Here is a 57,046-nt window from a genome sequence, read left to right as displayed (position 1 = left end):
TCTACGCGCTGTACGGCGTCTTCGACGGCCCGCAGCAACTTGAACTGTGGCTGCTGCAGAACCAGACCGCCCTCGCCGCCCTGCACACGCCATTGCAGGAAGGCCCGTGGCGCACGTTGCTGCTGGTGTTCTTCGCGTCGGCGATCGTGATGCCGCACATGTATCACATGACCTTCACCGAAAACCTCAACCCGCGCTCGCTGGTCAGCGCGAGCTGGGGCCTGCCGCTGTTCCTGCTGTTAATGAGCCTGGCCGTGCCGCTGATTCTCTGGGCCGGCCTGAAACTCGGCGCAACCACCAATCCGGAATACTTCACCCTCGGCATCGGCATCGCCGCCAACAGCAAGTCGCTGGCGCTGCTGGCGTATGTCGGCGGACTGTCGGCAGCCAGCGGCCTGATCATCGTCACCACACTGGCGCTGTCGGGCATGGCCCTGAACCATCTGGTGCTGCCGCTCTATCAGCCACCGGCCGAAGGCAATATCTATCGCTGGCTGAAATGGACCCGTCGGGCACTGATCGTCGCGATCATCATGGCCGGCTTCTGCTTCTACCTGATGCTCGGCGCCGAGCAGGATCTGGCCAACCTCGGCATCGTTGCCTTCGTTGCGACCCTGCAATTCCTGCCGGGTGTGCTCTCGGTACTGTACTGGCCGACCGCCAATCGCCGCGGCTTTATCGCCGGTCTGCTGGCGGGGATTGTGGTGTGGGTCGTGACCATGCTGTTGCCGCTGGTCGGCAATCTGCAGGGTTTCTATATTCCGCTGTTGAACATGATCTACGTGCTGGACGACACCAGTTGGCACATGGCGGCCATCGCCTCGCTGGCGGCCAACGTCCTGATGTTCACGCTGATTTCGCTGTTCACCAATGCCAGCCCGGAAGAGGCCAGCGCCGCCGAAGCCTGCGCTGTGGATAACGTACGTCGCCCGCAGCGCCGCGAATTGCACGCCGCCTCCCCGCAGGAATTCGCCACACAACTGGCCAAGCCGCTGGGCGCCAAGGCTGCGCAGAAAGAGGTCGAACAAGCCCTGCGCGACCTTTATCTGCCATTCGACGAGCGCCGACCTTATGCCTTGCGCCGCCTGCGCGACCGGATCGAAGCCAACTTGTCCGGCCTGATGGGCCCGAGCGTCGCCCAGGACATGGTGGAAACCTTCCTGCCGTACAAGGCCGGCGGTGAAAACTACGTCACCGAAGACATCCATTTCATCGAAAGCCGCCTCGAGGATTACCACTCGCGTCTTACCGGGCTGGCCGCCGAACTCGACGCCTTGCGCCGCTACCACCGCCAGACCTTGCAGGAACTGCCGATGGGCGTCTGCTCGCTGGCCAAGGATCAGGAGATCCTGATGTGGAACAAGGCCATGGAAGAACTGACCGGGATTGCCGCGCAACGGGTGGTCGGCTCACGCCTGAGCACCATCGCCAATCCGTGGAAAGATCTGCTGCAAGGCTTCATCCACCTGCCCGACGAACACTTGCACAAACAGCATCTGGCCCTCGACGGCCAGACCCGCTGGCTGAACCTGCACAAAGCGGCCATCGACGAGCCGCTGGCACCGGGCAACAGCGGCCTGGTGCTGCTGGTGGAAGACCTGACCGAAACCCAAATGCTCGAAGACAAGTTGGTGCACTCCGAGCGTCTGGCCAGCATCGGTCGACTCGCGGCGGGTGTTGCTCACGAAATCGGCAACCCGATCACCGGCATCGCCTGCCTTGCGCAGAACCTGCGGGAAGAGCGCGAAGAAGATGGTGAGCTGACAGAAATCAGCGGCCAGATCCTCGAGCAGACCAAACGCGTGTCACGCATCGTCCAGTCGTTGATGAGCTTCGCCCACGCCGGCAGCCATCAGCACAGCGACGAGCCCGTCTGTCTGGCGGAAGTGGCCCAGGACGCCATCGGCCTGCTGGCTCTGAACCGACGCAATTTCGAAGTCCAGTTTTACAACCTGTGCGATCCCGATCACTGGGTCGAAGGCGACCCGCAGCGGCTCGCCCAGGTTTTGATCAATCTGCTCTCCAACGCCCGTGACGCCTCGCCTGCCGGCAGTGCGGTGCGGGTCAAGAGCGAAGCCGGCGAACACACGGTCGATCTGATCGTCGAAGACGAAGGCAGCGGTATTCCGTCGAGCATCATGGACCGATTGTTCGAACCCTTCTTCACCACCAAGGATCCTGGCGAAGGCACCGGTCTGGGCCTTGCACTGGTCTATTCCATCGTTGAAGAGCATTATGGACAAATCACCATCGACAGCCCGGCTGATGTTCAGAGCCAGCGCGGCACCCGTATCCGGGTGACATTGCCGCGCCATGTCGAAGCGACGTCCGCTGTGAACTGAGACCGTCGAGAGTATCGAATCAATGCCGCACATTTTGATCGTCGAAGACGAAACCATTATCCGCTCCGCCTTGCGCCGCCTGCTGGAACGCAACCAGTACCAGGTCAGCGAAGCCGGTTCAGTGCAGGAAGCACAAGAACGCTTCAGTATTCCCACATTCGATCTGATCGTCAGCGACCTGCGACTGCCGGGCGCTCCGGGTACCGAGCTGATCAAGCTCGGCCAGGGCACGCCGGTGCTGATCATGACCAGCTACGCCAGCCTCCGCTCGGCGGTCGACTCAATGAAGATGGGCGCGGTGGATTACATCGCCAAGCCTTTCGACCACGATGAGATGCTTCAGGCTGTCGCGCGGATCCTGCGTGATCGCCAGTCGGCGCCTGCCGCCGGCGAAGCGACTCCCGCCAAATCGGCCAATGGCAGCGGCAAATCCGCCATCGACAACAGCAATGGCGAAATCGGCATCATCGGCTCGTGTCCGCCGATGCAGGACCTTTACGGCAAGATCCGTAAAGTCGCGCCGACCGACTCCAATGTGCTGATCCAGGGCGAATCCGGTACCGGTAAGGAGCTGGTGGCCCGCGCCCTGCACAACCTGTCGAAACGCGCCAAGGCGCCGATGATCTCGGTGAACTGCGCAGCCATTCCGGAAAGCCTGATCGAGTCCGAACTGTTCGGTCACGAGAAAGGTGCGTTCACCGGTGCCAGCGCCGGTCGCGCCGGTCTGGTGGAAGCGGCGGACGGCGGCACGCTGTTCCTCGACGAGATCGGTGAATTGCCACTGGAAGCCCAGGCTCGTTTGCTGCGCGTATTGCAGGAAGGCGAAATTCGCCGGGTGGGCTCGGTCCAGTCGCAGAAGGTCGATGTCCGGTTGATCGCCGCGACCCACCGGGACCTCAAGAGCCTGGCGAAAATCGGCCAGTTCCGTGAAGACTTGTACTACCGCCTCCATGTGATCGCGTTGAAACTGCCGGCCCTGCGCGAGCGTGGCGCCGACGTCAACGAAATCGCCAATGCGTTCCTTGCTCGTCAGAGCGCCCGCATCAACCGCACCGACCTGAAATTTGCCGCCGATGCCGAACAGGCGATCCGGCACTATTCCTGGCCGGGTAACGTGCGGGAGCTGGAAAACGCCGTCGAGCGCGCCGTGATTCTGAGCGAAAGCCCGGAAATTTCTGCCGACCTGCTGGGCATCGACATCGAGCTGGGCGACCTGGAGGACGACGAATTCATCGGCCTGCCGGCGCAAACGGCCGGTAACGCCAGCAACAGCAGCCACGAGCCGACCGAAGACCTGTCACTGGAAGACTACTTCCAGCATTTCGTACTCGAGCATCAGGACCACATGACCGAGACCGAACTGGCGCGCAAACTGGGCGTCAGCCGCAAATGCCTGTGGGAGCGTCGTCAGCGTCTGGGCATTCCACGGCGCAAGACCGGGGTCGCCAGCGAGAGCTGAACGTTACCTGTCGAGTGGGCGGGTAACGGTTGAGGATGTGAAAAAACTGTTACCTCAGTCTTTTCACGTAACAGAAGCCGGGGTTATCGGTAACGAAACCCCGGCTTTTTTTCGCCTTGCGAAAACGGTTATATCGACCTAACCCCTTGTTTTATTGGGGTTCGCAAAAGTTGGCACGGCACCTGCTATATGTTTGGTACAAGAACAATAACAAGCAATGCACAAGACAATAAAAATAAGACGAATCGACTCACGCACAATAAAAACAAGACGGCGAGAGGCGCAGCTAACTGATTCTTTTGGAGAGGCGTTGTATTTGGGGCTAGCCCCACGACCAGGCCGAGAACAACAAAAACTGTCTTAAGACAGAGCCTGTACTGGTTGGATCGCAAGATCACTGCAACACAGCGACCAAAGCAATCCGTTTGCTCTTGGCTCCCGATTGGGAGGGCCATGAAGGAAAAGCTTCATGGCGAGGGCACTCAACAAAAACAAGAAGCCCGAATCAATAATAAAAAGAGCACGCAACTACTTCTTGGGGAGCTTCGGCTCCCCTTGTAGTTTCTCCTTTACGGCAAATCCCCCCCTTCTGACGCATCTTCACCCCCTCTAGCCTGCGGCTTGCAGCGCAAAACGGCAGCGTCCTACACCATCCCTCGACTAAATGCTAGAATCCCGGCCCATCATGCGGTCATTCTCTGGTATGGCCGAACATTCCTTCAAACAGTGCATCCCATGCTGAAGAAGCTGTTCCAGTCATTCCGAACTCCCCTGCGTCGTACGCAACACATCCGTAGCACGCCTGAAGTCCTCAACAGCGGCCAACATTCGCTGCAGAAGGCGCAATTCAGCCGTTACGCGGTCAACATCGTCGAACGTCTGCAGGGCGCCGGCTACCAGGCCTACCTGGTTGGCGGTTGCGTGCGAGACATGCTGCTGGGCATCACGCCCAAAGACTTCGACGTCGCCACCAGCGCCACCCCCGAGCAGGTTCGCGCCGAATTCCGCAATGCGCGGATCATCGGCCGCCGCTTCAAGCTGGTACATATCCATTTCGGTCGCGAAATCATTGAAGTCGCGACCTTCCGCGCCAATCACCCGCAAAACGAAGACGACGAAGACAGCAACCAGTCTTCGCGCAACGAGAGCGGGCGCATTCTGCGCGACAACGTCTACGGCACCCTGGAAGAAGACGCGCAACGCCGCGACTTCACCATCAACGCCCTGTATTACGATCCGGTCAGCGAGCGCATCCTCGACTACGCCAACGGCGTGCACGACATCCGCAATCACCTGATCCGCCTGATCGGCGACCCGAAGCAACGTTACCAGGAAGACCCGGTGCGGATGCTGCGGGCCGTGCGTTTCGCCGCCAAGCTCAATTTCGGTATCGAGAAGCACACCGTCCAGCCGATTCGTGAACTGGCGCCGATGCTGCGCGAGATTCCGTCGGCCCGTCTGTTCGAGGAAGTGCTCAAGCTGTTCCTCTCCGGCCACGGTGCCATCACCTTCGAAATGCTGGTCGACCTGCAACTGTTCGCGCCGCTGTTCCCGGCCAGTGCCGATGCGCTGGAACACAACCCGGAATACACCCACACGCTGATCAGCGAAGCACTTACCAACACCGACCTGCGGATCAAGCAGAACAAACCGGTAACCCCGGCGTTCCTGTTCGCCGCGCTGCTGTGGCCTGCCCTGCCGGCCCGCGTGTTGCGTCTGCAAGAGCGCGGCATGCCGCCGATTCCGGCCATGCAGGAAGGCGCTCACGAACTGATCGCCGAACAGTGCCAGCGCATCGCGATTCCAAAACGTTTCACCATGCCGATCCGCGAGATCTGGGACATGCAGGAACGCCTGCCACGCCGCAGCGGCAAACGCGCCGATCTGCTGCTGGACAATCCGCGCTTCCGCGCCGGCTACGATTTCCTGCTGCTGCGTGAGAGCGCCGGTGAGCAGACCGATGGCCTCGGCGAATGGTGGACCGATTATCAGGACGCCAACGACAGCGAACGTCGCGACATGATCCGTGACCTCAGCGGTAAGGGTGATGACGCCAGTGGCGCACCGCGCAAGCGTCGCCGCAGCAGCGGTTCCAAACGCAAACGCGCTGGCGCACCGAGCGCCACGGGCGAATAAGGCATGGAACGCATCTACATCGGCATGGGCAGCAACCTGGCTGACCCGGCCGAACAACTGCGCAGCGCGGTCGACGCGCTGGGGCAATTGCCCGACACCGAACTGGTCGGTGTGTCTGCCTTCTACCAAAGCGACTCGCTACTGCCGGGCCAACCGCGTTACACCAACGCGGTCGCCGCACTCGATAGCGCGCTTGCCCCGCTGGATCTGCTCGATGCCTTGCAGGCGATCGAAAACGGTCAGGGCCGCGAACGCCTGGAGCGCTGGGGCCCACGCACGCTGGATCTGGACATTCTGCTGTTCGGTGATCGCCTGATCGACGAGCAGCGCCTGAAAGTCCCGCATTACCACATGCAGGAACGCGCGTTCGTTCTCTATCCCCTGGCCGAACTGGCGCCCGAAGATCTGCGTCTGGCCGATGGCCGCACCCTTGCCGATCTTCTCGCAGCCTGCCCGTTCGTCGGCCTCGAACGCCTCTCTAACGCCTGACACACACCGCTGATGCGGGAGCCAACCGGCTCCCGCATTTTGCTTTCTTGTAGGACAAAAAACCCGCCGATCAGGCCCGCCGGCCCGCTGAATCGCATCAGTAACGCCGGTAACACTCCCCTCGTAACAATGCGGTAACACATGCAATTGACTTCCTGAGGCCTCATCACGACTATAGGCGTCCCGCTGCCGCCAACCCGGCATACAAGGGCGCAATCCAGGCCTTATAAGCACGACAAAAGAGCGTGCGCCTGAGTAGATGACGAATCACGCGCGTTACTCGCAGTAGTTTCCAAAGCGCCTGAACGAGGATTTCTTACATGCCAGCCATCACCCTGACCACGCTCCAGAGCCTCAAGCAGAAAGGTGAAAAGATCACCATGCTGACCTGCTATGACGCGACCTTCGCCCACGCCTGCAACGAGGCCGGTGTCGAAGTGCTGCTGGTGGGCGACTCCCTCGGCATGGTCCTGCAGGGTCACGACAGCACCCTGCCGGTGACCACCGCAGAAATGGCCTACCACGTTGCCAGCGTCAAACGCGGCAACTCTGATGCCCTGATCCTGGCCGACCTGCCGTTCATGGCCAACGCCACCCTCGAGCAAACCATGACCAACAGCGCCCAGCTGATGCAGGCCGGCGCACACATGGTCAAGGTCGAAGGCGCCTTGTGGCTGGCGGACTCGATCCGCCTGCTGGCCGAACGCGGTGTGCCGGTCTGCGCCCACATGGGCCTGACCCCGCAAGCCGTGAACATTCTCGGTGGCTATAAAGTGCAAGGCCGCAACGAGAACCAGGCACGCCAGATGCGCGCCGACGCGATCTCGCTGGAGCAGGCCGGTGCAGCCATGCTGCTGCTCGAATGCGTGCCGAGCGAACTGGCGGCTGAAATCAGCCAGGCCGTGAAAATCCCGGTGATCGGCATTGGCGCCGGCAGCGACACCGACGGTCAGGTGCTGGTACTGCACGACATGCTCGGCCTGTCGATCAGCGGACGTGTGCCGAAATTCGTGAAGAACTTCATGCAGGGTCAGGACAGCATCCAGTCCGCGCTGAAGGCTTACGTCAGTGAAGTCAAAGCCACCACTTTCCCCGGGATCGAACACGGATTCTCTGCATGAACACCGTCAAAACCGTACGTGAACTGCGCGCCGCCGTGGCGCGCGCCCGCAGTGAAGGCAAGCGCATCGGCTTCGTGCCGACCATGGGCAACCTGCACAGCGGCCACATTGCCCTGATCACCAAGGCCACCCAGCGTGTGGACTTCGTGGTCGCGAGCATTTTCGTCAACCCGCTGCAGTTCGGCGCCGGCGAAGACCTCGACAAGTACCCGCGCACCCTGGCGGCGGATCAGGAAAAACTGCTGGAAGCCGGATGCGATCTGCTGTTCGCCCCGACCGTCGAGGAAATGTACCCCGACGGCATGGCCGGACAGACCCGGGTCAGCGTGCCGCAACTCTCCGAAGGCCTGTGCGGCGCCAGCCGTCCGGGGCACTTCGAAGGCGTGGCGACGGTGGTCAGCAAGCTGTTCAACATGGTCCAGCCGGACCTGGCGATCTTCGGCCAGAAAGACTTCCAGCAACTGGCGGTGATCCGCGCGCTGGTGCACGACCTGAACATGCCGATCCAGATCATTGGCGAGCCGACCGTACGCGCCGCCGACGGTCTGGCGCTGTCGTCGCGCAACGGATTCCTCAGTGAAGAACAGCGCGCCGTGGCGCCGGTGGTCTATCGCACCCTGAGCAGCATTGCCGAGTCGATCAAGCAAGGCGAGCGCGACTTCCCTGCCCTGATCCAGGCGCAACGCCAGCAACTGGAAGCCGCCGGCCTGCGTCCGGACTACCTGGAAATCCGCCACGCCCTGACCCTGCGTCCGGCAACGGCGGAGGATCGCGATCTGGTGATTCTGGTCGCGGCCTTCCTCGGCACCACCCGGTTGATCGACAACCTGCATCTGAATCTCGATACCCCCGCCTGAACACCGGCAAACGCTGTGGGAGCAACCCCGCTCCCACAGCGTCTGCACGCACTTCCAGACCGTATTGCTGAGCACCTGCCCATCGGGCAAACTTCCTGCCGTTCGACGCCACGCGATAAGCAGGGACTTGCTCGCATTACTCGCCGTCTGTCGGCCCCGTCTGTTATCAATGTTAAAAAAGTACCGAAAACAGGTCAGACAAAGCCAAGACAGATCGCGGCGCTGGGTTTACTGTATTCGCCCTGCGCCAAAGTAATCGTGTCGACGCAGTTGCCCCCTCGCCCAAACATGGCGGGGAGGTCTTTTCAGAGTTCAAAAGGCCGTTCAAGTAAAAAGGAAAACCGCAGCGATGGCGTACTACCGCACTCCTCATGACGTTACCGCTCTGCCTGCCTGGCAAGCGTTGAAAGATCACCGCCAAGCCATGCAGGATTTCAGCATGCGCGAAGCCTTCAACGCCGATCCGCAGCGCTTCAATCAGTTCACTCTCAGCAGCTGCGGACTGTTTCTCGACTATTCGAAGAATCTGATCAACGCCGAGACCCGCAACCTGCTGGTGGGTCTGGCCAACGAAGTCGATCTCAAGGGCGCGATCAAGGCGCTGTTCGACGGTGAAATCGTCAACTCCTCCGAAGGCCGCCCGGCGCTGCACACCGCCCTGCGTCGCCCGGTCGGCGACAAGCTGTCGGTCAACGGCGTCAACGTGATGCCTGAAGTACACAAGGTGCTGAACCAGATCACCGATCTCGTGGGCCGCATCCACGACGGTCTGTGGCGTGGTTACACCGAGAAGCCGATCACCGACGTTGTGAACATCGGCATCGGTGGCTCGTTCCTCGGCCCCGAGCTGGTTTCCGAAGCCCTGCTGTCCTACGCCCAGAAAGGCGTGCGTTGCCATTACCTGGCGAACATCGACGGCAGCGAATTCCACGAGCTGACGCAAAAACTGCGCGCCGAGACCACGCTGTTCATCGTTTCCTCGAAGTCGTTCAACACCCTCGAAACCCTGAAAAACGCTCAGGCCGCACGCGCCTGGTACCTGGCTCAGGGTGGTTCGGAAGCCGAGCTGTATCGCCACTTCATCGCCGTATCGAGCAACAACGCGGCAGCCGTGGCCTTCGGTATCCGCGAAGAGAACATCTTCCCGATGTGGGACTGGGTCGGCGGTCGTTACTCGCTGTGGTCGGCCATCGGCCTGCCAATCGCGCTGGCCATCGGCATGTCCAACTTCAAGGAACTGCTGTCCGGTGCCTACACCATGGACCAGCATTTCCAGAGCGCGCCGTTCGAACAGAACATGCCGGTGCTGCTGGCCCTGCTCGGCGTGTGGTACGGCAACTTCTGGGGCGCGCAAAGCCACGCGATCCTGCCGTACGACCACTACCTGCGTAACATCACCAAGCACTTGCAACAGCTGGACATGGAATCCAACGGCAAGAGCGTACGTCAGGACGGCACCCCGGTGTCGACCGACACTGGCCCGGTGATCTGGGGCGGCGTCGGCTGCAACGGTCAGCACGCTTATCACCAGTTGCTGCACCAAGGCACCCAACTGATCCCGGCCGACTTCATCGTGCCGATCGTCAGCTTCAACCCGGTCTCCGACCACCACCAGTGGCTGTACGCCAACTGCCTGTCGCAGAGCCAGGCGCTGATGCTCGGCAAGACCCTGCCGGAAGCCGAAGCGGAACTGCGCGACAAAGGCATGAGCGAAGACCAGGTGCAGAAACTCGCACCGCACAAGGTGATCCCGGGCAACCGTCCGAGCAACACCCTGGTGGTCGAGCGCATCAGCCCGCGTCGTCTCGGCGCACTGGTGGCGATGTACGAACACAAAGTCTTCGTGCAAAGCGTGGTCTGGGGCATCAACGCCTTCGACCAGTGGGGCGTGGAACTGGGCAAGGAACTGGGCAAAGGCGTGTACAACCGTCTGGTCGGCAGCGAAGAAACCGCCGCTGAAGACCCGTCCACCCAAGGCCTGATCAACTACTTCCGCGGCCGTCACCGCGGCTGATCCTGCCCTGAACACACCCCCTCGCCATGAGGGGGTGTTTGTTTACAGGTATTGAACCCTCTCGGCTCTCGGCGCATCTTTATCCTTGTCGCACAACAAGAATAAGGAACCGTCATGTTCGATATCAGCACGTTCCCCAAAGCCGATGCCGTCCGCCGGGCTGCACAGTTGAGTCAGGACGACTACCAGCGCCTGTACCGCGAATCCATTGAACACCCCAGCACCTTCTGGGCCGAACAGGCCACCCGCTTCCTCGACTGGAGCACGCCGTGGCAGACCGTCCAGCGCTATGACCTGAAGACCGGCGACGCCGCCTGGTTTGCCGGTGGCAAGCTGAACGTCAGCTACAACTGCATCGACCGCCATCTGGAAACGCACGGCGATCAGACCGCCATCCTCTGGGAAGGCGACGACCCGGCCGAGTCGACGCAAATCACCTACAGCAAACTCCATCACCACGTCTGCCGCCTGGCCAACGTGCTGAAAAGCCGTGGCGTGAAAAAAGGCGACCGGGTGTGCATTTACATGCCGATGATCCCCGAAGCCGCCTACGCCATGCTCGCCTGCGCACGGATCGGCGCGATTCACTCGGTAGTGTTTGGCGGTTTCTCCCCGGACTCATTGCGCGACCGCATTCTCGACGCCGACTGCCGCACCGTGATCACCGCCGACGAGGGCGTGCGCGGTGGCAAATTCGTGCCGCTGAAACAGAACGTCGACAAGGCTTTGCAGAGTTGCCCGAATGTCAGCACCGTCGTGGTGGTCGAGCGTACCCAGAACAAAGTCGACTGGGTCGAAGGCCGCGACCTCTGGTATCACCAGGCCGTGCGCGACGTCAGCGACGATTGCCCGCCGGAACCGATGGACGCCGAAGACCCGCTGTTCATCCTCTACACCTCCGGCAGCACCGGCAAACCCAAGGGCGTGTTGCACACCACCGGCGGTTACCTGCTGCAGGCGGCGATGACCTTCAAGTACGTCCTCGACTACCGCGACGGCGAAGTGTTCTGGTGCACCGCCGACGTCGGCTGGGTTACCGGCCACAGCTATATCGTCTACGGCCCGCTGGCCAACGGCGCCACCACCCTGATTTTCGAAGGCGTGCCGAGCTACCCGAGCACTTCGCGTTTCTGGCAGGTGATCGACAAACACAAGGTCAACATTTTCTACACCGCCCCCACTGCCCTGCGCGCGTTGATGCGTGAAGGCGCCGGGCCCTTGCAGGAAACTTCGCGACAAAGCCTCAGATTGCTCGGCAGTGTCGGTGAGCCGATCAACCCGGAAGCGTGGGAATGGTATTTCAACGTGGTCGGCGAACAACGCTGCCCGATAGTCGATACGTGGTGGCAGACCGAAACCGGCGGCATCATGCTCAGCCCGCTGGTCAGCGCCCAACGGATCAAACCGGGTTGCGCCACCCGGCCGATGTTCGGCGTGCAACCGGTGCTGCTCGATGAGCACGGCAAGGAAATCAAGGGCGCCGGCAGCGGCGTGCTCGCGATCAAGTCGAGCTGGCCGGCACAGATCCGCAGCGTCTACGGCGATCCGCAGCGCATGGTCGACACCTACTTCAAGCCCTATCCCGGTTACTACTTCACCGGCGACGGCGCCCGCCGCGACGAGGACGGCGATTACTGGATCACCGGGCGCATCGACGACGTGATCAATGTCTCCGGCCATCGCATCGGTACCGCCGAAGTGGAGAGCGCGCTGGTGCTGCACGACAGCATCGCTGAGGCCGCCGTTGTCGGTTATCCCCACGATGTCAAAGGCCAGGGGATTTATGCGTTCGTCACACCGATGAATGGCACCGAACCCAACGATGAACTGAAGAAAGAACTGCTGGCCCACGTCAGCAAGGAAATCGGCAGCTTCGCCAAACCGGACCTGATTCAGTGGGCCTCGGCCCTGCCGAAAACCCGCTCGGGCAAGATCATGCGGCGGATCCTGCGCAAGATCGCCTGCAACGAACTCGACAGTCTTGGCGACACCTCGACGCTGGCGGATCCGAGCGTGGTGCAGGGCTTGATAGACAAACGCCTGAACCAGTAAGCGCAGTTGCAAGCGGCGAGCCTCAAGCTTGAAGCTCGCCGCTTGCAGCCGAGTTGCTGCTAAACTCCCGCGCCCCGATTCCCTCCAGCAAGGCGCCCGCATGTCTTCCTTGAACCTGGCGCTGCGCGCCGCCCTCGATCAACGCCAGGAACTGCTCGCCGAGCTGCACCGCCAAGGCACCGACTGCTACCGGCTGTTCCACGGCAGCCAGGAAGGCGCCGGCGGCCTGACCATCGACCGCTACGGCCCGCAACTGATGGTGCAAAGTTTCCACCAGACCCTGGCGCGCGAAGACCTGCTGCAACTGCACGCCATGGTCAACCAGACCCTGGGCCTTGAAACCCTGCTGGTCTACAACGACCGCTCCCGTGGCAACTCGCGGATCGATCGTGAAGACAGCGTCTACCGCGCCGACGACGCGGCGCTGGCCGATCTGGTCGGCCACGAATGGGGCCTGAATTATCGTGTGCGCGGACGCCACGCCGGGCAGGATCCGCTGCTGTTCCTCGACCTGCGCAACACCCGCGGCTGGGTCAAGGATCACGCCAAGGGCAAAAGCGTGCTCAACCTGTTTGCCTACACCTGCGGCGTCGGTCTGAGCGCAGCGGCCGGCGGGGCGCGCGAAGTGTGCAACCTGGATTTCGCCGAGGGCAATCTGGCAGTGGGGCGCGAGAACGGTCAGCTCAACCCGCAACTGCCGACCATGGAATTCATCCAGTCCGACTACTTCCCGGCGATCCGCCAACTGGCCGGCCTGCCGATCAGCCAGCGTCGCGGGCAGAAACTGCCAAGCTATCAACGCCTCGAACAGCGCCAGTACGATCTGGTGCTGCTAGACCCGCCCGCATGGGCCAAGAGCGCGTTCGGCACCGTCGACCTGCTGCGCGATTATCAAAGTCTGCTCAAGCCGGCCTTGCTGACCACCGCCGAGAATGGCGTGCTGATCTGCTGCAACAATCTGGCGAAAGTCAGCATGGATGACTGGCGCGAACAGGTGCTGCGCTGCGCCGAAAAAGCCGGGCGGCCGGTGCGTGAATGGAGCGTGATGACGCCAGGTGCCGACTTCCCTTCGCGGGATCAACAACCGCCGTTGAAGACACTGATTCTGCAGCTCTGATCTTTACCTCTGCAGGAGCAGCCTTCGGAAGCTCCTACAGAAATTGCAGACAAATCTGAACAATCCTGTCTCGCGCGATGTACTTCGGAACCGGAATCGCGTGCCATACTCCAAGGCACTCCGATTCAGACAGATGAAGCCGCACATGCCCAAAGGATTGATTCGCGCGATTGGCGCCCTGTTGACTGCCCTGGCCCTCTACAGCCTGCTGGGGTTCCTGATTTTGCCGGGCATTGCGCTCAGGGTGGTAAATCAGCAACTGGCCAACTACGCCACGGTGCCGGCGCATCTGCAGCGCATCGAACTCAACCCGTTCAGCCTTGAACTCACGCTGTGGGGTCTGGTGATCGGCGAGCCGGGCAAAGAACAGGTCGGCTTCGAACGGTTGTACGCCAACCTGCAACTCGACAGCCTGTGGACCAAAGCCCTGCATCTGTCCGATATCGAACTGGAAAAATCCAAAACCGAGATCCTGTTTGCCAAGGACGGTCAGCTCAATCTTCTCGGTCTGTTCAAGCTCCCGGCCAGCGAGCCCACCCCGGCCGATCCCGACGCCAAACCCTTTCCACTGCGCATCGACCGGATCCAGCTGGCCGGCGGCAACCTGCACTTCGTGGATGCGCGCCCCAGCGAGCCGATCGAATTCGTTTACGACAAGCTCGATTTCGAGCTGAAAAACCTCAGCACCCTGCCTGAAGACAACGCCGACATGACCCTCGTCGCGATCGGCCCGGCCGGTGGGCAGATCGACTGGAAAGGCAATTTCAGCCTGGTTCCGATCGCCTCCGAAGGCACCCTCAAGATCACCGACGGCAAGATGAAAGCCTTCTGGCCTTACGTGCGCGACGCTGTGCCACTGGTGCTGGAAGAAGGTGTCGTCAGCCTGAGCACCGACTACAAGCTCAACCTGTCCAAGGAAACCGAACTGCTGCTGAGCAACGTGGCGGTCAACATCGCGCCGTTCGCGATCAAGGCGCCGGACGGACGTCAACTGGCGAAACTCGAGCGTCTCGACGTCAGCGACACCACCGTGGACCTGGCCAAACAGCAAGTGGTGGTCGGCAAGATCCGCAGCCAGAAACTGGAAACCTGGGCTGCGCTTGAAGCGGATGGACAACTGGACTGGCAGAAACTGTTTGCCAGCCAACCGTCCAAACCTGCCGCCAAAGCGGCGGCGGAACCGAAAAGCACCCCGGCCGCCGCCGACTCGCCGAAACCCGAGCCGACCGCGCCGAGCAAGCCATGGCAGGTGCTGCTCAAGGACGTGCAACTGCGTGACTACAAAGTGCATCTGGCCGACCGCTCGGCGAAGCCCGAAGTCACCCTGGATGTCACCCCGCTGAACGTCGATCTGCAGAATTTCGACAGCCTCAACGGCTCGCCTTTCAACCTCAAACTCGACACTGGCCTTGGCAAGCAAGGGAAAATCAGCGCCGACGGTGTGGTCAATCTGGCCCCGGTCACCGCGCAGCTCAACGTGAAAACCCAGGACATCGACCTGCGGGTCGCGCAGTCCTACATTAACCCGTTCATTCGCCTCGAACTGCGCAGCGGCATGCTCGGCAGCGACCTGAAAGTGAACCTGAAAAGCACTGACCCGCTGGCCCTCAGCGTCACCGGTCGCGCTCAGGTCGATCAACTGCACACCCTCGACACCCTGAAAACCCGCGATTTCCTCAAGTGGCAGCAAGTGGTGGTCGAAGGCCTGAACTATCAGCACGGCGACAGCCTGTCGATCGACAAGGTCAACCTGTTCCAGCCGTATGCGCGGTTCATGATCAACGATGACCGCACCACCAACATCGACGACCTTCTGATCCCGCAACCGGCGGATTCCGGGGCAAAGACCGCCGCGGCGAAACCGGCGAGCAATGACAAACCTCTGGGCATTCACATTGGTGGCATCGCGATCAATGACGGCTCGGCCAACTTCGCCGACTTCAGCCTGACCCCGAACTTTGCCACCGCGATCCAGCAGCTCAACGGCCAGATCGGCACCATCGACAGCCGTCAGGCGAAGCCCGCCAGCGTCGACGTCAAAGGCAAGGTCGACCGCTATGCGCCGGTGACCATCAAGGGCGCGGTCAACCCGTTCGATCCGATGGCCAGCCTCGACATCGCCACCAGTTTCAAACGGGTCGAACTGACCACCCTGACCCCCTACTCCGGCAAGTTCGCCGGCTACCGGATCCGCAAGGGCCGGCTCAACCTCGACCTGCATTACCTGATCACCAAAGGCCAGCTCAAGGCGGAGAACAAGGTGGTGGTCGAGCAGCTGCAACTGGGTGAGAAAGTCGACAGCCCGGATGCCGTGAGCCTGCCGCTGAAACTGGCGATCGCCCTGCTCAAGGACGTCGACGGCAAGATCTCCATCGAGCTGCCGGTCACCGGCGACCTGAACAACCCGCAGTTCAGCGTGATGCCGATTGTCTGGCAGACCCTGCGCAACCTGATCGTCAAGGCCGCCGCCGCACCGTTCAAGCTGATTGGCGGGCTGGTCAGCGGTGGTGGCTCGGAAGACCTCGGCACCGTGTCCTTCGCACCGGGTTCCAGCGATCTGAGCAAAGATGCCGAAGCGGCGCTGGTGAAACTGTCGCAAGCGCTGAAGGAGCGGCCGGCCCTGCGCCTGGAAATCGAAGGCACCGCGGCAAAAAGCAGTGACGGTCCGTTGCTCGCCGAACAGCGCCTGGAACGTGAATACCAGTACAACTACTACAAGATGCTCCAGCGCCGGGGCGACAAGGTGCCGGCTCAGGCTTCGCTGATCCAGGTACCGGATAACGAAAAAGGCCCGCTGCTTGAGGGCATTTATCGCACCCGTCTGAAAACCCAGCCCCCGGCCGAATGGAAGGATCTGGGCAAGGAAGAACGCACCGCGAAAATGCGCGCCGATGTGATCAAGTTCTGGAGCTCCAGCGACGTGCTGCTGCGCCAGCTCGGTCAGGACCGGGCCAGCAGCATCAAGGATTACCTGGTGGACAAGGGCCAGCTGGCCGACGATCGCGTGTACTTCATCGACGCCAATCTCGGCGAAGCGGAAAGTGACGGCCGGGTGGTGACGCAAATGCATCTGGATGCCGAGTGATGAACTGCAAATGGCTGGCTGCACTGGGGCTGGCGTTGATCGCCAGCCAGGCTGCGGCGTCCGATACCCTGCGCTGCGGCAGCCAACTGGTGAGCCTCGGCGACCGCGCCAGCGAGGTGCTGCAAAAATGCGGTGAGCCGGTCAGTCGCGATCTGCTCGGTTACAAGCGCAGCGCCAACCGTCGCGAAGAGTTTCAGGTCGAAGAGTGGACCTACGGCCCGAGCAACGGCATGTATCAATACCTGCGCTTTGAAGGCAATCGCCTGAAACAGATCAACAGCAAGCGCGGCAACTGACCTCCGTACTTTTCCTGCCCCTGAAATAGAACAGGCCCCGACACATGTGCCGGGGCCTGTAATGGCCACAATCCTTGTGGCCGGTCGCATGAACTCTAAAGTGCGGCAGACGTATTGCTCGGCCCGCCTGTCGCGTCTTCTCCCGGTTCAGGCGAGAAGTCTTGCCTTACTCGGCTTTCAGGCCGTCAGCGGAGACCGCTTTCACGCCTTTGATTTTCTTGGTGATGTTCACTGCGGTGGTTTTCTGGGCTTCGGTGATGGCGACCTCAGAGGACAGCGAAACCACACCTTTGTTGGTTTCGACTTTGATGTCGGTACCAGGAATGCCTTTTTCGGTTACCAGGTCGCTTTTGACTTTGGTAGTGATCCAGGTATCGGAAGTAGCTTCTTTAGCCTTGGTGACTTCACCGGCAGCCAGGGTCATTGGCGCCTGAGTGGCCTGAGTCGATTGAGCAAATGCACCGGAAGCCATGGTCAGGGTCAGCGCGGTAGCAGCAGCGGCAGTGATAGCGAACTTCTTCATACGAGTAACTCCTGTTTTTCTGGAAAGTCTGCTGGTTGTCTTGTCAGCAGGGTTACTGGAGATATTGCGAACGCTGTGCCAACTTTTAAAATCTTAATAAATCCTTATAAATCAATAACTTAAAAACTATGAATATTTTCGGAATCATGCAAATTGCATGACCGGTGAAATATCTACATGCAAGTTGCGGCTTTTCGGAAAGTTCCTAACACGCTGAAATTATTGAAGCTTTTGCCAGGTAGTCGACATAACGAAAATGCCCCGCAGTGCGGGGCATCATTCGGACTTCCAAGCGGATCAGGTACCGCTTGCTGCACAGCCTTTAGGGGAGTAGTCCGGCGCAACGGTCGTTGCACACGACCAGCCGTTGGCAGCAGTACGCGTGAGCGTGATGGTTTTGCCCACCACGGGTGCTGGCGCATTGGCCAGCGTACAAACGATGCTGCCCGCTCCATCAGCAGCGGTGCCCGAGGCGGTCAGCGCACAGTTCGAGGTGGTAGTGCCCGCATCGCCTTTAACGGCAGCCAGTGTGGGGTTCGTTCCTTGATTGATGATGTCTTCGAACGGCACTTTCATCGCCGAGATCTCGGCCAGCCCCGCCGTCACCTTCGACCGCGCCTGGTATTTGGAGTACTGCGGCAGCGCCACAGTCGCGAGAATACCGATGATCGCCACAACGATCAGCAGCTCGATCAGAGTGAAACCTTGTTGTTTCTTCATAGACACGCTCCATGCATGAGTCGGAATCTCATGATCTGAACAGGACTCAGCACAGCCCGTGCCAAGCGCTCGCAGCCCGGGCCTGCTGGGTATGAACCGGACGTCGTGCCGATTCCTACAACCCGTAACCGCACTATCTGACACTTTTTGTCACCTGCACCCCGCGTGTTTGGCGCTGTCACTTGACTAGGCTATAAGTCATGAACGGCAAGCATGTGGAAACCCCATGAATGACATCGCTTTGAGCGGTCTGGCCAAACAACTGGTCCAGGCTGAATTGCTCACGGAAAAGAGTGCCCAGCAAGCCTGGCAACAGGCGCAGCGCAATCGCCTGTCGCTGGTCAGTTACCTGGTGCAGAACAAACTGGTGAAGAGCTGGCAGGTCGCCGAAATAGCCTCGGAGCATTTCGGCATGGCATTTCTCGACCTCAACTGTCTCGACAAGGAAACCCAGCCCAAGGGCCTGGTCAGTGAAAAACTGGTGCGCCAGCACCACGCCCTGCCCCTCTGGCGGCGCGGCAACAAACTGTTCGTGGGGATTTCCGACCCGAGCAATCATCAGGCGATCAATGACATTCAGTTCAGCACCGGGCTGAGCACCGAAGCCATTCTGGTCGAGGACGACAAGCTCACCGACGCCATTGAAAAATTCTTCGACACCCACGCCACCGGTCTGGAGGAAATGGCCGATGTCGACCTCGACGGGCTGGACATCGAGTCGGTCGACGACAGCAAGCAGGACACGCTCGGCGGAATCGACGCCGACGATGCCCCGGTGGTGCGCTTCGTACACAAGATGCTGCTGGACGCGATCAAGAGCGGCTCGTCCGACCTGCATTTCGAACCTTACGAAAAGAACTACCGGGTGCGGGTGCGCACCGACGGCATTCTGCGGGAAGTGGCCAAGCCGCCGATTCAGCTCGCCGGGCGCATTGCCGCGCGCCTGAAGGTCATGGCCAGCCTCGACATTTCGGAGCGGCGCAAACCTCAGGACGGGCGGATCAAGATGCGCCTGTCGAAGAGCAAATCGATCGATTTCCGGGTCAACACCCTGCCCACGCTCTGGGGCGAGAAAGTGGTGATGCGGATCCTCGACCCGTCCAGCGCCCAGATCGGCATCGATGCCCTCGGCTACGAGCCGGAGCAGAAAGACCTGTACATGGCCGCCCTTAAGCAGCCGCAAGGCATGATTCTGGTGACCGGCCCCACCGGCTCGGGCAAGACCGTGTCGCTGTACACCGGGCTGAACATCCTCAATACCGTCGACATCAACATTTCTACCGCCGAAGACCCGGTGGAGATCAACATGGAAGGCATCAACCAGGTCAACGTCAATCCACGCCAAGGGTTGGACTTCGCCCAGGCCCTGCGCTCGTTCCTGCGTCAGGACCCGGACGTGATCATGGTCGGCGAGATCCGCGACCTCGAAACCGCCGAAATCGCGATCAAGGCCGCCCAGACCGGGCACCTCGTGTTGTCTACCCTGCACACCAACAGCGCAGCGGAAACGCTGACCCGCCTGCACAACATGGGCATTCCCGGTTTCAACATCGCGACCTCGGTGAGCCTGATCATTGCCCAGCGTCTGGCGCGAAAACTCTGCAGCCACTGCAAGAAACCCATCGAGATCCCCCGGGAGACCCTGATCAAGGAAGGTTTCCCCGAGGAACGCATCGGCCATTTCACGATCTATGAGCCCGCCGGTTGCGATCACTGCAACGGCGGGTACAAGGGTCGCGTGGGGATTTATGAAGTGGTGAAGAACACCCCCGAGCTGCAACGGCTGATCATGGCCGAGGGCAACTCACTGGAAATCGATACCCAGATGCGCCGGGACGGCTTCAACGACCTGCGCACCTCGGGCCTGATCAAGGCCATGCAAGGCATCACCAGCCTTGAAGAAATCAACCGGGTCACCAAGGACTGAACATGGCGGTCAAGGCAGCGAAAATCAGTGTCTACGCCTGGGAAGGCACGGACCGCAAAGGCAGCAAGGTGACCGGCGAGCTGAGCGGCCAGAACCCCGCACTGGTCAAGGCCCAATTGCGCAAGCAAGGCATCAACCCGGGCAAGGTACGCAAGAAATCCGCCTCGCTGCTGAGCTTCGGCAAGCGCATCAAGGCCCAGGACATTGCCCTGTTCACCCGGCAGATGGCGACCATGATGAAGGCTGGCGTGCCACTGTTGCAGTCATTCGACATCATTGGCGAAGGCTTCGAAAACCCGGCCATGCGAAAGCTGGTGGACGAGGTGAAACAGGAGGTCGCGGCCGGTAACAGTTTCGCGGCCGCGCTGCGCAAGAACCCGCAATATTTCGACGAGTTGTACTGCAACCTGGTGGATGCCGGCGAGCAGTCCGGCGCCCTCGACACCCTGCTGGAGCGGGTCGCGACCTACAAGGAAAAGAGCGAAAGCCTCAAGGCCAAGATCAAGAAGGCCATGACCTACCCGTCCGCCGTGGTGCTGGTGGCAGCGGTGGTTACCGGGATTCTGCTGGTCAAGGTGGTGCCGCAGTTTCAGTCGGTGTTCTCTGGCTTCGGTGCCGAACTGCCAGCCTTCACGTTGATGGTGATCAGCCTGTCCGAATTCATGCAGCAATGGTGGTGGGCGATTCTCGGTTTGCTGGTGGCCGGTTTTTTCGGCACCCGCCATGCCCTGAAAAAATCCCAGGCCCTGCGCGACCGGCGCGACGCCTGGTTTCTCAAGCTGCCGCTGGTGGGCACGCTGATGTACAAGTCCGCCGTGGCGCGGTTTGCCCGTACCCTGTCGACCACCTTCGCAGCCGGCGTGCCGCTGGTGGAAGCGCTGGACTCGGTGGCCGGGGCCACCGGCAACGTGGTGTTCAAGCGCGCCGTGCTGCGCATCCGCCAGGACGTTTCCACCGGCATGCAGCTGAATTTCTCGATGCGCTCCACCGGCATCTTTCCGAACATGGCGGTGCAGATGACCGCCATCGGCGAAGAGTCCGGCGCACTGGACGAGATGCTCGACAAGGTCGCGGGGTTCTATGAGGACGAAGTGGACAACATGGTCGACAACCTCACCAGCCTGATGGAGCCGTTCATCATGGTGGTGCTCGGGGTGATCGTCGGCGGTCTGGTGGTGGCGATGTACCTGCCGATCTTCCAACTCGGCTCAGCGATCTGACATGCCTATCGACGAACTCTTCAGTCTCTACCCACTGGCCTTTGTTTTCACCGCCCTGCTGCTCGGGCTGGTGGTCGGCAGTTTTCTCAACGTGTTGATCTGGCGCCTGCCGAAAATGCTCGAGCGTGAATGGCGCCAGCAGGCTCACGATGTGCTGGGGCTGCCTGGTGAAGCGCCGTTGCCCACCTACAACCTGATGCTGCCGCACTCGCAGTGCCCGCACTGTGGCCATCGGATCCGCGCGTGGGAAAACATCCCGGTGTTGAGTTACGTGTTCCTGCGCGGGCGTTGTTCAAGTTGCAGCACACCGATCAGCAAGCGTTACCCGCTGACCGAACTGGCCTGCGGCCTGCTCTCGGCATTCATCGCCTGGCACCTGGGGTTCGGCTGGCCGGCGTGCCTGCTGATCGTGCTGACCTGGGGCCTGTTGGCCATGAGCCTGATCGACACCGAGCATCAGTTGCTGCCCGATGTGCTGGTGCTGCCACTGCTCTGGCTGGGATTGATCGTCAACAGCTTCGAGCTGTTCGTGCCGCTGCACGATGCCCTGTGGGGCGCGGTGCTGGGTTACATGGCGCTGTGGTCGGTGTTCTGGCTGTTCAAACTGATCACCGGCAAGGACGGCATCGGTCACGGCGATTTCAAGTTGCTGGCGCTGCTCGGGGCCTGGGGCGGCTGGCAGATTCTGCCGCTGACTATCCTGCTGTCCTCGCTGGTGGGCGCCGTGCTCGGGGTGATTTTGCTCAAGCTGCGTGACCAGAAAACCTCGACGCCGATCCCCTTCGGCCCGTATCTGGCAATTGCCGGCTGGATTGCCTTGCTCTGGGGTGGTCAAATAACCGGCTTCTATTGGCAGTTTGTCGGTTTGAAATGAATACCCCTGTGGAAAAACCCTGGATTCTCGGCCTGACCGGCGGCATCGGCAGCGGCAAAAGCGCCGCCGCCCAGCACTTCATCGATCTTGGCATCCACGTGGTGGACGCCGATCACGCGGCGCGCTGGGTGGTCGAACCGGGCCGCCCGGCGCTGGCGAAGATCGCCGAACACTTCGGCCCCGATGTGTTGCAGGCCGACGGCACGCTGGATCGTGCGGCCCTGCGCAAACTGATCTTTGAGGTGCCAGAGCAACGGCGCTGGCTCGAAGCGCTGCTGCATCCGCTGATCGCCGAGGAAATCGCCCATCACCTGGCGCTGGCACAATCGCCTTACGCGATTCTGGTCTCGCCGCTGCTGATCGAATCCGGGCAATACGCGATGACCCAGCGAATCCTGGTGATCGACGCCCCGCAACAACTGCAGATCGAACGCACCTTGCAGCGTGACCAGACCAGCGAACAGCAAGTCCAGGCGATCCTCAAGGCCCAGTCCAGCCGCGAAGACCGCGTCAGCCGTGCCGACGACGTGGTGGTCAACGACCGCGACCTCGCCTGGCTGCACAGCGAGGTCGAGCGCCTGCATCACTTTTACCTGACTTTATCCGGAGGCCAGTCATGAGCCAGATCCCAACCGTAGAATGCCCAACCTGTGGCGCCCCCGTGGAATTCACCCCCGAGAACAAATTCCGGCCGTTCTGCTCGGACCGCTGCAAACTGATCGACCTCGGTGCCTGGGCGTCGGAAGAACACAAGATTCCGGTGGCCCCGGATGCCGAGGACGAACTGTTTTCCGGCGATTTCGACCCACGTCACTGATCCCGCTCAAGGCCGCATGAAGCCGTAGTCCTGATCGTCGTCGAGGTTTTCCGCCAGAAAACGCAACTCGTCGGCCAGGTCTTCGGCGTTGCGCACCGCCTTGCTCTGCTGCACCACAGCACTGAGCAAGGCGCGCAGGCTCAGGCCCGGATCGAACCCCACCTCCTGTGCCATCTCCAGACTCTGCCGGGTTTCCTGTCTCGCCCACTCATACACGCTCATGCCGCTGCTCCTGAAGGGATTTGGCCGAGCATGAAATGCCGCGCGCTGGGTGGATTTGATGTGGATCAAGACTTGGGATCGTCGTCCTTCCACGGCGCCGAAAGGTAGCGGGTGCGATTGAAGGTCTCCAGCCATTCCGGGCAGAACACCACCAAAGCGCTGACCACCATGCCGTTGATAAAGGCTTCGGGAAAAATCAGCAGCCACAGGTAACCGATGAAGTCCTCCAGCCATTCAGGCATGGCAAAGAGGCCGTCGTACCAGAGCAACGTCAGGCTCAGGGTCAGGCAGAACAACGCCGACAGCGCGGCGGCGAAAAAGCCGGAGCAGAAGATGTACACGAACGGATTGCGCGGCTGCGCACGCTCGACCAGGATCGCCACGCATTCGGTGATCAGCACCGGGAGCAGGATCAACAAGGCGCCGTTAACCCCGACAGCCACCAGATCCTGACGTCCCAACAAGACCAGTCCCAGTTGCGCCACCAGTCCGCCGACGATCGCCAGCGGCCAGTCCAGCAACAGCGTCACTGCCGTCATGCCGATGAAGTGGTAGGACACGCCGGTGTCGAAATCCCTGCGCACCAGCCACAGCAGAAACAACGCGAACACCGTGCCGAACAGCAAATGCTGACGACGGTTGTCGCTGAACAGCTCGACCCACGGTGCGCGGACAAACGCCCAGAGCAGCATCGGCAGGTAAATCAGCCAGCCGAGGGTCAGACTTGTCGATGACAGCAGTTCTGCACCGATCATGATCCCATCACCTTCATTCGCACCGCAGACTCCTTTGATTGGCGCTCCTGCGGCGAAGTCTACACCTGCACGGCGGGACATCTGCCGATGCAAAGCTTTCTGCTTGTCGCAATTGAACGCTAAGCTTGGGCCTATGGATGATTCAGATTATTTACGCCTGCTGACCATCGCGGCCGAGCAAGCCAACGCCTTCCTGTCCAATGCCCGCAAATGGGAGCGTGAGCGTTGGGTCTGCCAGCGCCTGCTGCAAGGCTTGAATATTCCTTATCGTGCCGACGAATTCGCGCCCGCCGGTGAGCCGCCGGACGTGTTGTTTCGCGACGCCAATTTCGAAGTGTTTTTCGTCCTCGACGAGGGCCGTCGGCTCAACGACGAATGGCGCGATGAGCTGCAACGGCGGCGCAGTGCGTTTTCCCTCAGCCAACTGGTGCGCCGTGAAGCCAAGCCGCGGCGGATTCCGGCCAATGAGTTTCTGCTGAGACTGGCGCCGACCTTGCGCAAGAAAGCGCACAACTACAAGGAACGCGGGATGGATCTGGGCGAGCTGGACATCATTGCCTTCGCCAGCCTCAAACGCGAAGTGCTCGACCTGAATAGCCACTTTCCGCCACCCACCGAATACCTGCGTCAGGGCTGGCGTTCGCTGTCGCTGGTCGGGCCGACGTTTGCGCGGGTGCTGTTCGCCCATCCCGATGCTCCGGATTTTCTGCGCGGCAACCTGGGCCGCAGCATCGTGTTCGATGTCGGGATCAGCCTGTGACGCCGCTTCAACAATTGATTGCCGATGTCCCGCAGACCGGATGCGTGCGCTGGATTGGTGTGCGCCCCGAGTCCCAGGGGCCGATGCTCGCACTCGCTGCCGTGGAGGCGCGGCTTGAAGCCGGGCTCACCGGCGACCACGCTCGGCCCGGTGTGCGCAATGCGCGGCAGGTGACGCTGATTCAATGGGAACATCTGGCCGTGATCAGCGGCCTGATGGGCCGGTCGGCCGAACAACCGGTCACGCCTGAAGATCTGCGGCGCAATCTCGTTATAAGCGGGATCAACCTGTTCAGCCTCAAGGGGCGGCGCTTTCGCATTGGTCAGGCGATTTTCGAAACCACGGGCTGGTGTCAGCCGTGCGCGCGCCTGCAGAACAACCTTGGCCCCGGAACGTTCCAGGCCGTGCGCGGGCATGGCGGAATCACCGCGCGAGTGTTACAAAGCGGGATCATTCGCCTCGGGGACAGTGTGTCTGTCGAACCGGTCCCGGACAGTGGCTATGCTGCGTTCAATCCCGGTTGAAAACCGCTGTAGCGTGTTCTCATTCAGTAACGTCTACCTGACGAGGCCTTTATGACCAGCCGCCTGAACCCCGAAGACCAGAAGCATGTCGAAGAGTACCTGCAGTTGTCCCAACACCGTGTCGAGCGCCGGCCATTCCGGCCGTGGATGCTCCTGGTGCTGGTGCTGGCAGTGACCATTGGTCTGGGCCTGTTGAGCCGATTTATCAGTTACCTGACGCTATGAGCTGCATCGCGCTCGCTCGGGTAGCCGTTCCGATTTCCTTTCAAAACCTTGCGAGCTATCCCTATGTCCCATCGTATTGTCATTGTCGGCGGCGGCGCCGGCGGTCTGGAGTTGGCTACCCGTCTGGGTAAGACTCTGGGCAAACGCGGCACCGCCAGCATCATGCTGGTCGACGCGAACCTCACGCACATCTGGAAACCGCTGCTGCACGAAGTGGCCGCCGGATCGCTGAACTCTTCCGAAGACGAACTCAACTATGTCGCCCAGGCCAAATGGAACCACTTCGAGTTCCAGCTGGGGCGCATGAGCGGGCTCGATCGTGAGCAGAAGAAGATCCAGCTGGCTGCCACCCACGACGAAAACGGCGTCGAGCTGGTCCCGGCGCGGGAAGTGCCCTACGACTCGCTGGTGATCGCGGTCGGCAGCACCACCAACGATTTCGGCACCCAGGGCGCGGCGCAACACTGCCTGTTCCTCGACACCCGCAAACAGGCCGAGCGTTTTCACCAGCAACTGCTCAACCACTACCTGCGTGCTCACGCCGGGCAGACTGATGTGGTCCAGCAGATCAGCGTGGCCATCGTCGGTGCCGGTGCCACGGGTGTCGAGCTCGCGGCCGAGCTGCACAATGCCGCCCATGAGCTCGCGGCTTACGGTCTGGACCGGATCAAACCGGAAAACATGCACATCACCCTGATCGAAGCCGGGCCACGGGTGCTGCCAGCCCTGCCTGAGCGGATCAGCGGGCCGGTACACAAGACCCTGGAGAAACTCGGGGTCAACGTAATGACCAACGCTTCGGTCAGCCAGGTCACCGCCGACAGCCTGATCACCGCCGATGGCAACGAGATCAAGGCCAGTCTGAAAGTCTGGGCCGCCGGGATCCGCGCACCGGGTTTCCTCAAGGACATCGACGGCCTGGAAACCAACCGCATCAATCAGCTGCAAGTGCTGCCGACGCTGCAGACCACCCGCGACGAAAACATTTTCGCCTTCGGTGACTGCGCCGCGTGCCCGCAACCGGGCTCGGATCGCAACGTTCCGCCACGGGCCCAGGCTGCGCACCAGCAGGCGTCGCTGCTGGCCAAATCGCTGAAACTGCGGATCGAAGGCAAGACCCTGCCGGAGTACAAGTACACCGACTACGGCTCGCTGATTTCGCTGTCGCGTTTTTCGGCGGTGGGTAACTTGATGGGCAACCTGACCGGCAGCGTGATGCTTGAGGGCTGGCTGGCGCGGATGTTTTACGTGTCGCTGTACCGCATGCACCAGATGGCGCTGTACGGGCCGTTCCGCACGGCGATGCTGATGCTGGGCAGCAAGATCGGACGCGGCACCGAGCCGCGCCTGAAGCTGCACTGATGTAAAAACACCGTGGGGGCGGGCTCGCCCTCACGGTGTTTTGTTTTCTACTGTATCTGCCCCCGCTTTCCCCACCTTCGCTTACAAACGCCCCGCTCCTCGACACAGACGCGATACACCGCCACCGCTTAATGGCCACACCCGAGCACACCTGCTCCGGCTGATCGCCCTTAACGTGTGGTTGCGCTGTGCAACCGAAGGAGAATGCAATGTCCCGTACTTCGAAAATCGGCAAAAACTCCCTTGGCCTGGTCGGTGCCGTACTGGCCGGCGGCCTGATGCTGTCCGGCTCGGTATTCGCCGCACAACCGCTGGCCCAGGGTTATATGGTCGCTTCGGCCGAGACCTCGGTGAAAACCCCGGAAGGCAAATGCGGTGAAGGCAAATGCGGCGATGCGTCGATGGCCAAGACCGACACCGATGGCGACGGCAAAGTCTCGCGCGCCGAATTTCTGAAGGTCGCGCCGAAGTCCGACTTCGACAAGATCGACACCAACCACGACGGCTTCATCGACGAGCAAGAGGCGTACAACAACGTCAAAGCCAATTTCGAAGCCAATGGCAAGAAAATGCCGAAAGGCCTGTTCGAACACCTGAAAGACCAGGACGGTGCCTGATTTTTCAGACGCCCGACAAAACAAAGCCGCGCGTTCTCTGACGAGAAGCGCGGCTTTTTTACGCCTGCACGATTACAACTGGAAGCGCCACACCATGCCTTGCAGGGCGTTGGCCAGTTGCGACAGTTCATGACTCGACGCGTTGGTTTGATCGGCACCCGCCGCCGAGCGCACCGACAGATCGCGAATGTTCACCAGATTGCGATCCACTTCCCGCGCCACCTGCGCCTGTTCTTCGGCGGCGCTGGCGATCACCAGATTGCGTTCGTGGATTTCGTGGACCGAGGCCGTGATCGTCTGCAACGCTTCACCGGCCCGCTCGGCCAGCACCAACGTGGTGGCAGCGCGCGAGGCACTGGCTTGCATCGACTCCAGCGCCAGGCTTGAACCGTTGCGCATGCCCTGCACCATCTGCTCGATTTCCTGGGTCGATTGCTGCGTGCGATAAGCCAGCGCCCGGACTTCGTCGGCGACCACCGCAAACCCGCGTCCACTCTCCCCGGCCCGGGCCGCTTCGATGGCAGCGTTGAGCGCCAGCAGGTTGGTCTGTTCGGCAATCGCCCGGATCACATCCAGCACTTTGCCGATGTCCTGCGACTGATTGGCCAGTGATTGCACCAACTCGCCGGTGTGTTCGACCTCGCTGGCCAGCGCGTTGATGGCGCCGGCGGTTTCGCTGACCCGCTCCTGGCCCAACTGCGCGGATTCGCTGGACTGACGGGTGGCGTCGGACGTCGACACCGCATTGCGGGCGACTTCCTCGACCGCAGTGGTCATCTCGTTGACCGCGGTGGCAGCCTGTTCGATTTCGTTGTTCTGCTGTTGCAGCCCTTGCGTGCTGTCGTGGGTGACCGCGCTCAGTTCGTCGGAAGCGGTCGCCAGTTGCGTGGCGGAGCCGCTGATGCCCTGCAGGGTTTCGCGCAGGTTCTGCTGCATGGTCGCCAACGCCTTGAGCAGACGGCTGACTTCATCGTTGCCGTGGGTTTCGATCGGACGGGTCAGATCGCCTCTGGCGACGTGTTCAGCAGCGTCGACGGCGGCGCTCAGGGGACGAACAATGCTGCGGGTCAGCAACATCGCCAGGGCCACGGTCGCCAGCGCCGCCAGAGCGATGAACAGGGTCACGATAGTGCGCGAGGTTTCGTAGTGGGATGCAGAATTCTGGCTTTCGGCAGCGACCTGGCGGGCGAACAGATCCGCGAGGTCATTGAGTTGTTTGCCGGAGCCGTCGACCACGGTTTTCATGTCGACCAGCAGCAGCTTGGTCAGCTCGTCACGCTTACCTTGCTCGGCGAGAGTGAAGGACTGGGCGATCCCGGTGCGGTAAGCGGCAAAGGTCTTCTTGAACTGATCGTACAACTGCTGACCTTCCGGGGTGGTCACCAGCCGGTCGTAGGCGGCGATTTTCTCGCTCAGTTCCTTGTCGCGGGTGTCCATCTGGCTGCGGTACGTGGCGATGTTGGCCGGATCCTGATCCAGCGCCATGCGCAGTGAGATGGTGCGAATGCGCAGCATGATCTCGCGAATCTCGTCGCCGCCGCGAATGCTGGGCAGCCACTGCGTCTCCACCGCCACTTCGCTGTCACGGATGCTCGACATCTGCCCGAGCGCAAACACCCCGAGCAACGCCACCAGCACCGCGATCAGGGCAAAGCCCAGGGCGGCACGGGGAGCAATATTCAACTGACGAAGCAACATGACGAACGCCCTTTTTCTTGTATTGGCCGGATGCAAGGGGCGATCGATGGCAGGCCCCTTTCGTTAGCGGGCTATCGGCAAGTTGTACGATGACTTGAATGAAACATTTCCGGAGGGCAAAAAAAATCCCCGTATCTTTCGATACGAGGATTTTTAATATGGTCGGGGTAAGGGGATTCGAACTCCTGACATCCTGCTCCCAAAGCAGGCGCGCTACCGGACTGCGCTATACCCCGGTAAAAAAAAGGCGACCTTTCAAAGATCGCCTTCTTCGATCAGCGCTTTTGGCCTCTGATCTTAAGATTCGATCCCAGCGTTAACTGGTTTCAAAAATGGTGGGTCGTGTGGGATTCGAACCTACGACCAATTGGTTAAAAGCCAACTGCTCTACCAACTGAGCTAACGACCCAAAAATGGTCGGGGTAAGGGGATTCGAACTCCTGACATCCTGCTCCCAAAGCAGGCGCGCTACCGGACTGCGCTATACCCCGGCTTGAAATTGGCTCCGTGACCAGGACTCGAACCTGGGACCCAATGATTAACAGTCATTTGCTCTACCGACTGAGCTATCACGGAACTACATATTTCAATTTACAACGGTGAAACTTGCAGCTTCTCGACATCGTTTTCGCATCGCTGCGTTCGTGTGTCTGAGGCGCGCTATTCTACAACCTAGAACACCTCTGTCAACCCCCTAAATTGCTTTCAAGTTAATGATTTGCAACTTATTTCAGATTTCTGCCCAGTGAGCTGAAACCGTGTTGGTGACTGACTGCGGGGCGCACTTTACAAGCCTTTTCCTTTGAGTTCAACAGCCTGGCGAAAAAAAAGGCCTCGCATTGCGAGGCCTTGATTACTTCACCACCGTCGAACGTCAGTTGAACGTGATCTCGTCGTTCTCCACGACGCCGGTCGCGGTCTCGCCCGGCAGGAAACGTCCCGACAGGATCAACTGCGCCAACGGGTTCTCGATCCAGCGCTGGATCGCCCTCTTCAGCGGCCGTGCGCCATAGACCGGGTCGTAGCCGACGGCAATCAGCTTGTCCATCGCTTCCGGGCTCAGCTCCAGCTTCAGCTCGCGCTCGGCCAGACGGCTGCGCAGACGGCCCAGCTGGATCTCGGTAATGCCCGCGATCTGATCCCGCGCCAATGGCTCGAAGATCACCACTTCGTCGACCCGGTTGATGAACTCCGGACGGAAGTGGGTGGAAATCGCATCCATCACCGCTGCCCGTTGCGCTTCCCGATCACCGACCAGTTCCTGGATCTGCATCGAACCGAGGTTGGAGGTCATGACGATCACGGTATTGCGGAAGTCCACCGTGCGGCCGTGGCTGTCGGTCAGACGACCATCCTCCAGCACTTGCAGCAGGATGTTGAACACATCCGGGTGCGCCTTCTCGACTTCGTCCAGCAGGATTACCGAGTAAGGCTTGCGCCGTACCGCTTCAGTCAGATAACCGCCCTCTTCGTAACCCACATAACCCGGTGGCGCACCGATCAACCGTGCCACGGAATGTTTCTCCATGAACTCGGACATGTCGATCCGCACCATCGCCTCTTCCGTATCGAAGAGGAATTCGGCCAGCGCCTTGCACAGCTCGGTTTTACCGACACCGGTCGGGCCGAGGAACATGAACGAGCCGCTCGGGCGATTCGGATCGGACAACCCGGCACGGGAACGCCGCACCGCGTTGGCCACGGCAACCACCGCTTCGTCCTGGCCGATCACGCGTTGATGCAACAGGCTTTCCATCTTCATCAGCTTGTCGCGCTCGCCTTCGAGCATTTTCGACACCGGAATACCGGTCCACTTCGAAACGACTTCGGCGATTTCCTCTTCGGTCACCTTGCTGCGCAGCAACTGGTTTTCGCTTTTGCCGTGCTGGTCGACCATTTGCAGGCTGCGCTCCAGATCCGGGATCACCCCGTACTGCAACTCGGCCATGCGGTTCAGATCGCCTTTACGGCGCGCGGCTTCCAGTTCCTGACGGGACTGTTCGATCTTTTGCTGAATCTGCGCAGAACCCTGCACCTCGGCTTTTTCCGAGTTCCAGATTTCTTCCAGATCCGAATACTCACGCTCGTGACGGACGATTTCTTCCTGGAGTTTTTCCAGACGCTTGATCGCCGCTTCGTCGCTTTCTTTCTTCAGGGCCTGGGATTCGACTTTCAGTTGAATCAGGCGCCGCTCCAGACGATCCAGCACTTCCGGCTTGGAGTCGATCTCCATGCGGATGCGGCTGGCGGCTTCGTCGATCAGGTCGATCGCCTTGTCCGGCAGTTGCCGGTCAGTGATGTAGCGATGGCTGAGCTTGGCCGCCGCGATGATCGCGCCGTCAGTGATCGCCACCTTGTGGTGAACCTCGTAACGCTCTTTGAGGCCACGCAGGATCGCGATGGTGTCTTCTTCGCTCGGCTCGTCCACCAGCACTTTCTGGAAGCGCCGCTCGAGGGCCGCGTCCTTCTCTATATATTGGCGGTACTCGTTGAGCGTGGTCGCGCCGACGCAATGCAGTTCACCACGGGCCAGGGCCGGTTTGAGCATGTTGCCGGCGTCCATCGAGCCCTCGCCCTTGCCGGCGCCGACCATGGTGTGCAGTTCGTCGATGAACAGAATGATCTGCCCTTCCTGCTTCGACAGCTCGTTGAGCAGCGCTTTCAGGCGCTCTTCGAACTCGCCGCGGTACTTGGCGCCGGCAATCAGCGCACCCATATCGAGGGACAGCAGACGCTTGCCGCGCAGGCCATCCGGCACTTCGCCGTTGATGATGCGCTGGGCCAGCCCCTCGGCAATCGCGGTTTTACCTACGCCAGGCTCGCCGATCAGCACCGGGTTGTTCTTGGTGCGGCGTTGCAGAACCTGAATGGTGCGACGGATCTCGTCGTCACGGCCGATCACCGGGTCAAGCTTGCCTTCTTCGGCGCGCTTGGTCAGGTCGACGGTGTACTTATCCAGTGCCTGACGCGACTCTTCGTGGTTGGCGTCGTTAACGGCTTCGCCACCGCGCAGGTTGTTGATCGCATTCTCCAGCGCTTTTTTGCTCACGCCCTGGCCGAGCAGCAACTTGCCAAGCTTGCTGTTCTCGTCCATCGCGGCGAGCAGCACCAGCTCGCTGGAAATGAACTGGTCGCCCTTCTGCTGGGCCAGACGGTCGGCCTGGTTGAGCAGACGCGCCAGATCCTGCGACATATTCACGTCGCCGGTCGGGTTCTGGATTTTCGGTAATTGATCGAGCTCTTTGGTCAGCTCTTTACGCAAGCTGTTGACGTCGAAGCCCACCTGCATCAACAGGGGTTTGATCGAACCACCCTGCTGTTCAAGCATGGCTTGCATCAAATGCGCCGGCTCGATGGCCGGATGATCGTGGCCGACAGCCAGGGATTGGGCATCGGACAACGCCAACTGCAATTTGCTGGTTAAACGGTCTATACGCATGGGTCACCTTCCTTTTGAGCAGGCCGGACCTAAAAACCATCCTGAATAAAGAAACCTGCCAGATACCGCTATAGATGCGGTCGATTCTGGAAGATTCAAGCGTCAGGGAGTTGATGCAGGTCAGACAAGCTTAGCGGGCGCCCAGCCTCGCAAATACGTTTCTCTTTTGGCGAGTGGCTGTTTTCGTCAGGCAAGGCGCCGCGACGAGTCATAGCCCGCTATGGCGAGGAGCGGCAACGCAGCATGACGTAAACAGACGCCGTCAAAAAGAAACAGTATTTGTGAGGCTGGGCGCCTCAAGCCAGACAAGGGAGGCGAAGCGACCAGTGCGCGATGCACGGCGATAAGAGAAGAAGCGCGGATCGGTCACGGTACAGAAACCGCCACCATAAACAGCGGTGACACCGTGAACCGCCAGACGCAGCCGCGCCAGCTTATAGATGTCAGCCATGAACTTGCCGGCGTTGTGGCTCGGGACAAAGGCTGTCTCGGCTTCGGGCAATTGATTGATGAAGACTTCCCGGACTTCCGGGCCGACTTCAAAGGCTTGCGGGCCGATGGCCGGGCCGAGCCAGACCAGAACGTCTTCGGCGGGCACATCCAGACTGTCGAGGGTGGCTTCCAGCACGCCGGCCGCCAGCCCACGCCAACCGGCATGAGCCGCTGCCACGCGAGTACCGGCACGGTCGCAGAACAGCGCCGGCAGGCAATCGGCAGTCATCGCCGCACACGCGATACCGGGTGTTGCCGTCCAGCTGGCATCCGCCGTGGCCACCACGGACGGATCCGCATGCGCCACGGCAATCCCGTGCACTTGCTGCAACCAGGCAGGCTTTATAGAGAATTGTTCGGTCAGGCGCCGACGGTTTTCGGCGACGGCCTCAGGGCGGTCATCGACGTGATCGCCCAGGTTGAGGCTGTCGAACGGCGCCTCGCTGACGCCGCCCTCGCGGGTGGTGACACAGGCCCTGACGCTGGCCGGCGCGGGCCAGTCCGGCGTCAGCCAGTTCATCCGATGAATGCCTCGCGATCCTGCTTGAGCAGAGTCAGCAGCCACACCAGATCTTCCGGCAGCGGCGACTCCCAGCTCATGCGCTCACCGGTGGTCGGGTGATCCAGCTCAAGGAACCGCGCGTGCAGGGCCTGACGCGGGAAGTGCTTGAGGGATTCGACCATGGTCTGGCTCGCGGCCGGCGGAATGCGGAAACGACCGCCGTATGCCGGGTCGCCGACCAACGGGAAGTTGATGTGCGACATGTGCACGCGAATCTGGTGGGTACGACCGGTTTCCAGCTTCACCCGCACGTGGGTGTGGGAACGGAAGCGCTCCAGCACGCGGTAGTGGCTGACGGCAGGCTTGCCGCCTTCCATCACCGCCATGCGTTGGCGCTGCTGGCCGTGGCGGCCGATCGGGGCATTGATCTTGCCACCGGCCGTCACCACGCCGATCACGATGCACTCGTAGATCCGGCTGACGCTGCGGCTTTGCAGCTGCGCGACCAGCTTGGTCTGCGCCTGAATGGTCTTGGCCACCACCATCAGACCGGTGGTGTCCTTGTCCAGACGATGCACGATACCGGCGCGCGGGACATTGATGATGTCCGGCACGTGGTGCAGCAAGGCGTTGAGCAAGGTGCCATCAGCGTGACCGGCAGCCGGGTGCACCACCAGGCCCGCAGGCTTGTTGATCACCAGAATGTCGTCGTCTTCATAGACGATGTCGAGTTCGATGTCCTGAGCGACCCATTCACCCTGGGCCTCCTGCTCGGCAGTGAGCTCAAGGATGGCACCGCCATGAACGATGTCGCGCGGGCGGATGACCGCCCCGTCCACAGTCAGGCGACCTTCTTTGATCCAGGCGGAAAGGCGCGAGCGCGAGTGCTCGGCGAAGAGTTGGGCGGCGACTTGATCGAGGCGTTGGCCGCCCAATTCGGACGGCACCTCTGCGCGAAGTTCAATTTTATCGGACATGCTCGGACTGGGCGTCGGCTACAGCCTTTGGTTTCGGCTGCGCGCTTGTGGTTAAATACGGCGTCTTTTGCCCCGGGGCTTTTCAACGGGGCGCTCATCATAACAGGACGGCCCCGCCCAAGACAGCGGCCGTCATAGGGACGCAAGCCGCCATGCAAGTGAAACACCTGCTGCTGATCGCCATCCTCGCATTGACCGCTGCTTGCTCATCGAAGGAAGTCGTAGACGAAAACCTGAGTGAAGCCGAGCTGTACCAGCAGGCTCAACAGGACCTGGACAACAACAGCTACACCAGCGCCACAGCCAAGCTGAAGGCTCTGGAGTCGCGTTATCCGTTCGGTCGCTACGCCGATCAGGCGCAGCTGGAACTGATCTACGCCAACTACAAGAACGCCGAGCCGGAAGCTGCAAAATCCGCCGCCGAGCGTTTCATTCGTCTGCATCCGCAGCACCCGAACGTGGATTACGCCTACTACCTGAAGGGCCTGACTTCGTTCGACCAGGACGTCGGCCTGCTGGCGCGCTTCCTGCCGCTGGACATGACCAAGCGTGACCCGGGTGCCGCCCGCGACTCCTACAACGAGTTCGCCCAGCTGACCAGCCGCTACCCGAACAGCCGCTACGCGCCGGACGCCAAGCAGCGCATGATCTACCTGCGCAACCTGCTGGCGGCCTACGAAATCCACGTGGCCGACTACTACCTGACCCGTCAGGCCTATGTCGCCGCTGCCAACCGTGGTCGTTATGTAGTGGAAAACTTCCAGGAAACTCCATCGGTCGGTGACGGCCTGGCGGTGATGACCGAAGCCTACCAGCGTCTGCATCTGGACGAACTGGCGGCCACCAGCCTGGAAACCCTGAAGCTCAACTACCCGAACCACCCGAGCCTGCAGGACGGCCAGTTCGTGCCTCGCGTTGCCGAAGCCGACAACCGTTCGTTCCTGAGCAAGGCCACCTTGGGTCTGATCGAATCCCGTCCGCCGCTGCCGCCGGGAGAAACCCGCGCCAACCAGGACGTGCAGAAGCAGTTCCAGGACGCGAAAGACGCGATCCCGAACGAGCTCAAGCCGAAAGACGAAAACGGCGACGTGATCGAAGAGCCGGAACCGGAGTCGAGCGACAGCGACCGTTCCATCTTCAGCTACATGACCTTCGGTCTGTTCGACTGATCACTTCGGTGATGCCAAAAAGGGAGATCTTCGGATCTCCCTTTTTATTGCGGCGTGTGATTGGGCTGTGCGCTTGTCGGGTCCTTGGCTAAACTGCCGAATCATTAGCCGAAAAGCCGCCCATCATGCTTCGTTTACTGTTCTGGATTGCCTTGATCGCCGCTGCTGTCTGGTTGTGGCGCAAATTCAAGGCCCCCGCCTCGTCCACCCGATCGCCTCGCGAACAGGATGCCGCGCCGATGGTGCGCTGCGCCCATTGCGGCGTGCACCTGCCCCGCGACCGCGCGCTGAACCTTCAACAACAGTGGTATTGCAGCCAGGCTCACCTTGAGCAAGGCCCCGGTTCCAGTGATCGCTGAGGCCGACAACGCCGACAGCAAACAGGCTCAGCGACTGCTGCGCCTCTATCATCTGTACCGTTTGAGTGTCGGCATCACCCTGGTGTTGCTGATCTCCAGCAACATGGACAACCGCCTGCTGACCTCGGCCAACGACGAGTTGCTGCGCAATGGCAGCTGGTTGTACCTGGTGCTGAACATCCTGCTGGTGGTGTTCCTCGAGAATATCCGCCGCCCGGCCCAGTTGTTCGGCCTGGCACTGGTCGACATTCTGCTGCTGTGCGGCGTGTTCTACGCGGCGGGCGGCGTGGCCAGTGCGATCGGCAACCTGCTGATCGTTTCGGTGGCCATCAGCAACACCTTGCTGCGACGACGCATCGGCCTGCTGATCGCCGCCGTCGCCACCCTCGGCATCGTCGGACTCAGCTTTCTGCTGAGTTTCAGCCATCCCCTGAGCGCCAACGACTATCTGCAGGCCGGCACCCTCGGCGCCTTGTGCTTCGCTGCCTCTCTGCTGGTGCAAGGGTTGATCCGTCGTCTCGAAGTCAGTGAGAACCTGGCCGAGCTGCGAGCCAGCGAGGTGGTGGGGCTCGAAGCCCTCAACGCGCTGATCCTGCAACGCATGCGCACCGGCATTCTGGTGCTCGACGAACAGCGCCGGGTGCAACTGGCCAATCACAGCGCCAAAACCCTGCTGGGCCAGACACACCTTGAAGGCGACTTGATCGACGAGCACTCGAGCGCGTTGGTCGAACGCCTGCAACTGTGGCTGAACAACCCGACCCTGCGCCCACAAAGCCTGAAAATCGCCGGCAATGGCCTGGAGCTGCAGCCGAGCTTCATTGCCCTGGAACTGAGCCCGAACCGCCAGACCCTGGTGTTTCTCGAAGACCTCGCCCAGATCGCCCAGCAGGCCCAGCAATTGAAACTCGCCGCACTGGGCCGGCTGACTGCCGGTATCGCCCATGAAATCCGCAATCCGCTGGGAGCCATCAGTCATGCCGCGCAGCTGTTGCAGGAATCCGAGGAACTCGACGGCGCGGATCGGCGTCTGACGCAGATCATTCAAGACCACTCCCAGCGCATGAACCGAGTCATCGAAAACGTCCTGCAACTGTCCCGCCGTCAGCAGAGCGCACCGCAACGGCTGGATCTCAAACCGTGGCTGGAGCAGTTCGTCAGCGAGAGCCGCGAACAGGCCGGCGAGCGCCAGCACATTCATCTGCACATTGGCCCGGGGGATTTCCGTACGTTGATGGATCCCGGCCAGCTCACGCAGATTCTCGACAATCTGTTACGCAACGGCTGGCGCCACAGTGCCCTTTTGCACGATCCGGCCGAGGTCTGGCTGACGCTGTCGATCGACCCCGAAAGCACGCTGGCCGTGCTCGAAGTGCAGGACAACGGCCCCGGCGTGCCGCTGGATCAACAGGCTCACCTGTTCGAACCGTTCTTTACCACCAGCAGCCAGGGCACCGGCCTTGGGCTTTATCTGTCCCGTGAGCTGTGCGAAAGCAATCAAGCGCGCCTAGACTTCAAATCACGCCAAGGCGGCGGCTGCTTTCGCATCACCTTTGCTCACGGACGGAAACAAAGTTGAACACGAGCCCACGGCAAAAAATCCTCATCGTCGACGACGAGCCGGATATCCGCGAACTCCTGGAAATCACCCTGGGACGGATGAAACTCGACACCTTCAGCGCACGCAATCTCAATGAAGCCCAGGCGCTGCTGCACCGCGAGACCTTCGACCTGTGCCTGACCGACATGCGCCTGCCCGACGGCACGGGCCTGGAACTGGTGCAGCATATCCAGCAACGTTATCCACAACTGCCGGTGGCAATGATCACCGCGTACGGCAGCCTGGAAACGGCGATCAACGCCTTGAAGGCCGGGGCTTTCGACTTCCTGACCAAACCGGTGGACCTGACACGCCTTCGCGAACTGGTTGGCTCGGCGTTGCGCATGCCGGCGCCGGGCAATGTCTGCACTTCGATCGACCGGCTGCTTCTCGGCGATTCACCACCGATGCGCAATCTGCGCAAGCAGATCGACAAACTGGCCCGCAGCCAGGCACCGGTTTACATCAGCGGCGAATCCGGCAGCGGCAAGGAACTGGTGGCCCGGCTGATTCATGAACAGGGCCCGCGCGCCAGCCAGCCGTTCGTGCCGGTGAACTGCGGGGCGATTCCGTCTGAGTTGATGGAAAGCGAGTTCTTCGGCCACCGCAAAGGCAGTTTCAGTGGCGCGGTGGAGGATAAACCGGGGCTGTTTCAGGCTGCCCACGGCGGCACGCTGTTTCTCGATGAAGTGGCGGACCTGCCACTGCCGATGCAGGTCAAGCTGCTGCGGGCGATTCAGGAAAAAGCCGTGCGCAGCGTTGGCGGCCAACAGGAAACCGTGGTCGATGTGCGCATCCTCTGCGCGACGCACAAGGACCTCGATGCGGAAGTGGCTGCCGAGCGTTTCCGTCAGGATCTGTATTACCGGCTGAACGTGATCGAACTGCGCGTACCGTCCCTGCGCGAACGTCGCGAGGACATCGAAGCCTTGGCCGGCCATATGCTCAAACGCCTGGCCAATGGCACCGGGCAGCCGGCGGCACGTCTTCATCCCCATGCCCTCGAGGCGCTGAAAAACTACCGGTTTCCGGGCAACGTGCGGGAGCTGGAGAACGTGCTTGAGCGGGCACATACCCTGTGTGAAAACCGCACGATCGAGGCAGAGGATTTACGTCTGAGTGAAGGAAACGGCACTGCTGAAGGCGGCATTGCCGATCTCACGCAGATCGACAACCTGGAAGACTATCTGGAAAGCGTCGAGCGCAAACTGATTTTGCAGGCGCTGGAAGAAACCCGCTGGAATCGCACGGCGGCAGCGCAGCGGTTGAGTCTTTCGTTTCGCTCGATGCGCTACAGGCTGAAGAAACTGGGGCTGGATTAAGGGCCCCTTCGCGGGCAAGCCCGCGAAGGCGATTTGTCAGTCATCGGAAGAAAAACTGACTAGATCCGTCCGGCCGGTGCATACGGCGCCGGATCAATGATCGGCGTGCGCCCCAGCATCACATCGGCAAACAACTGACAGGACGCCGGCGCCAGCACCAGTCCGTTGCGGTAATGACCGCAGTTCAGCCACAGACCGTCAAATCCCGGAACCCGCCCAATATAAGGAATGCCTTCCGGTGAACCCGGTCGCAGCCCGGCCCAATGCCCCACCACTTCAGCATCGGCCAGCGCCGGCAACAACTCGACTGCCGAAGCCTTGAGGCTTTCCAGCGCGTTGTCCGTCGGGGTCTTGTCGAAACCTTCGTGCTCCAGCGTACTGCCGATCAGAATGTGCCCGTCGCGGCGCGGAATCGCGTAGCGCCCCTTGGCCAGCACCATGCTCGGCAGGAAATCCGCCGCGCACTTGTAGAGAATCATCTGGCCTTTGACCGGCTCCACCGGCAGCGACAGGTTCAAGGTCTTGAGCAGTTCGCCGCTCCACGCACCTGCGGTAAGAACGACCTGATCACCGGTGATCACACCCGTGGAGGTCTGCACGCCCACCACCCGCTCGCGATCACGGACAAACCCGCTGACTTCACACTGCTCATGAATCGTCACGTTCGGCAGCGCCTGCAACGCCGCTTTCAAAGACTTCACCAGCCGAGGATTGCGCACGTTGGCCACATCGGCCATGTAGATCGCCCGGGAAAAACCGCCACCGAGCACCGGCACCGCATCATGCGCCGCCGAGATATCCACAGCCCGCAGCGGACGGTTTTCCCGCGCAGCCCACGCCAGCGCTTCGGCTTCGTCATCCAGGTCCAGCCAGTACAGGCCAGTGGTGTGCACTTCGGGGTCGACCCCGGTATCGGCAAACAGACGCTCGCCCAGCTGTGGATAAAAATCCTGCGACCAGTGCGCCAGCGCAGTGACGGCCGGGCTGTAGCGCCAAGGATACAGCGGAGAGACGATACCGCCGCCGGCCCAGGACGATTCCTGGCCGACGTTCGAACGATCCAGCAGCACCACGCTGCCGACCTCGGAGGCGAGGTTGTACGCAGTGAGCAGGCCAATCACCCCGCCACCGACAATCACCACTTGCTGTTGCCTGGTCATGTTTGATCCAACCGTAAAAAAGACAGTGGGCGCAAATGGCGCCCGAAATAAAGCGGCTCAGCGGCCCCAGCAATCCTTGGTGGTCAGCCCGGTGGTCGCGTTGTTCATGCTTCTGACACCGGTGTTGGTGAGGGTGAAATCCCCGCACTTGTCAGTGGCCATGGCCGTGCCGGTCTTGCGGGTCGCAGTCAGCAGGAAGGTCTGATCGGTGATTGTCGGCGTGATGATGTAGAAATCGTTGCCGGTGCTCAACCCGGTGACACCGGTGTAGACGTTGTTCTTCGAATAGAAGCGCTCAAGGATCTGTGCCTGTTCCGACAAATTGCTGACTACGTCGGCACGGCGGCCCTTCTTCACGTATTCGGTGAGGCTCGGATAGCCGATGGTGATGACGATACCGATGATCGCAATCACGATCATGATTTCGATCAGGGTGAAACCTCGGTTGGATCTGCGCATGCCTCGAACTCTCGCTTACTGAATTTGCCGCCACATGATACGACGGCTGCCGCCGCCGGACTTTTCCACCAGGGTGGTGATGCCGCCACTGGAATCGTTCACGACCTTGCGTGATGCACCGTTGACGATGGCGTTCAGGGTCGGGATACCGCCGGTGAACACCACGCCGCTGGAAATCGTATCGTTGCTGTCGACCACGCCATCGGCGTTGGTGTCGAGCACCGCGTAGTTGAGCATCTTACCGCTGAACGCATCGAGTTCTATCAGTTTGCCGGTACCGAAACTGGAACACGGGTCGGTGGTATCGACACTGGCCGTGGTGAACACGATGCGTCCCAGCACCAGACTGGCCTGATTGATCACCCGTTCGCCGGTCAATGCGTTGTTGTACACCAGCGGCAGGTACCAGCCCTTCTCCGCCGGATAGGTCGTGTCGTTCTGGCTGGTGGTGACGAACTGCCCGGAACTGCCAGAGAACACTCCGGTAATCGCCTGCGCCTGCAAACTGCTGACCGTGATCTGGCCCGACCCGCCATCGGCGTCCCACACCGAATAGAACGCCTGCAGATCCTTGTTGGTCTTGTCGGCGGTCTCGTTGAATTTGCCGGTGCCGACGAAAATCTGTTTGCCGCCCAGGGCGTTGTCCGCCAGCAACGGTTGCGCGGTGATCGGCTGAGTCGCCCCGCCAGCCGTGGTGAACAACGGCTTGCCGGAAAACGCCACGCCCCAGCTGTCGGACGAGGTGGCGCTCAGGTCGAATTTCCACAGCCGTCCCTTCAAGTCACCGCCATATGCGGCCTGCACAACGTTCTGCGAATTGACCCGCAGCTTCACCGAGGACAGACCGTTGGTGGTTTCCGTGCTGTCGATGACGATTTTCTTGATCAGCGAGCCGTCACGCACATCCAGCACATACAGCGCCGCCACCCCTGAGTTGCTGCCGTAACCGTTGGCAATGAACGCCGCCCAGCGACCATCGGCCAAGCGTGCCACTTCCGGACGGGCATAGGCGTAACCCAGATCATTAAAAGCGTTGGAAGTGCTGGCGGAGGCCGGCGCGCTGACTTCCCACAAGGCTCGGATAACGTTGCCCGCCGAGGCATCGAACAGTTGAAGCCCATAGAAAGTCTTGCCGCCCGCCCCCGTCCCGCCGATGGCCAGGGTTTTCCACGCTGTGCCGAATTGCGCGTCGAATACACCAATCTGACCATCCACCAGAAACTTGTGGCTGACGCCATTGACGTAGTTCGGATCGGCAATCAGGCGCAACGAGGGCAATACGCTCGACGGCATGTAGGCATAGCGCCGGGTACCGTTGGCCGAGTTGATGACGCTGACAAAACCGTCGTTGGCGTTCACCACGAGGCTGGCATTCATGTTCGAAGCCTTGGTCGTCAGGTAGGTGCTGTAGGTGGTGTCACCGGCCAGATCGGAGGCGGTTTTTTCCGTGGGTGAGGCCAGTACCAGCGGTGAGTTGATGACGTCCCCAAGCAACACACTGCGCACTTTGAGCCCGGCCTTGTTGGTGCCTTTGCTCCATTCGACCAGGTCGATGCCGCTGATACCGGTGGGCAAACCCTGGCCGAGAACGGTCTGCTGGGCCGGGGAGAAGTTACCGTAGGCCAGCGTCACCGCCGCGTTGTTCAGGGTGTTCCACGACTGGTAGGTCGGCGCGGTGGCGCCGGGCACGATGGCTGTGTCAGTGGTCCACAATACCGCCGAGGTGTTGACCGCCCCGGCCGAGTTGAAGCCAAAGGACTTGATCGTGCCGCGCCAGTCCTTGGGGTCATAACTGGTCTGGAAATAACTGGTGCCGCTCGCCAGCGTCGTCCCGCTGGCGACACCGCTGCCGCCGGAACCGGCCTTGGAGGTGATATCGCTCAACGCCGAGGAAAGCGCGGCATTCAGGCCGGTGCTGTCGGTCGCCTGGTAATAGCGGCCCTGTCCGTAATCCGCTGCGTCCGAGAGCATGTCGTTGGAAGCTGTGAAACCCACGGTGTAGGTGTTCATGTTCTGCCTGGGAAAATCCACCGCATTCCAGCTCTTGCCCGCCGCGTCGGTGCCGGTCGAACGCATGTCGATGTCGAAGGCGAACTTGGCGATATCGTCCAGGTACAGCGTATCGCCCTCCCCGTCCCCGTTCAGGTTGTTCCCGTCATTGTTGATGCCGTCCCAGTTCGGCAAGCGGCTGCCACCCAGCGGATCGTTGCTCGGAAAGGTGCGGTCGTAGGTCGGCAAACCATCAGTGATCACCACCCCGTAGTTTTTCTGGCAGCGATACTGGATCGGGCTGGTGTAAGTGCTCGGCGTGCTGTTGTAGTACGGCGCCATCCCGCGCATGTAGCGGGTGATTTCATAATAGGTCTCGGCCAGGGGAGTGTTGGCCACCGCGCTCAGGCCGTTGATCGAAGAAATCAGTGCGTTGTAGTTGGTGTCGGCCTGGGCCTGGGTCACGCTGCCGCTGACCGGTGACAGGTCGCTGATGGAGCGTGCAATGAAACCGCCGTTGCCGGGGTTGTTGCTGGTGGCCGGATTGAAGGTGGCCAGGCCCATGCGCAGGTTGCGGTTGCTGGTGACCAGTGCGGTGGAGACGTTGCGCGCCACGTTGATCCGGTAATCATTGGGAATGGCCCCGGTGGTGAAGTCGCGTGTGCCGTTGTTGATCGCCAGCCCGACCACGTAGGAAATGTAATCCGCCGAATAGCGGGTGTTGCCGCTGCCCACCGGATCCGGCAGCTTCAGGCAGAGCGGCGTCAGGCTGTTGTTGTAGAACGCATAGGCGCCGCCGGAGCAGCCGGAGGTTGGCAGGCTTGAGAGAAAGATCGTATCGCCGGTAATGGCGGTCGAGCTCAGACACAGGCCGATGACCGCGTTGCACTGGCGGGCCGCCGTGCGATCCACAGTCGGATCAAAACCCGCCGCATAGATGATGCTGTTCATGCTGCCCGAGTCGTCGATCATCAACATCACGTTCGGTGGCACGGCAGCCGCGCTCAACAGCGGCGAATCGGACGGCGTGAAAGCAAACGCCGGTGCAGCCAGATAGAGCCCGGTCAGCATGCCAAGCAGCAGCGACAGCCACTTGAAGCGTCGCTCAATACTTCGCATAGACACTCTCCACCACACTGCGCGAAGTACCGGCGACGCCGACGGCAGTGACCCGGTATAACGTCGCCGAGGTGTTGCTCGGCACGTTCACCGCCGTCAGGGTCGTACCGATGTTCTGCACCCCGTAGAACCCACTGCCGGCGGCGATCCAGGTCACGCCCGACGTGGAGTTGAGCCCCGCCGCGCTGACCACCGAGGATTCCGCCGGCGGCGCACATTGAGTGGTGCTGGCGCACACCGCCAGCGCGTAGCCGTCCAGTTGCACCGCGCTTTCGCCGATACGCAGTGCCGCCTCGGCAGTCTGGAACGATTGATTGCGCAGGCTCACGCTGCCCGCCATTTTTTCCTGCAGGTTGGCGCTCTGCATCGATGACAGGCCGATCAGCGTCAGGAGCAGCAGAAACACCAGGCTGACCAGCAACACCATGCCGCCCTGGGATCGTCGCCGATGGAGAGAAACGTTCATCGCTCGTCCCTCACTGCAAGCGGTTGCGCAAGGCGGCAACCACGTTGAAGGTTTGATTGCGGACCCGATTGTTCGGGTCAGTGAGGGTCAGGCTCAGACGCACGCTGCGGATCCGCGCGGGATCACCGGGATTGGCGCTGTAGGTGGACGCCGCGACATCGGTCGCGGAACTCGCCAGACCAAACATCACCGTGAACGCACTGACGTTGTTCACCAGCACCTGCTGGGCCGGGTTACCGCTGCCGGTGCCCATCAGAATCTGGTTGTTGCTGAAGCTGTAGACCAGCCGGCGGATCGGAAACGCGATCTGGCCCGTCGCCGCCGCCCGCGCGCCGGTATAAGCGGTGGCGCTGTTACGGCAATCGGAGACCACAGTCCAGGTCGGTGTCCCGCCCGCACTGCCGACATCGGCGGTGACCAGGGTCAGCTTGAGGTTGGCGTTGTCCCAGCTGATCGGCGTGATCTGGGCCGCATTGAAATCTCCCGCCGAGCTGGAATCGGTAATCGTGCCCAGGCAGCCGAACATACCCACCATGCGCAGCTCCTGGATCATCTTGCTCAGCACGAACCGCGCATCTTCCTGCATGGCGGCGGCACTGTTCTGGCTGACGTAGGTGTTCTTCGCCGCCAGGAAAATCTGCACAACGCCGAGTACCACGATCAGCCCCAGCGCCAGGGCGACCAGCATTTCGATCAGGCCGAAGCCCAGATTTTGGCGCCTCATGGCGTAGCCACCGGATCGACTGCGGCGCGGCTGGTCAGGACAAAGCTGCGGGGCGCACTGCTCGTATTGGCGGCGCGCGCGTCACTCCAGGTGATGGTGATGGTGTAAACGCGCTGATTGAGGGTGATGCTGCCGGTGGCGGTCGGGCCGCCGAAATTGACGATGTTGGTGGTGAAGTCGTAGAGATCCTGATCCCGGGCGACACTCAGGTTGCCCGTGGTCGGCGGTGTGACGGTGTAGTCGGCGCCCGAGTTGGCGCGGATCCGGTCCATCATGTCGTAGGCGATGAAACTCGCCTGGCTGGTCATGCGCGAGCTGTCGGTGTACTTCAGCGCATTGAGCTGAACCGCCGCCGCGCCCAGCAACCCGACTGTCAGAATCAGTAACGCGACCAGCACTTCGATCAGCGTCATGCCCTCCTGTGCGTGCTTGCTCCCTGCCCTCATCCGCAACTTCCACCCAGTTGAATTCGTCCGTTCAGACACACGTTCAGCGTCCTGCTTTGCGTTCCCAGCACATAACTAATGACCACCGCCGTGGACGGTGCCGCCAGTCCGCCCAGATTGTTGAAATCCAGCGCGGTCACTCCAGAGGGTAGCGTCAGAGTCGCGCCGCTGCTCATCGCTGGAACAACCCGCAATACATTGGCCGGGGTGCCAGTACTGTCGTAGACCGACAACTCGCCGGTCCAGACACTGCCGCCGGCGCTCGGCCGCAAGCGGGTGGTGATGCCCCGATTGATTGCCTCAAGCCTTGCGTAATTGAGGGCCCGTTGCAGGTCGCCGACCTCGGTGTCGGCCTTGCTGCCCTGCACCGAACGGGTGAACGCCGGCACTGCCATCGTGATCAGGATCACAAACACCGCGACCGCCACCAACAGCTCGATCAGCGTGAAACCTTTTGTACGATGATCCATCGATGCCCTCCGTTGCCGTCGGCTATACCTGTACAAACCTAGAACATTCGACCGGCATGCGCCGGTTGATTTACCGCGAACGGCGCACGGATTGCGCCGCTGTGCACAATCCAGGGAGGACGCGCACATGCCGCAACAGGGCTTCAGTCTGGTCGAACTGCTTATGGGACTGGCGATCGGCGCAATTGTTCTGTCGCTGGTCAGTCCGGCATTGGCGGACCTCACCGAATCAAACCGGCGGCAGCAGGCCGCGCAGTCTTTGCTCGACGGGATTCGCAATGCCCGGACCATGGCCATCACGCGTAATCAGAGCGTGGTGATTCATGGCATCAACGGTGATTGGGGCCAGGGCTGGCGAATCATTCTGGATATCAGCGGAAAGGGTCCGGGAGATGCCGGTAATCCATTGCTGATCGAGCAGGCGAGTGACGGAAAGATACCGATTGTCGGCAACTGGCTGGTGAGCCGCTACATACGCTTCAGCAGCCTGGGCCAGCCACTGGTGCCGGACCGGAAATTTCAGGCGGGGACGTTACATCTATGCTCGGCTCGCGAGCCGGTCAGCCAGCTTCAAGTTGTACTGGCGGCGACCGGCCGCGTACGCCTGACCAGTCAAAAGACTGAACAGGCGCTGTGCCAAAAGGATAAAGCGATCAGATCGAGCGAACGCGCAGCTCTTTAGGCATCGAGAACGTGATGTTTTCCTCACGCCCGGCCAGTTCGTCGGCGCCGGTGGCGCCCCAGGCCTGCAACTGCTGGATCACGCCACGCACCAGGACTTCCGGAGCGGAGGCGCCGGCGGTGATGCCGATACGCTCGACACCGTCGAACCAGCTCTTTTGCAGGTCTTCGGCGCCATCGATCAGGTAGGCCGGCGTGGCCATGCGTTCGGCCAGCTCACGCAGGCGGTTGGAGTTGGAGCTGTTCGGGCTGCCCACCACCAACACCACGTCGCATTCGTCGGCCAGTTGCTTGACCGCATCCTGACGGTTCTGGGTGGCGTAGCAGATATCGTCCTTGCGCGGCCCGCCAATGGCCGGGAAACGCGTACGCAGTGCGTCGATGACACGACTGGTGTCATCCATGGACAGCGTGGTCTGGGTGACGAAGGCCAGTTTGTCCGGGTTATGTACCTGCAACTCGGCGACATCCTTCTCGTCTTCGACGAGGTAGATCGCGCCGCCATTGCTGGCGTCGTACTGGCCCATGGTGCCTTCGACTTCCGGGTGACCGGCGTGGCCGATCAGGATGCACTCACGACCGTCACGACTGTATTTCGCGACTTCGATATGCACCTTGGTCACCAGCGGGCAGGTGGCGTCGAACACTTTCAGGCCACGGCCGGCGGCTTCGGTGCGCACGGCTTGTGAAACGCCGTGGGCACTGAAGATCACGATGACGTCGTCCGGCACCTGATCCAGTTCTTCGACGAAGATCGCGCCACGACTGCGCAGGTCTTCGACCACGAACTTGTTGTGCACCACTTCATGACGCACATAGATCGGCGGCCCGAAGACCTCCAGGGCGCGGTTGACGATTTCGATCGCCCGGTCCACGCCGGCGCAGAAGCCACGGGGGTTGGCGAGTTTGATTTGCATGCGGTGCCTCGTGTCTTGCGCGCGAAAGATTGGAACATTACAGGAGCCGGTCAGCCGGCTCCTGCAGAACAGCGATTACAGCGCTTTGACGGAGAAGATTTCCACGTCAAAGGTCAGCGTTTTGCCAGCCAGCGGGTGGTTGAAGTCGACAGTCACTTGCGCGTCGTCGAACTCTTTCACCACACCCGGCAACTCAGTATTGGCCGCATCGTTGAAGATCACCAGCAGACCCGGCGACAGTTCCATGTCCGCGAACTGCGAACGCGGAATGATCTGTACGTTTTGCGGGTTCGGCTGGCCGAAGGCGTTTTCCGGCTCGACGGTCAGGGTACGCTTGTCCCCTGCCTTGAAACCGAACAGCGCCGCCTCGAAGCCTGGCAGCAGGTTGCCGTCGCCGACCTTGAAGGTCGCCGGGGCTTTGTCGAAAGTGCTGTCGACCGTGTCGCCGTTCTCCAGGCGCAATGCAAAGTGCAAGGTGACTTCCGTGTTCTGGCCGATGCGTTGCTCAGCCAATACCTGTTCAGTCATGAACGGTTTCTCCGGTTTTTTTACTTTTGAACATGTCCAGTGCCAGCATCACCGCGCCAACGGTGATGGCGCTGTCGGCGAAGTTGAACGCCGGGAAGTACCAGCGGTTCTGCCAGTGCACCAGAATGAAGTCGATCACATGGCCCAGGGCAATGCGGTCATAAAGGTTGCCCAGTGCGCCGCCAAGAACCAGCGCCAGCGCGATGGCCAGCCAGGTTTCGTTGCGGCCCAGGCGCTTGAGCCAGACCACCAGCACCGCACTGACCGCTATCGCGATCAGGGCGAACAGCCAGCGCTGCCAGCCGGAGCTGTCCGCGAGGAAGCTGAAGGCAGCGCCGGTGTTGTAGGCCAGTGTCCAGCTGAAGTAATCAGGGATGATCACGATCTGCTGGAACATCTCGAGCTTGCCTTCGAAGTAGAACTTGCTGGCCTGGTCAATGACCAGAACCAGCAAGCTCAACCAGAGCCAGCTCAGCCGTCCGAAACGGCCAACGGCATTAGGCATAGTGACGAACCTCGCCAGCGCCATCGATGTTGTCCACGCAACGGCCGCAGATTTCCGGATGCTCCGGGTTCACGCCAACGTCTTCGCGGCAGTGCCAGCAACGGGCACATTTCGGGAAGGCGGATTTGACGATCTTCAGCTTCAGGCCGCTGACTTCGGTGGCCACAGCATCGGCCGGAGCGTGCACGAACGGCGCAACAGTGGCAGTCGAAGTGATCAGGACAAAGCGCAGCTCGTTGCTCAGCTTGGCCAGGTCGGCGGTCAGCGCGTCTTCGGCGAACAGCGTCACTTCGGCTTGCAGGTTGCCACCGACGGCCTTGGCCGCGCGCTGGATTTCCATCTCTTTGTTGACCGCCACCTTCACTTCCATGATGCGATCCCAGTACTCGCGACCCAGCTCGAAGCCTTCCGGCAACTCGGTCAGGCCTTCGTACCAGGTGTTGAGCATCACCGATTCGTTGCGCTCGCCCGGCAGGTATTGCCACAGCTCGTCGGCGGTGAACGCCAGGATCGGCGCGATCCAGCGCACCAGCGCTTCGGAGATGTGGAACAGCGCGGTCTGGCACGAACGACGGGCCTTGCTGTCTGCGCCGGTGGTGTACTGGCGATCCTTGATGATGTCCAGATAGAAACCACCCAGCTCCTGCACGCAGAAGTTGTGGATCTTCGAGTAGACGTTCCAGAAACGGTATTCGCCGTAGTGCTCTTGCAACTCGCGTTGCAGCAGCAGGGTGCGATCCACCGCCCAGCGATCCAGCGCCAGCATGTCTTCGGCCGGCAGCAGGTCGGTGGCCGGGTTGAAACCGGTCAGGTTGGAAAGCAGGAAGCGCGCGGTGTTACGGATACGACGATAGGCATCCGCACTGCGCTGCAGGATCTGCTCGGACACGGCCATCTCGCCCGAGTAGTCGGTCGAAGCGACCCACAGACGCATGATGTCGGCGCCCAGGGTGTCGTTGACTTTCTGCGGCGCGATCACGTTGCCCAGGGACTTGGACATCTTGCGGCCGGACTCGTCCACGGTGAAACCGTGGGTCAGCAGCTCGCGGTACGGCGCATGGTTGTCGATGGCGCAGCCGGTCAGCAAGGAAGAGTGGAACCAGCCACGGTGCTGGTCGGAACCTTCCAGGTACAGGTCGGCACGCGGACCGGTCTCGTGGCCCATCGGGTGCGAACCGCGCAGGACGTGCCAGTGCGTGGTGCCCGAGTCGAACCAGACGTCGAGGGTGTCGCTGATCTTGTCGTACTGCGACGCTTCATCGCCCAGCAGTTCGGCAGCGTCGAGTTTGAACCAGGCTTCGATGCCTTCGACTTCGACACGTTTGGCGACTTCTTCCATCAGCTCGACGGTGCGCGGGTGCAGCTCGCCGCTTTCCTTGTTCAGGAAGAACGGGATCGGCACGCCCCAGTTGCGCTGACGGGAGATGCACCAGTCCGGACGGTTGGCGATCATCGAGTGCAGGCGCGCCTGGCCCCAGGCCGGGACGAACTTGGTTTCTTCGATGGCTTTGAGCGAGCGTACGCGCAGGGTGTCGCCGCTGACTGGCTCTTTGTCCATACCGATGAACCACTGCGCGGTGGCGCGGTAGATCAGCGGGGTCTTGTGGCGCCAGCAGTGCATGTAGCTGTGTTCGATGACGGTGGTGTGCAGCAGCGCACCGACTTCGGTCAGTTTTTCGACGATGGCCGGGTTGGCCTTCCAGATGAACTGGCCGCCGAAGAACTCCAGCGACGGCACGTAGACGCCGTTGCTCTGTACCGGGTTGAGGATGTCGTCGTTGACCATGCCGTACTTCTTGCAGGTCACGAAGTCGTCCACGCCGTAGGCCGGGGCGGAGTGAACCACGCCGGTGCCGGCGCCCAGTTCCACGTAGTCGGCCAGGTACACCGGCGACAGACGGTCATAGAACGGGTGGCGGAAATTGATCAGCTCCAGCGCCGAACCCGGTGCGGTGGCCAATACAGTGCCTTCGACGCCGTAACGGGTCAGGCAGGATTCGACCAGCTCTTCAGCCAGCACCAGCAGCTTGTCGCCGATATCGACCAGCGCGTAGGTGAATTCCGGGTGAACGTTGAGCGCCTGGTTGGCCGGGATGGTCCACGGGGTGGTGGTCCAGATTACGATCGAGGCCGGTTTGCCCAGCGACGGCAGACCGAACGCGGCGGCCAGTTTGGCCTCGTCAGCGATCGGGAACGCGACGTCGATGGTCGAGGACTTCTTGTGCTCGTACTCGACTTCCGCTTCGGCCAGGGCCGAACCGCAATCGAAGCACCAGTTCACAGGCTTCAGGCCCTTGAATACGAAACCGCCCTTGACGATTTCGGCGAGGGCACGGATTTCGCCGGCCTCGTTCTTGAAGTCCATGGTCTTGTACGGGTTGGCGAAGTCGCCCAGCACGCCGAGACGGATGAATTCGGACTTCTGCCCTTCGATCTGCTCGGTGGCGTAGGCACGGCACAGTTCGCGGGTCTTGTCCGCGCCCAGGTTCTTGCCGTGGGTCACTTCAACCTTGTGCTCGATCGGCAGGCCGTGGCAATCCCAGCCCGGGACATACGGCGCGTCGAAGCCCGACAGGGTCTTCGAGCGGATGATCATGTCCTTGAGAATCTTGTTCAGTGCGTGACCGATGTGGATCGTACCGTTGGCGTACGGAGGGCCGTCGTGCAGGACGAACTTCGGACGATCCTTGCCAATCTCGCGCAACTTTCCGTACAGGCCAATACTGTCCCAGCGCTGCAGGATCTGCGGTTCGCGCTGTGGCAGGCCGGCCTTCATTGGGAAGGCGGTGTCCGGAAGGTTTAGCGTGGCTTTATAGTCGGTCATTTAAGGCTCTTCATTAGCGATGGGCGCTAGGTGCGGCTAGTGCACGGGCGGCGGCGACATCCGCGCTGATCGCCGTTTTCAATGCCTCCAGGGAGGCGAAACGCTGCTCTTCACGCAGCTTCTGGTGGAAAACCACCGTCAAACGCCGGTCATACAGATCGCCGGCAAAATCTAAAAGATGGACTTCAAGGTGGGCTTTGCCATCACCTTGTACCGTGGGCCGCACGCCGATATTGGCGACGCCGGGCCAGGTCTTGCCGTCGATGTCGACGTCGACCAGGTAAACCCCGGTGAACGGCACGCGACGGCGTTTCAGTTGAATGTTCGCCGTGGGCGTACCCAACTGGCGGGCCAGCTTCTGGCCATGCAGCACGCGACCGGCAATCCGGTACGGGCGACCCAGCAGGCGTTCAGCCAACGCGAAATCGGCAGCGGCCAACGCGTTGCGCACCTGGGTGCTGCTGACGCGAATGCCGTCCAGCTCGACGGTTTGCGCGGCTTCCACGGTAAAACCGTGGACCTGGCCGGCTTGCAACAGGAAATCGAAATCGCCGAGACGGTCGCAACCGAAGCGGAAATCGTCACCGACCTCCAGATGCTGCACGCCGAGGCCATCGACCAGGATGGTATCGACGAATTCGCTGGCGCTGAGCTTGCTTAAGCGCTGGTTGAAGGCCAGGCACAGAACCCGGTCAACGCCTTCGGCGGCCAGCAGTTGCAGCTTGTCGCGCAACCGGGCCAGACGCGCCGGCGCGGTCTCCGGGGCAAAGAATTCCCGTGGCTGCGGCTCGAAAATCACCACGCAGCTGGGTACGCCCAACTCGAGCGCACGCTCACGCAGTCGGGCCAGAATGGCCTGGTGACCACGGTGAACACCGTCAAAGTTGCCAATAGTGGCGACGCAGCCCCGATGCTGGGGGCGCAGATTGTGGAGGCCTCGAACCAGCTGCATAACGCGCTTCTTGCTCATAAAGTGGCCGATTATAACCACACCCGACGGCCGACGACAGGCAACACCGTAACCCAAAGTGATCGAGCCGACAAAACTGCCGGCTCGCGCCCGCCTTTCAAGGGTGAAACCTCAGCTCAACGCCTTGCGATTGAAGTCGCGCAGGCGGAAACCGAGCAGCAGCAACATGCCGAAATAAGCCACCACGCCGGCAACCACCAACGCACCCAGGCGCAGGAAACGCTCCAGCATGTGGCCCTGATCCCACGCGGGCATGAAATGCATGCCGATCAACAGCACCGCCGACATCACCGCCACCGCAACCACAAGCTTGAAACCGAACTTCAGCCAGCCCGGCTGCGGTTGGTACATCTGCTGCTTGCGCAGTTGATAGAACAGCAGCCCGGCGTTCAGGCAGGCACCGGCGCTGATCGCCAGTGCCAGCCCGGCGTGGGCCAGCGGACCGATCAGCACCAGGTTGAACAGTTGAGTAACCACCAGAGTGAAGATTGCGATTTTTACCGGTGTACGGATGTTCTGTTGCGCATAAAAACCCGGCGCCAGCACTTTGATCACAATAATCCCGAGCAGACCGACAGAATAGGCAATCAACGCCCGCTGAGTCATCTCGGCGTCAAACCCGCTGAACTGGCCGTACTGGAATAGCGAAACCGTCAACGGCTCGGCCAGGATCCCCAGCGCCAGTGCACATGGCAACACCAGTACGAAGCACAGGCGCAGGCCCCAGTCGAGAATCCGCGAATATTCGTGACGATCCTTGCTGGCGTAAGTCTTGGCCAATGTCGGCAGCAGGATCGTGCCCAGCGCCACACCCAGCACACCGGACGGCAACTCCATGAGACGGTCGGCGTAATACATCCACGACACCGAGCCCGCCACCAGGAACGAGGCGAAGATGGTGTTGATGATCAGGGAAATCTGGCTGACCGAGACGCCGATGATTGCCGGCAACATCTGCTTCATCACCCGCCAGACACCGGTATCACGCAGATTAAGGCGCGGCAGCACCAGCATGCCGATTTTTTTCAGGTGCGGCAGTTGATAGAGCAACTGCGCCAGACCACCGACCAGCACCGCCCAGCCAAGGGCCATCACCGGCGGATCGAAGTACGGCGTCAGGAACAGCGAAAACACGATCATGCTGACGTTGAGCAGGGTCGGCACGAATGCCGGCACCGAGAAACGGTTCCAGGTATTGAGGATCGCACCCGCCAGTGAAGACAGGGAGATCAGCAATATATAGGGGAAGGTCACTCGCAGCAGGTCGGAGGTCAGCTGGAATTTTTCCGGCGTATCGGTGAAACCCGGGGCTGTGGCCCAGATCACCCAAGGCGCGGCGATCATGCCCAGCGCGGTGACCAGCGCCAGTACCAGCGTCAACAGGCCGGAAACGTAAGCAATAAAGGTGCGAGTTGCCTCTTCGCCCTTCTGGTTTTTATATTCGGCCAGGATCGGCACAAAAGCCTGGGAAAACGCCCCCTCGGCGAAGATCCTGCGCAGCAGATTGGGCAGTTTGAAGGCGATGAAGAAGGCGTCGGTCGCCATTCCGGCGCCGAAAGTGCGAGCGATGAGCGTGTCGCGAACAAACCCGAGAATCCGGGAAAGCATCGTGATAGAGCTGACGGCGGCCAACGATTTGAGCAGATTCATTGAAGGAATGTGTGCCTGTCGATAAACAGCAGGCGAATAACGCGCCCACTTGTGCGATACTCCGCGCCGCAACAGCACAGAGCCAAAGCTCGCGAGTTTACAGGTCAAGCGCCGGAAATAAATATCCCGCCTCTTTATACCTACCACTTAGCGGAACGTCTCAAGCGCCCTTGACAAGACATCTCTTCATCGGCATGATTCGCGGCCTATTTTGTTTGCTATTTCCTAAAAAGTCTTTCGAGGAGCTCGACGGTGGCCAACTCACCTTCCGCCAAAAAACGTGCAAAACAGGCTGAGAAGCGTCGCAGCCACAACGCCAGCCTGCGTTCCATGGTTCGTACCTACATCAAGAATGTAGTTAAAGCCATCGACGCAAAAGACGCTGAAAAAGCTCAAGCTGCATACGTTCTGGCTGTGCCAGTTATCGACCGCATGGCCGATAAAGGCATCATCCACAAGAACAAGGCTGCTCGTCATAAGAGCCGTCTGAATGGCCACGTCAAGGCACTGAAAGAAGCTGCCTAATCGACGTAGTCATTAAAAAACCGACCTCAGGGTCGGTTTTTTATTGCCTGCGATTTGCTCTGATTTCAGCAAATCACAGGCAAAAAAAGAGGAGCCAACCGGCTCCTCTTTTTTTACGCACAATTAATGAGCCGACGCCCACGGCAGAATCGGGATCGCCGTCACCGCATTCTGCGGACTACCCTCGATCAGGCGATCACTGTAGACCAGATACACCAGCGTATTGCGCTTCTTGTCGAGGAAGCGCACCACCTGCATGGTCTTGAACACCAGCGAAGTGCGCTCCTTGAACACCTCTTCGCCATCCTTCAACTCACCCTTGAAGTTGATCGGCCCGACCTGACGGCAAGCAATGGACGCCTCGGCACGATCCTCAGCCAGACCCAACCCACCCTTCACACCACCCGTTTTGGCGCGCGACAGGTAGCAAGTCACGCCTTCAACCTTCGGATCATCGAATGCCTCGACCACGATCCGGTCGTTCGGCCCGACAAACTTGAACACCGTCGACACCTGGCCGATTTCCTCGGCCGAGGCCAGCAATGGCAGCGCCATCAACAAGCCCAACAATCCTTTTGCCATGCGCATCGCGTTTTCCTTACACCAGAATCAGGTTGTCACGGTGAACCAGTTCCGGCTCAGCCATATAACCCAGCAAACCGACAATCGCATCCGACGACTGACCGATGATTTTTTGTGCTTCCAGCGCGCTGTAGTTGGCCAGACCACGGGCGATCTCACGACCGTCCGGCGCCACGCAAACCACCATTTCGCCGCGACGGAAACTGCCCTGAACCAGTTTGACGCCGACCGGCAGCAGGCTTTTGTTGCCTTGGGACAACGCGGAAACCGCGCCATCATCCAGCACCAGCGTGCCACGGGTTTGCAGATGCCCGGCCAGCCACTGCTTGCGCGCCGCGAGCATGCCGCGCTCAGGCGACAGCAACGTACCAATGCGCTCACCCGCTTTCAGCCGATCGAGCACGCGCTCCAGACGCCCACCAACAATGATGGTATGAGCACCGGAACGCGCCGCCAGACGCGCCGCGCGCAGCTTGGTCTGCATGCCGCCACGACCCAATGCACCGCCAGTACCGCCCGCCACCGCATCCAGCGTCGGATCATCGGCGCGCGCTTCGTAAATCAGCTGGGCGTCAGGGTTATTGCGCGGATCAGCGTCGAACATGCCGTCGCGATCCGTCAGGATCACCAGCAGATCAGCCTCGACCAGGTTGGCCACCAGCGCCGCGAGCGTGTCGTTGTCGCCGAAACGGATTTCGTCGGTGACCACGGTGTCATTCTCGTTGATTACCGGGATGACTTTCAGCTCGACCAGCGCACGCAAGGTGCTACGGGCGTTCAGGTAGCGCTTGCGATCGGACAGGTCGTCGTGAGTCAGGAGAATCTGCGCAGTGTGCCGGCCATGCTCGGCAAAGCTCGACTCCCAGGCTTGCACCAAGCCCATCTGACCGATTGCTGCAGCGGCCTGGAGCTCGTGCATCGCACTGGGTCGCGCGGTCCAGCCGAGGCGACTCATGCCCGCCGCCACTGCCCCGGAGGACACCAGCACCAGCTCGACGCCGGCCTCATGCAAAGCCACCATCTGCTCGACCCAGACACCCATTGCCGCGCGATCCAGCCCTTTGCCATCCGCTGTCAGCAAAGCGCTGCCGATCTTCACGACCCAACGCTGCGCACCTGTCACCTTGCTCCGCATCATCTTCAACCTTAGCTTGAGGGCAGCGCGACCTGGCACTGCCCGTGACGTTATTCGTGGTTCTTCGTGACCAACAATCGATTTCCAGATACTAAAACGCCGCTCGATTGAGCGGCGCTTAAGTTTACTGCAACGAATCAGTCACGCACGTAAATGATTTCCGGACCGTCTTCGTCATCCACATCTTCTTCGTCCCAGTCATCGTCGCCGATGTCGTGGACCGACTTCACGCCGCTGCGACGCAGGGCACGCTTGTCATCCAGCGCCTGCAACTGAGCACGGGCTTCGTCTTCGATGCGCTGATCGAGATCGGCCAGCTCTTCCTTGTAAGCCGGGTCATTGGCCAGGCGATCGGCACGATCTTCCAGATAACGCATGATGTCGCGCGTCAGGCGCTCGGTGCCGTCTTTGGCGATGGCCGAGATCACGTAGACCGGACCTTCCCACTGCAGACGCTCGACCACTTCCTTGACCCGCTCCTCGTGCTCTTCTTCGAGGATCTGGTCGCACTTGTTCAGCACCAGCCAGCGATCACGCTCGGCCAGCGACGGGCTGAACTTGATCAGCTCGTTGACGATCACTTCAGCGGCGTCCGGCGCACTGCTGTCGTCCAGCGGCGCCATATCCACGAGGTGCAGCAACAGACGGGTACGCGCCAGGTGCTTGAGGAAACGAATGCCCAGGCCGGCACCGTCGGAAGCACCTTCGATCAGACCCGGAATGTCGGCGATGACGAAGCTTTTCCAGCGATCGACGCTGACAACACCCAGGTTCGGTACCAGGGTGGTAAACGGGTAATCGGCGACTTTCGGCTTGGCAGCCGA

At 60.9% G+C, this 57,046-nt stretch carries 51 protein-coding genes and 4 tRNA genes (1 of these 55 cut by a window edge); 27 read left to right on the top strand and 28 right to left on the bottom strand.

Annotated features, from left to right (window positions below; translation table 11 throughout):
• From PMI24_RS26630 to PMI24_RS26580, 11 genes are all read left to right on the top strand, one after another.
• A protein-coding gene (locus PMI24_RS26630) for a sensor histidine kinase (RefSeq protein WP_007959612.1) crosses the window boundary here: on the top strand, window positions 1-2,342 show its 3' portion. 613 nt of this gene lie to the left of the window's left edge; 2,342 of the gene's 2,955 nt are visible here — the last part of the coding sequence; the start codon falls outside the window, past its left edge; its stop codon occupies window positions 2,340-2,342.
• A 22-nt stretch (window positions 2,343-2,364) separates the two neighbouring features.
• Window positions 2,365-3,801 carry a sigma-54-dependent transcriptional regulator gene (locus tag PMI24_RS26625; protein ID WP_007959611.1) on the top strand — a complete coding sequence of 479 codons (1,437 nt, stop codon included), beginning with the start codon at window positions 2,365-2,367 and terminating at the stop codon, window positions 3,799-3,801.
• Between the two features lie 735 nt (window positions 3,802-4,536).
• On the top strand, window positions 4,537-5,937 hold the full coding sequence (locus PMI24_RS26620; protein ID WP_007959609.1) for a polynucleotide adenylyltransferase PcnB: 1,401 nt from the start codon (window positions 4,537-4,539) through the stop codon (window positions 5,935-5,937).
• Between the two features lie 3 nt (window positions 5,938-5,940).
• Window positions 5,941-6,426 (top strand): 2-amino-4-hydroxy-6-hydroxymethyldihydropteridine diphosphokinase, encoded by a 486-nt coding sequence (gene folK / locus PMI24_RS26615; RefSeq protein ID WP_007959607.1) that lies wholly within the window; start codon window positions 5,941-5,943, stop codon window positions 6,424-6,426.
• A gap of 320 nt (window positions 6,427-6,746) precedes the next feature.
• Window positions 6,747-7,547, top strand: a complete 801-nt coding sequence (gene panB, locus PMI24_RS26610) for a 3-methyl-2-oxobutanoate hydroxymethyltransferase (RefSeq protein WP_007959605.1) — start codon at window positions 6,747-6,749, stop codon at window positions 7,545-7,547.
• On the top strand, window positions 7,544-8,404 hold the full coding sequence (panC, locus tag PMI24_RS26605; protein ID WP_007959604.1) for a pantoate--beta-alanine ligase: 861 nt from the start codon (window positions 7,544-7,546) through the stop codon (window positions 8,402-8,404). Before panB ends, panC begins: the two co-directional genes overlap by 4 nt.
• Window positions 8,405-8,753: 349 nt before the next feature.
• Window positions 8,754-10,418: a glucose-6-phosphate isomerase gene (pgi, locus tag PMI24_RS26600; RefSeq protein WP_007959603.1), complete on the top strand. Its 1,665-nt coding sequence runs from the start codon at window positions 8,754-8,756 to the stop codon at window positions 10,416-10,418.
• A gap of 114 nt (window positions 10,419-10,532) precedes the next feature.
• Window positions 10,533-12,470 (top strand): acetate--CoA ligase, encoded by a 1,938-nt coding sequence (gene acs / locus PMI24_RS26595; protein ID WP_007959602.1) that lies wholly within the window; start codon window positions 10,533-10,535, stop codon window positions 12,468-12,470.
• A gap of 100 nt (window positions 12,471-12,570) precedes the next feature.
• Window positions 12,571-13,587 carry a class I SAM-dependent rRNA methyltransferase gene (locus PMI24_RS26590; RefSeq protein ID WP_007959601.1) on the top strand — a complete coding sequence of 339 codons (1,017 nt, stop codon included), beginning with the start codon at window positions 12,571-12,573 and terminating at the stop codon, window positions 13,585-13,587.
• Window positions 13,588-13,720: 133 nt separating this feature from the next.
• Complete coding sequence (locus PMI24_RS26585; protein ID WP_007959600.1) at window positions 13,721-16,672, top strand: DUF748 domain-containing protein; 2,952 nt, start codon at window positions 13,721-13,723, stop codon at window positions 16,670-16,672.
• Window positions 16,672-16,968 (top strand): DUF2845 domain-containing protein, encoded by a 297-nt coding sequence (locus PMI24_RS26580; protein WP_007959599.1) that lies wholly within the window; start codon window positions 16,672-16,674, stop codon window positions 16,966-16,968. Before PMI24_RS26585 ends, PMI24_RS26580 begins: the two co-directional genes overlap by 1 nt.
• Window positions 16,969-17,134: 166 nt before the next feature.
• Here the strand turns inward: PMI24_RS26580 and PMI24_RS26575 are convergent, their stop codons facing one another.
• Window positions 17,135-17,491 carry a BON domain-containing protein gene (locus PMI24_RS26575; RefSeq protein ID WP_007959598.1) on the bottom strand — a complete coding sequence of 119 codons (357 nt, stop codon included), beginning with the start codon at window positions 17,489-17,491 and terminating at the stop codon, window positions 17,135-17,137.
• 297 nt (window positions 17,492-17,788) lie between these two features.
• On the bottom strand, window positions 17,789-18,211 hold the full coding sequence (locus PMI24_RS26570; RefSeq protein ID WP_007959597.1) for a pilin: 423 nt from the start codon (window positions 18,209-18,211) through the stop codon (window positions 17,789-17,791).
• Between the two features lie 226 nt (window positions 18,212-18,437).
• On the opposite strand from PMI24_RS26570, the gene pilB reads away from it, so the two are divergent.
• From pilB to yacG, 5 genes are read left to right on the top strand one after another with little or no spacing between them, the layout of a single operon-like run.
• Window positions 18,438-20,138 (top strand): type IV-A pilus assembly ATPase PilB, encoded by a 1,701-nt coding sequence (gene pilB / locus PMI24_RS26565; protein WP_007959589.1) that lies wholly within the window; start codon window positions 18,438-18,440, stop codon window positions 20,136-20,138.
• Between the two features lie 2 nt (window positions 20,139-20,140).
• Entirely contained in the window at window positions 20,141-21,358 is a 1,218-nt protein-coding gene (locus tag PMI24_RS26560) for a type II secretion system F family protein (RefSeq protein WP_007959588.1), read from the top strand.
• Window position 21,359: 1 nt separating this feature from the next.
• Window positions 21,360-22,232 (top strand): prepilin peptidase, encoded by an 873-nt coding sequence (locus tag PMI24_RS26555; RefSeq protein ID WP_007959587.1) that lies wholly within the window; start codon window positions 21,360-21,362, stop codon window positions 22,230-22,232.
• Complete coding sequence (gene coaE / locus PMI24_RS26550; protein WP_007959586.1) at window positions 22,229-22,852, top strand: dephospho-CoA kinase; 624 nt, start codon at window positions 22,229-22,231, stop codon at window positions 22,850-22,852. The genes PMI24_RS26555 and coaE overlap by 4 nt, the downstream gene beginning before the upstream one ends.
• Window positions 22,849-23,049 (top strand): DNA gyrase inhibitor YacG, encoded by a 201-nt coding sequence (gene yacG, locus PMI24_RS26545; RefSeq protein ID WP_007959585.1) that lies wholly within the window; start codon window positions 22,849-22,851, stop codon window positions 23,047-23,049. Before coaE ends, yacG begins: the two co-directional genes overlap by 4 nt.
• A 6-nt stretch (window positions 23,050-23,055) precedes the next feature.
• Here the strand turns inward: yacG and PMI24_RS26540 are convergent, their stop codons facing one another.
• Entirely contained in the window at window positions 23,056-23,271 is a 216-nt protein-coding gene (locus PMI24_RS26540) for a hypothetical protein (RefSeq protein WP_007959584.1), read from the bottom strand.
• A gap of 65 nt (window positions 23,272-23,336) precedes the next feature.
• On the bottom strand, window positions 23,337-24,026 hold the full coding sequence (locus tag PMI24_RS26535) for an energy-coupling factor ABC transporter permease (RefSeq protein ID WP_007959582.1): 690 nt from the start codon (window positions 24,024-24,026) through the stop codon (window positions 23,337-23,339).
• 133 nt (window positions 24,027-24,159) lie between these two features.
• Between PMI24_RS26535 and PMI24_RS26530 the strand changes: the two genes are divergently transcribed.
• From PMI24_RS26530 to PMI24_RS26510, 5 genes are all read left to right on the top strand, one after another.
• Window positions 24,160-24,786: a DUF1780 domain-containing protein gene (locus tag PMI24_RS26530; protein ID WP_007959580.1), complete on the top strand. Its 627-nt coding sequence runs from the start codon at window positions 24,160-24,162 to the stop codon at window positions 24,784-24,786.
• Window positions 24,783-25,310: an MOSC domain-containing protein gene (locus tag PMI24_RS26525; protein ID WP_007959578.1), complete on the top strand. Its 528-nt coding sequence runs from the start codon at window positions 24,783-24,785 to the stop codon at window positions 25,308-25,310. The genes PMI24_RS26530 and PMI24_RS26525 overlap by 4 nt, the downstream gene beginning before the upstream one ends.
• A 51-nt stretch (window positions 25,311-25,361) precedes the next feature.
• On the top strand, window positions 25,362-25,535 hold the full coding sequence (locus tag PMI24_RS26520) for a DUF3094 domain-containing protein (RefSeq protein ID WP_007909875.1): 174 nt from the start codon (window positions 25,362-25,364) through the stop codon (window positions 25,533-25,535).
• Window positions 25,536-25,598: 63 nt separating this feature from the next.
• Entirely contained in the window at window positions 25,599-26,897 is a 1,299-nt protein-coding gene (locus PMI24_RS26515) for an NAD(P)/FAD-dependent oxidoreductase (protein WP_007959575.1), read from the top strand.
• A gap of 209 nt (window positions 26,898-27,106) precedes the next feature.
• Window positions 27,107-27,514, top strand: coding sequence for an HvfA family oxazolone/thioamide-modified RiPP metallophore (locus PMI24_RS26510; RefSeq protein ID WP_007959573.1), 408 nt, complete (start codon window positions 27,107-27,109; stop codon window positions 27,512-27,514).
• A 72-nt stretch (window positions 27,515-27,586) separates the two neighbouring features.
• Here PMI24_RS26510 and PMI24_RS26505 read toward each other — a convergent pair whose 3' ends face one another.
• From PMI24_RS26505 to rluD, 8 genes are all read right to left on the bottom strand, one after another.
• Window positions 27,587-29,212: a methyl-accepting chemotaxis protein gene (locus PMI24_RS26505; RefSeq protein WP_007959571.1), complete on the bottom strand. Its 1,626-nt coding sequence runs from the start codon at window positions 29,210-29,212 to the stop codon at window positions 27,587-27,589.
• A 159-nt stretch (window positions 29,213-29,371) separates the two neighbouring features.
• A tRNA-Pro gene (locus tag PMI24_RS26500) sits at window positions 29,372-29,448 on the bottom strand.
• A 97-nt stretch (window positions 29,449-29,545) separates the two neighbouring features.
• A tRNA-Lys gene (locus PMI24_RS26495) sits at window positions 29,546-29,621 on the bottom strand.
• Between the two features lie 5 nt (window positions 29,622-29,626).
• Window positions 29,627-29,703 (bottom strand) — tRNA-Pro (locus tag PMI24_RS26490).
• A gap of 9 nt (window positions 29,704-29,712) precedes the next feature.
• Window positions 29,713-29,788, bottom strand: a tRNA-Asn gene (locus tag PMI24_RS26485).
• 298 nt (window positions 29,789-30,086) lie between these two features.
• On the bottom strand, window positions 30,087-32,651 hold the full coding sequence (gene clpB, locus PMI24_RS26480; protein WP_007959569.1) for an ATP-dependent chaperone ClpB: 2,565 nt from the start codon (window positions 32,649-32,651) through the stop codon (window positions 30,087-30,089).
• A gap of 262 nt (window positions 32,652-32,913) precedes the next feature.
• Entirely contained in the window at window positions 32,914-33,663 is a 750-nt protein-coding gene (gene pgeF / locus PMI24_RS26475; RefSeq protein WP_007959568.1) for a peptidoglycan editing factor PgeF, read from the bottom strand.
• Window positions 33,660-34,622, bottom strand: coding sequence for a 23S rRNA pseudouridine(1911/1915/1917) synthase RluD (gene rluD / locus PMI24_RS26470; protein ID WP_007959567.1), 963 nt, complete (start codon window positions 34,620-34,622; stop codon window positions 33,660-33,662). Before rluD ends, pgeF begins: the two co-directional genes overlap by 4 nt.
• A gap of 152 nt (window positions 34,623-34,774) precedes the next feature.
• Here rluD and PMI24_RS26465 point away from each other — a divergent pair, with 152 nt between their 5' ends.
• The 4 genes from PMI24_RS26465 to PMI24_RS26450 all read left to right on the top strand — a co-directional run bounded on the left by PMI24_RS26465 (window position 34,775) and on the right by PMI24_RS26450 (window position 39,072).
• Entirely contained in the window at window positions 34,775-35,791 is a 1,017-nt protein-coding gene (locus PMI24_RS26465; RefSeq protein ID WP_007959566.1) for an outer membrane protein assembly factor BamD, read from the top strand.
• Between the two features lie 125 nt (window positions 35,792-35,916).
• Complete coding sequence (locus PMI24_RS26460; protein WP_039771683.1) at window positions 35,917-36,150, top strand: PP0621 family protein; 234 nt, start codon at window positions 35,917-35,919, stop codon at window positions 36,148-36,150.
• Window positions 36,140-37,729, top strand: a complete 1,590-nt coding sequence (locus tag PMI24_RS26455; RefSeq protein ID WP_045121907.1) for a sensor histidine kinase — start codon at window positions 36,140-36,142, stop codon at window positions 37,727-37,729. The genes PMI24_RS26460 and PMI24_RS26455 overlap by 11 nt, the downstream gene beginning before the upstream one ends.
• Window positions 37,726-39,072, top strand: a complete 1,347-nt coding sequence (locus PMI24_RS26450) for a sigma-54-dependent transcriptional regulator (protein ID WP_007959564.1) — start codon at window positions 37,726-37,728, stop codon at window positions 39,070-39,072. Before PMI24_RS26455 ends, PMI24_RS26450 begins: the two co-directional genes overlap by 4 nt.
• A gap of 59 nt (window positions 39,073-39,131) precedes the next feature.
• Here PMI24_RS26450 and thiO read toward each other — a convergent pair whose 3' ends face one another.
• From thiO to PMI24_RS26415, 7 genes are read right to left on the bottom strand one after another with little or no spacing between them, the layout of a single operon-like run.
• Complete coding sequence (thiO, locus tag PMI24_RS26445; protein WP_007959563.1) at window positions 39,132-40,232, bottom strand: glycine oxidase ThiO; 1,101 nt, start codon at window positions 40,230-40,232, stop codon at window positions 39,132-39,134.
• A gap of 57 nt (window positions 40,233-40,289) precedes the next feature.
• On the bottom strand, window positions 40,290-40,691 hold the full coding sequence (locus tag PMI24_RS26440) for a type IV pilin protein (RefSeq protein WP_007959562.1): 402 nt from the start codon (window positions 40,689-40,691) through the stop codon (window positions 40,290-40,292).
• A gap of 15 nt (window positions 40,692-40,706) precedes the next feature.
• On the bottom strand, window positions 40,707-43,799 hold the full coding sequence (locus PMI24_RS26435; RefSeq protein ID WP_007959560.1) for a pilus assembly protein: 3,093 nt from the start codon (window positions 43,797-43,799) through the stop codon (window positions 40,707-40,709).
• Window positions 43,786-44,265: a pilus assembly PilX family protein gene (locus PMI24_RS26430; RefSeq protein ID WP_007959558.1), complete on the bottom strand. Its 480-nt coding sequence runs from the start codon at window positions 44,263-44,265 to the stop codon at window positions 43,786-43,788. Before PMI24_RS26430 ends, PMI24_RS26435 begins: the two co-directional genes overlap by 14 nt.
• A 10-nt stretch (window positions 44,266-44,275) precedes the next feature.
• Complete coding sequence (locus PMI24_RS26425; protein ID WP_007959556.1) at window positions 44,276-44,989, bottom strand: PilW family protein; 714 nt, start codon at window positions 44,987-44,989, stop codon at window positions 44,276-44,278.
• The gene (pilV, locus tag PMI24_RS26420) at window positions 44,986-45,435 is read right to left on the bottom strand and encodes a type IV pilus modification protein PilV (protein WP_007959555.1); all 450 of its coding nucleotides are present in this window, start codon (window positions 45,433-45,435) and stop codon (window positions 44,986-44,988) included. The genes PMI24_RS26425 and pilV overlap by 4 nt, the downstream gene beginning before the upstream one ends.
• Window positions 45,432-45,905: a GspH/FimT family pseudopilin gene (locus PMI24_RS26415; RefSeq protein ID WP_007959553.1), complete on the bottom strand. Its 474-nt coding sequence runs from the start codon at window positions 45,903-45,905 to the stop codon at window positions 45,432-45,434. Before PMI24_RS26415 ends, pilV begins: the two co-directional genes overlap by 4 nt.
• A gap of 127 nt (window positions 45,906-46,032) precedes the next feature.
• On the opposite strand from PMI24_RS26415, the gene PMI24_RS26410 reads away from it, so the two are divergent.
• Window positions 46,033-46,587 (top strand): GspH/FimT family pseudopilin, encoded by a 555-nt coding sequence (locus tag PMI24_RS26410; protein WP_007959551.1) that lies wholly within the window; start codon window positions 46,033-46,035, stop codon window positions 46,585-46,587.
• On the opposite strand, the gene ispH is transcribed toward PMI24_RS26410, so the two are convergent.
• The 6 genes from ispH to murJ form a co-directional block, all read right to left on the bottom strand.
• Window positions 46,559-47,503 (bottom strand): 4-hydroxy-3-methylbut-2-enyl diphosphate reductase, encoded by a 945-nt coding sequence (gene ispH, locus PMI24_RS26405; protein WP_007959549.1) that lies wholly within the window; start codon window positions 47,501-47,503, stop codon window positions 46,559-46,561. The two genes, PMI24_RS26410 and ispH, sit on opposite strands and share 29 nt — an antisense overlap.
• A gap of 75 nt (window positions 47,504-47,578) precedes the next feature.
• Window positions 47,579-48,016: an FKBP-type peptidyl-prolyl cis-trans isomerase gene (gene fkpB / locus PMI24_RS26400; RefSeq protein WP_170928297.1), complete on the bottom strand. Its 438-nt coding sequence runs from the start codon at window positions 48,014-48,016 to the stop codon at window positions 47,579-47,581.
• Between the two features lie 7 nt (window positions 48,017-48,023).
• Complete coding sequence (gene lspA, locus PMI24_RS26395) at window positions 48,024-48,536, bottom strand: signal peptidase II (RefSeq protein ID WP_007959539.1); 513 nt, start codon at window positions 48,534-48,536, stop codon at window positions 48,024-48,026.
• Complete coding sequence (gene ileS / locus PMI24_RS26390) at window positions 48,529-51,360, bottom strand: isoleucine--tRNA ligase (RefSeq protein ID WP_007959538.1); 2,832 nt, start codon at window positions 51,358-51,360, stop codon at window positions 48,529-48,531. Before ileS ends, lspA begins: the two co-directional genes overlap by 8 nt.
• Before the next feature lie 13 nt (window positions 51,361-51,373).
• A complete protein-coding gene (gene ribF, locus PMI24_RS26385) occupies window positions 51,374-52,312 on the bottom strand; it encodes a bifunctional riboflavin kinase/FAD synthetase (protein ID WP_007959537.1) in 939 nt (312 codons plus the stop codon).
• Between the two features lie 129 nt (window positions 52,313-52,441).
• Window positions 52,442-53,980 carry a murein biosynthesis integral membrane protein MurJ gene (murJ, locus tag PMI24_RS26380; protein ID WP_007959535.1) on the bottom strand — a complete coding sequence of 513 codons (1,539 nt, stop codon included), beginning with the start codon at window positions 53,978-53,980 and terminating at the stop codon, window positions 52,442-52,444.
• A 252-nt stretch (window positions 53,981-54,232) separates the two neighbouring features.
• On the opposite strand from murJ, the gene rpsT reads away from it, so the two are divergent.
• A complete protein-coding gene (gene rpsT, locus PMI24_RS26375; RefSeq protein WP_003228351.1) occupies window positions 54,233-54,505 on the top strand; it encodes a 30S ribosomal protein S20 in 273 nt (90 codons plus the stop codon).
• 123 nt (window positions 54,506-54,628) lie between these two features.
• Here the strand turns inward: rpsT and PMI24_RS26370 are convergent, their stop codons facing one another.
• The 3 genes from PMI24_RS26370 to PMI24_RS26360 all read right to left on the bottom strand — a co-directional run.
• On the bottom strand, window positions 54,629-55,093 hold the full coding sequence (locus PMI24_RS26370) for a CreA family protein (protein ID WP_007959533.1): 465 nt from the start codon (window positions 55,091-55,093) through the stop codon (window positions 54,629-54,631).
• A gap of 10 nt (window positions 55,094-55,103) precedes the next feature.
• The gene (proB, locus tag PMI24_RS26365) at window positions 55,104-56,222 is read right to left on the bottom strand and encodes a glutamate 5-kinase (protein ID WP_045121906.1); all 1,119 of its coding nucleotides are present in this window, start codon (window positions 56,220-56,222) and stop codon (window positions 55,104-55,106) included.
• A gap of 137 nt (window positions 56,223-56,359) precedes the next feature.
• Window positions 56,360-57,046: GTPase (locus PMI24_RS26360; RefSeq protein WP_007959530.1), on the bottom strand; the 687-nt coding region annotated here is incomplete at its 5' end.

The sequence above is a fragment of the Pseudomonas sp. GM25 genome, assembly GCF_000282255.1.
Taxonomy (GTDB): domain Bacteria; phylum Pseudomonadota; class Gammaproteobacteria; order Pseudomonadales; family Pseudomonadaceae; genus Aquipseudomonas; species Aquipseudomonas aphyarum.
Note: the sequence above shows the minus strand (reverse complement) of the source record. Positions and strands in the feature narration are given on the sequence as shown.

Excerpts from the sequence above, each read along its gene's own strand:
- PMI24_RS26625 (WP_007959611.1), top strand. The coding sequence starts at position 2,365 with ATGCCGCACATTTTGATCGTCGAAGACGAAACCATTATCCGCTCCGCC.
- PMI24_RS26620 (WP_007959609.1), top strand. The coding sequence starts at position 4,537 with ATGCTGAAGAAGCTGTTCCAGTCATTCCGAACTCCCCTGCGTCGTACG.
- folK (WP_007959607.1), top strand. The coding sequence starts at position 5,941 with ATGGAACGCATCTACATCGGCATGGGCAGCAACCTGGCTGACCCGGCC.
- panB (WP_007959605.1), top strand. The coding sequence starts at position 6,747 with ATGCCAGCCATCACCCTGACCACGCTCCAGAGCCTCAAGCAGAAAGGT.
- panC (WP_007959604.1), top strand. The coding sequence starts at position 7,544 with ATGAACACCGTCAAAACCGTACGTGAACTGCGCGCCGCCGTGGCGCGC.
- pgi (WP_007959603.1), top strand. The coding sequence starts at position 8,754 with ATGGCGTACTACCGCACTCCTCATGACGTTACCGCTCTGCCTGCCTGG.
- acs (WP_007959602.1), top strand. The coding sequence starts at position 10,533 with ATGTTCGATATCAGCACGTTCCCCAAAGCCGATGCCGTCCGCCGGGCT.
- PMI24_RS26590 (WP_007959601.1), top strand. The coding sequence starts at position 12,571 with ATGTCTTCCTTGAACCTGGCGCTGCGCGCCGCCCTCGATCAACGCCAG.
- PMI24_RS26585 (WP_007959600.1), top strand. The coding sequence starts at position 13,721 with ATGAAGCCGCACATGCCCAAAGGATTGATTCGCGCGATTGGCGCCCTG.
- PMI24_RS26580 (WP_007959599.1), top strand. The coding sequence starts at position 16,672 with ATGAACTGCAAATGGCTGGCTGCACTGGGGCTGGCGTTGATCGCCAGC.
- PMI24_RS26575 (WP_007959598.1), bottom strand. The coding sequence starts at position 17,491 with ATGAAGAAGTTCGCTATCACTGCCGCTGCTGCTACCGCGCTGACCCTG.
- PMI24_RS26570 (WP_007959597.1), bottom strand. The coding sequence starts at position 18,211 with ATGAAGAAACAACAAGGTTTCACTCTGATCGAGCTGCTGATCGTTGTG.
- pilB (WP_007959589.1), top strand. The coding sequence starts at position 18,438 with ATGAATGACATCGCTTTGAGCGGTCTGGCCAAACAACTGGTCCAGGCT.
- PMI24_RS26560 (WP_007959588.1), top strand. The coding sequence starts at position 20,141 with ATGGCGGTCAAGGCAGCGAAAATCAGTGTCTACGCCTGGGAAGGCACG.
- PMI24_RS26555 (WP_007959587.1), top strand. The coding sequence starts at position 21,360 with ATGCCTATCGACGAACTCTTCAGTCTCTACCCACTGGCCTTTGTTTTC.
- coaE (WP_007959586.1), top strand. The coding sequence starts at position 22,229 with ATGAATACCCCTGTGGAAAAACCCTGGATTCTCGGCCTGACCGGCGGC.
- yacG (WP_007959585.1), top strand. The coding sequence starts at position 22,849 with ATGAGCCAGATCCCAACCGTAGAATGCCCAACCTGTGGCGCCCCCGTG.
- PMI24_RS26540 (WP_007959584.1), bottom strand. The coding sequence starts at position 23,271 with ATGAGCGTGTATGAGTGGGCGAGACAGGAAACCCGGCAGAGTCTGGAG.
- PMI24_RS26535 (WP_007959582.1), bottom strand. The coding sequence starts at position 24,026 with ATGATCGGTGCAGAACTGCTGTCATCGACAAGTCTGACCCTCGGCTGG.
- PMI24_RS26530 (WP_007959580.1), top strand. The coding sequence starts at position 24,160 with ATGGATGATTCAGATTATTTACGCCTGCTGACCATCGCGGCCGAGCAA.
- PMI24_RS26520 (WP_007909875.1), top strand. The coding sequence starts at position 25,362 with ATGACCAGCCGCCTGAACCCCGAAGACCAGAAGCATGTCGAAGAGTAC.
- PMI24_RS26515 (WP_007959575.1), top strand. The coding sequence starts at position 25,599 with ATGTCCCATCGTATTGTCATTGTCGGCGGCGGCGCCGGCGGTCTGGAG.
- PMI24_RS26510 (WP_007959573.1), top strand. The coding sequence starts at position 27,107 with ATGTCCCGTACTTCGAAAATCGGCAAAAACTCCCTTGGCCTGGTCGGT.
- PMI24_RS26505 (WP_007959571.1), bottom strand. The coding sequence starts at position 29,212 with ATGTTGCTTCGTCAGTTGAATATTGCTCCCCGTGCCGCCCTGGGCTTT.
- clpB (WP_007959569.1), bottom strand. The coding sequence starts at position 32,651 with ATGCGTATAGACCGTTTAACCAGCAAATTGCAGTTGGCGTTGTCCGAT.
- pgeF (WP_007959568.1), bottom strand. The coding sequence starts at position 33,663 with ATGAACTGGCTGACGCCGGACTGGCCCGCGCCGGCCAGCGTCAGGGCC.
- rluD (WP_007959567.1), bottom strand. The coding sequence starts at position 34,622 with ATGTCCGATAAAATTGAACTTCGCGCAGAGGTGCCGTCCGAATTGGGC.
- PMI24_RS26465 (WP_007959566.1), top strand. The coding sequence starts at position 34,775 with ATGCAAGTGAAACACCTGCTGCTGATCGCCATCCTCGCATTGACCGCT.
- PMI24_RS26460 (WP_039771683.1), top strand. The coding sequence starts at position 35,917 with ATGCTTCGTTTACTGTTCTGGATTGCCTTGATCGCCGCTGCTGTCTGG.
- thiO (WP_007959563.1), bottom strand. The coding sequence starts at position 40,232 with ATGACCAGGCAACAGCAAGTGGTGATTGTCGGTGGCGGGGTGATTGGC.
- PMI24_RS26440 (WP_007959562.1), bottom strand. The coding sequence starts at position 40,691 with ATGCGCAGATCCAACCGAGGTTTCACCCTGATCGAAATCATGATCGTG.
- PMI24_RS26435 (WP_007959560.1), bottom strand. The coding sequence starts at position 43,799 with ATGCGAAGTATTGAGCGACGCTTCAAGTGGCTGTCGCTGCTGCTTGGC.
- PMI24_RS26430 (WP_007959558.1), bottom strand. The coding sequence starts at position 44,265 with ATGAACGTTTCTCTCCATCGGCGACGATCCCAGGGCGGCATGGTGTTG.
- PMI24_RS26425 (WP_007959556.1), bottom strand. The coding sequence starts at position 44,989 with ATGAGGCGCCAAAATCTGGGCTTCGGCCTGATCGAAATGCTGGTCGCC.
- pilV (WP_007959555.1), bottom strand. The coding sequence starts at position 45,435 with ATGAGGGCAGGGAGCAAGCACGCACAGGAGGGCATGACGCTGATCGAA.
- PMI24_RS26415 (WP_007959553.1), bottom strand. The coding sequence starts at position 45,905 with ATGGATCATCGTACAAAAGGTTTCACGCTGATCGAGCTGTTGGTGGCG.
- PMI24_RS26410 (WP_007959551.1), top strand. The coding sequence starts at position 46,033 with ATGCCGCAACAGGGCTTCAGTCTGGTCGAACTGCTTATGGGACTGGCG.
- ispH (WP_007959549.1), bottom strand. The coding sequence starts at position 47,503 with ATGCAAATCAAACTCGCCAACCCCCGTGGCTTCTGCGCCGGCGTGGAC.
- lspA (WP_007959539.1), bottom strand. The coding sequence starts at position 48,536 with ATGCCTAATGCCGTTGGCCGTTTCGGACGGCTGAGCTGGCTCTGGTTG.
- ileS (WP_007959538.1), bottom strand. The coding sequence starts at position 51,360 with ATGACCGACTATAAAGCCACGCTAAACCTTCCGGACACCGCCTTCCCA.
- ribF (WP_007959537.1), bottom strand. The coding sequence starts at position 52,312 with ATGCAGCTGGTTCGAGGCCTCCACAATCTGCGCCCCCAGCATCGGGGC.
- murJ (WP_007959535.1), bottom strand. The coding sequence starts at position 53,980 with ATGAATCTGCTCAAATCGTTGGCCGCCGTCAGCTCTATCACGATGCTT.
- PMI24_RS26370 (WP_007959533.1), bottom strand. The coding sequence starts at position 55,093 with ATGCGCATGGCAAAAGGATTGTTGGGCTTGTTGATGGCGCTGCCATTG.
- proB (WP_045121906.1), bottom strand. The coding sequence starts at position 56,222 with ATGCGGAGCAAGGTGACAGGTGCGCAGCGTTGGGTCGTGAAGATCGGC.